The following is a 55,235-nucleotide window of genomic DNA, read 5'->3' on the forward strand; positions in this document are numbered from 1 at the left end:
CTCCTTCTTCCTCCTTGGCCTGGGGGGGGGCTGCCCCCTGTCCGTTTTGGGGTCGGCCCCTTTTTTTCCCCCCCCCCCCTTCCCGGCACGCTGGCCTGCGCCCGGCCCCGCACCCGGCGGCCCGGCCAGCACCGCACCGCACGCACCGCACCACCGCGCACGACCAGACCCCACACTCGGTCGACGAAAGGTCAAGGTGCCCCGCACATGAGAGAGTCACGCACCCCGCGTCGGCGGCTCACCGCCCTGCTGCTCCCGGCGGCCCTGCTCGCCGCAGCGCTCCAGACCGGAGCGGCCACCGCCGCAGCACCGGCCCCCGCGGCCGCCCCAGCCGCCCCCGCCGCCGCGAAGCTGTACCCGGCGGCGCCCGGCGAGCGCGCCGTGCCGGACGGCTGGATCGTCCTGCTGAAGGAGCCGGCCGGGCGCTCCGCCGCCCGCCCCGCCGCCGCGGCCGTGGCGCACGAACTGCTGGACCGGGCGGGCGGGGCCCGCCTCGGGCACGCCTACCGCGCCGCCCTCTACGGGTTCTCGGCCCGGATGAGCCCCGCCCAGGCGGCCCGGCTCGCGGCCGACCCGCGGGTGGCGGAGGTCCGGCAGGACACCGTGGTCCGGCTCGGCGCGGCCGCCGCACCCGGCACCCAGACCGGCGCCCCCTGGGGGCTGGACCGGATCGACCAGCGCAGGCTGCCGCTGTCCACCACGTACTCCTACCTGTCCACCGCCCCGGACGTGCGGGTGTACGTCATCGACACCGGACTGCGCACCACCCACGCCGAGTTCACCGGCCGCGCCTCCGTCGGCATCGACACGGTCGGCGACGGACAGAACGGCAACGACTGCCACGGCCACGGCACGCACGTCGGCGGGATCGCCGCCGGCAAGACGTACGGCGTGGCGAAGGAGGCCCGCCTCGTGGCCGTACGGGTGCTCAACTGCCAGGGCTCCGCGAGCACCTCCGGGGTCGTCGCTGGGGTCGACTGGGTGACGGCCAACGCCGTCCGCCCGGCCGTCGCCAACATGAGCCTCGGCGGCTCCCTCAGCAGCGCCCTCGACACCGCGGTGCGCAACTCCATACGCGCGGGCATCACGTACACGGTCTCCGCGGGCAGCGGCGGCAGTGCCACCGGGGCCTGCTCCACCTCGCCCGCCCGGGTGCCCGAGACCATCAGCGTCGCGTCCAGCGACCGCACCGACCGGCGGGCCCCCTCCTCGAACTACGGCCAGTGCGTGACCCTGTTCGCGCCCGGGGTGGGCATCCCCTCGGCCTGGGCCGCCGGGGACACCGCGACCGCCACCCTCAGCGGCACCTCGATGGCCACCGCGCACGCCGCGGGCGCCGCCGCCCTGCACCTGTCCCGCTTCCCCGGCTCCACCCCCGCCCAGGTCAAGGGGGCGCTGGTGACGCACGCGACCACCGGGGTGCTGAACCCGGTCCCGACCGTGCCCGACCGGCTGCTCTACACCCTGTACCTGCCCTGAGGAACGCCCGCGGCGGGGCGCCCCGGGAGGGGGCGGCCCGCCGCGGGCCCCTGCGGGAGCGGCCCGCCGTCAGCGGCGGACCTTCCACTTCAGCGCGGACCGCAGCTCCGCTGCGATCCGCGGATCGCGGACGGCCGGGGTGGCGTCGGTGACGGTCACCGACAGCTTGTGCGTGCGCCGGTCGGCCAGCAGCCCGCCGAGGGAGTCCACCGGGACCTTCGTACGGCCGCGGAAGGCCCGCAGCTCCTTGCCGTCGAGGTACCAGCGGATCGCGAACTGCCGGCCGTCTGCCCCGGTGAGCCGCGGCACCGCGATCTTCGCCGACTGGCCGGAGCGCAGGGTCCGCCCGGCGGGGGTGCGGGCCGTGACCGGTTCCGCGTGCCGGTGGAACCCGGCGATCATCGCCTCCACGCCCGGCAGGTTGAAGGGCTTGCCGAGGACCCGCATGAGGGAGTTGTCGGTGGGCCGGTAGAGCCCCCTGACGTAGTAGCCGCCGCCCTCGAAGGCGCCGACCGTGCCGCCGTCGGGGGAGGGCTCGCCCAGCCAGCGGTGCCATTTGGCCTTGCGCGCGGCCAGGTCGGCGGCCGTGAGGGTGGAGATGTTGGCGTCGGCGGGCTCGGCGCCCGTGTACTGCTCGTAGCCCGGGTAGCCGGGGTAGAAGTACTCGTCGGCGAGCTTGCCGAGGGAGTGCCCGGTCTCGTGGATCGCGACCTCTCCGGACTTCTCGTTGCCCGAGGAGGCGGTGGAGATGCCCTCGTAGCCGAGGGTGGCGCTGGGCTCGTTGTACCCGGCTCCGCCGTACTTGGTGCTGTTCGACAGGACCACCACGAGGTCCGCCTCGGGTGCCTTCGCCACGTACCGGTCCACCTTCTCCTGGTCGATGCACAGGAGCCGCTCGATGCCCTCGCACCAGAAGTACGAGCCGAGCGCGGTGTCGCGGACCGTGCCCGCGCCGGGGTCGCCGGAGACCCCGGACTGGTTCGAGACCGCGTCGACCGTCCAGACGTTGAAGAGGTTCCGGTACGTCGTGTAGGGCTCCACGGCGGTCAGTTCGGCCCACTTGCGGCGGGCGTCGGCGTGGAAGCGGTCCAGCTCCCCGGCGGTGTAGCCGTCCCCGACCACCACGATGTCGAGCCGGTCGGCGGTGGTGCCGTCGCCGAAGAGGCGGCCCACCTCCCCGTCCGCGGCGGCGCCCGCGGCCGACAGCCGGGACACGGGCCGGGCCTTGCCCCGCGGGGGGACGCGCAGGTGCCCGGAGCCCGCTGCGGAACCGGCCTCCGGCCCGGGTATCTCGACCTCCACCCCGGCCCCGGCGGCGGGAGTACCGGCCCCGGGCGCGTGCGGACCGGCGGCCGCGGTACCCGGACCGGCGGCCAGGAGGACGGCGGCCGCGGTGGCGGCACCGGCCGCCGCCACGGCTCTGCGCAGTGCTGGACGCATGAAGACCTCTCCCCGACAAGTGAGTTAAGCGAATAAGTAAGTACGATGAACGAGTTGCTTAACCTAGGGGTGCGCACGGGGCGTGCGCAACGCCCCGGGGCCCCTGAATACTGGGGGCGGGGACGAACCGCGGAGGGGTGTCATGGACGAACCGGCAGATATCGGGCGACGCGTGCAACGGCTGCGCACCGGGCTGGGCATGACACAGCGTCAGCTCGCCGGACCCGCCTACACGCCCGCCTACGTCTCCACCCTGGAGTCGGGCCGGGTCCGCCCCTCCGAGACCGCCCTGCGCTACCTCGCCGAGCGCCTCGGGAGCACCTTCGAGGAACTGGCCACCGGCCGACCCGCCCGCCTGGCCACCGAGCTGCGCCTCGCGCTGACCGACGCCCAGCGCCGGCTGGCCACCGGCGCCGCCGACGAGGCCGCCGTCGACTACCGCCGCATCCTCACCGACGCCGAGCACCACGCCCTGGCCCCGGAGCGGGCCGAGGCCCTGCTCGGACTCGGCGACTGCGCCCTGGAAGCCGGGGAACTCGACGCCGCCCGCCGCCACTTCGAGGCGGCGGAGGAGCTCCTGGCCGACGAGCCCGCCCCCCGGCGGGCCCGCGCCGTCCGCGGCCGGGCCGTCGCCCACCTCCTCGCGGGCGAACTCCGCTACGCCTGCTACCTGCTGGAGTCCGCGATCGACGAGCTCGGCAGCGGCGGACTGGCCGACCCCGACGCCCTGGTCCTGCTGCACGCCGCGGTCATCGGCCCGTACATGGACATGGGCGCGCACGCCCGCGCGGCCCGCTCCGCCGAACTGGCCCTCTCCCTCGCCCCGCAGGTGGCCGACCCCGCCCTCGTCGCGGGAATGCACCGGCAGGTCGCCCGCACCCTGCTCGCCGGGGGCCGCACCGCCGACGCCGACGCCTCACTCGCCCAGGCCCAGCGGATCTACCGGCAGCTCAGCATGCACACCGACCTGGCCCACTGCCACTGGATGCGCGGCTACGTCCACGCGCAGAACGGCGAACTGGCCTCCGCCGAGGCTGAGTTGCGCACCGCCCGCACGATGCTGACCGCCAAGCGGGCGGCCCTGTTCACGGCCCAGGTGGAGGTGGAGCTCGCCGACGTACTGCGCCGCCTGGGCCGCCACGCGGAGGCCGTGGACCTGCTGTCTGCCCTCCTCGAACTCGACGACCGCCACGGCGCCGTCCACGCCGCCGGGGCCCACCGCCTCCTCGGTCTCATCGCCGAGGACCGCGGGGACCCCGACGCCGCCGAGGAGCACTACGTGCGCGCCCTGTCCCTGCTCGAACGCAGCGGGGCGGGCGGCGACCTGGCCGACCTCTGCCGGCTGCTCGGCGACCTGCTGCGCCGCGCCGGCCGGACCGAGGCGGCGCTCGACGTCTACCGCACGGGCCTGGGCCACCGGGCGGCCCCGGGCACCACCACCCTCGGCCCCGCCCCCGCCGCCCCGCCCCTGCCCGGTCCCTGATGCAAAGTCAGTTGCCGCGCGCCCAGCGGAACTCGACCTCGGGGTGGCGCGGCGAGGGGCTGTCGAGCAGCGGCGCGGGCCGGCCGCGCAGGTGCCGGTCGAAGAAGGCCCGGGCGTACGTGCGCACCAGGTGGGTGGAGCGCTCGGGCGCCAGCGTGCCCAGCAGCTCCGTGTAGAGCTCGGCCGGCCAGGCCTGCGCCAGCCCGCCGGGCCGTGCGAAGTGCGGCAGGTCCGTGAAGGTGAGGTGGCCCGCGCCGGTGATCCGCAGCTGCCGGGCCCAGCCCCGCTGGTGCTCCCGCCAGCGCCGCCAGGTGTCGTGGTCCTCGAGCGCCGTGAGCAGCAGGTACGGCCGGTCGAGCCCGACATCGGGCACGGGGGAGCCGAAGAGGCCCCCGTCCAGGCCCAGTCCGGCGCGGAAGCGCCCGTCCACCCGCAGTGCCTCCGCCGCCGCGGCCCCGCCCATCGAGTGCCCGAGCACCCCGATCCGCCCCGGGTCGGCCCGCGGCCCGGTCCGCCGGGCGGTCAGCGCCCCGGCGAGGAAGCGCAGATCGCCCACCCGGGCGGCGATCTCCAGGCGCTCCTGGGCCTCCCAGTCGGCGGGTTCGTCCGGGAGCGCGCTGTGCACCTCGCGGCCGCCGGGGAACTCCACCACCGCCGCGTCGTAGGTGTGGTCGACCCCCGCGACCAGGTAGCCGTGCGCGGCCAGGTCCTCGGCGAGGGCCGTGGTGTGGCTGCGGCCGCCCTTGCGACCGTGGCCGAGCAGGAGCAGCGGCAGCGGGCCGGGCACCGGGGGAGCCCCGGTCCGGGCGTACGGGCGCACGGCGGCCAGGGTGCCGGGGTGCAGCGGCAGCCCGGACTCCAGGGCCCGCGCCGCGGCGGGCGGGGAGTACGGGGCCCGGGGGCGCCGGGCCCCGGTGAGGGCGGGGTACCACAGCTGCACCATCAGCTCGCGGGGGCGCCGGTCCGGGGCCAGCGGATCGGTCCGGGCCCGGTCCACCAGGTGCAGGGTGGTGGTGCCGACCGGGCGGCGGGCGGCCGGGGCGGGCAGGTCGACCGGGGGCCGGGCGGGGTCCGCGGTGCGCGCCGCGGCGCGGGCGGGGGCGGCCTGGAGGGTGAGCGCCGTGGCGCCGGCACCCGCCAGGGTCAGGATCGTTCGACGCGTGATCATCATGCACTCCGGGGCGGCGGCCAACGTGACGGCGGCTCACCCTAGTTGGTCTGGACCAATCTGCCTAGGGGTGGTGCACCCGCCCCGGCCCGCCCGGTGCACACCGCTGCCCGGTGCCCGCCCTCCCGTCCGCAGCCGCACGGCCCGGCCTCCCCGGGAACGGGCCCGCGGTGGGTGATCCTTCCTCCGGATACAACGGACGTACCGGACGCCCGCGGCGGGCGGTGGACACGGGCCGCAGCGGCCCGGGAGGGGTGGCGCGGTGAGCACACCGCTGTGGAGCACACTGGGGCCCGCCCAGCGCCGCCGGGCCGTGGCCCGCGCCGCCGTCCGCTGCACCCTGACCTCGGTGGCCGTGGTCTGGCTGTACTACGCCGCCCCGCTGGACGGCGCCCCCGGGGACGCGGGCGCCGTGCTCCGGCTCGTCATCGGGATCCTCGGCTTCGTCCTCATGCTGGCCTGGCAGCTGAACGCCATCGTGCGGGCCCGGATGCCCGGGCTGCGGGCCGCAGAGGCCCTGGCCCTGGCACTGCCCCTGTTGGTCACCGTGTTCGCCGGCACCTACGCCTCGCTGTCCGCGGACGACCCCGCGAGCTTCACCGAGCCGCTGGGACCCACCGACGCCCTCTACTTCTCCGTGGTCACCCTCGGCACCGTCGGCTACGGCGACATCGCGCCGGTCGCGGAGCTCGCCCGGGTCCTGGTGAGCTTCCAGATCCTGGCCGACCTCGTCTTCGTGTCCGTGGTGCTGAAGGCCGTCGTCGCCGCGGCGCGCCGCGGCGTGGCCGCCGCCGGCGGGGGCGGCGCCTCCCCCGGCCCGGGCGGCGGCGCATCCCCCGGCCCGGACGGGGGCGGGGCGGGCCCGGCCCCCCGGCCCTGACGACCCGAGCCGCCCCCGCCCGCCCGGCTCAGGGGGTCGCGTCCGTCCCCGGCCTGAGCGTGCCGTCGCCCGGGGCCGCGTACAGCCGGAGCTGCCGGCTGGCCCAGTAGCCCATCAGGTCCGTGGTGCCGTCGCCGGTGAAGTCCCCGGGGACCACCGTCCGCATGGTCCGCCAGGTCGCATCGGGCCACATCCGCCGCGAGGCGCCGAGCCCGCCCTGCGCGGTACCCGGGTACAGGCGCAGCCGGCCGTCGCCCCAGACCGCGGCGACGTCCGTGTGCCCCGAGCCGGTGAACCGCCCGGTCGCGAGGTGCCGCACCCCCGCCCAGCTGCCGTCGCGCCACAGCCGGACGGAGGTCCCCGTCAGCGCGCCGCCGGCCCGGGTGTCGTAGCGGCGCAGGCTGCCGTCGTGCCAGACCGCCACCAGCCCGTCCCGCCCGCCGTCCGCGCCCCGCCAGGCCGCGACCTTGCGGACGCTGCGCCAGGTCCGGTCCGGCCACAGGGACTTGACCCGGCGGAGCATCCCGGTGGCGCCGCCCTCGTACAGGTGCAGGGAGCCGTCCGCCCACACGGCCGCCAGCTGCGGGGTGCCGGTCCCGGTGAAGTCGCCGCCCACGACGTGGCGGACGTTCTTCCAGGTGGTGTCCGGCCACAGCTTGCGGCCGTACGCGAGCCCGCCGTCGACGGCGGTCAGGTACGCGTGCAGCGAGCCGTCGCGGTGGACCGCGGCGATGTCGTCGGTCCCGTCCCCGTTGAAGTCGGCCGAGGCCATCGTGCCCGGCACCCGGCCGCCGAAGCTGTCGTCGACCTCCGGCGCGCCCACGTGCAGGTAGTTCCGGTCGATCGTGATGCGCACCCCGCCGTAGGTCTCGGCGACGTTGCCCTTGTACTGGTGGGCGCGGCGCGCACCGGGCCACTGGCCGCCGCCCGCCGGCAGGCCCATCGACAGGTCGCCCACGTCGGAGGAGCCGTTCCAGTTCGCCGTCCACAGCACGTCGGGCATGGCGTACGTGCCGCGCGCGTAGCGGACGCTGAGCGCCTGCACCCCGGAGGACTTGGCCACGTACGCGCCCGAGCGGTAGCCCTGCGCCCGCACCCCGCGGGTCCAGGCGTCGAGGTACGCGAGCACCGGGCCGTCCCACTTGGCGCGGTCCGAGTAGTTCTCCACGTCGTTGTAGAGGACGGTCCCCTCGCCCAGGCCGAGGGCCCGGGCCGCCGAGACGGCCCCGGCGGCGGCCGTGCGCCCCTGCGCGGCGGCGCCCGAGGCGCTGGTGGACAGCGGGTTGCCCCCGGTCCAGGGCTGCGGGCCGACCCAGATCGGCATCAGGTGCCAGCCCGCCGCGGACTGGGTGCGCACCCAGTCCGGGGTGAGCCGGGGCTGCGCGCAGGCCCTCGCCGGGCCGCCGATGTAGATGCCGATCCCGGCGTACGGGGAGGAGGACCGCCAGGCGTTCATCTGGCCCGTCGAGGGCGCGGTGCAGGCGTCGAAGGCCTTGCCGCGGAAGGCGGACGGGACCACGGGGGCGAGCGGGGCGGCCGGGCGGGTGGCCCGCCGGGTGCCCGCAGCCTCGCCGGGGAACTGCGCGAGGAGGGCCCGGACCATGCCCACCGGGCCCTCGGGGGAGGCCGCGTAGCCGACGGTGGCCACCAGCCCCCGCCCCTCCAGCACGAAGCGGAGCTCGCGGCTGGGGGAGGCGGGCAGCAGCGCGGGGAGGCCCGCCCCGGGGGCCACGGTGACCGTGGGGATGTCCGCCCGCTCCGGGGCCCCTTCGTCGGGTTCCAGGTGCAGGACGTCCGCGCGGTCGCGCGCGACGGCCCCGGCCGCGCAGTCCGACTGGTCGCCGGCGTGCCCGAGGTAGAGGGCCGGCGCGTCGAGGCGGACGCACGCGTGCGGGGACTCCTCCAGGCGTACCACCTGCCAGTCCCGCGGTACGGACACCGTCACGTCCCGGTACTCCACCTGCCGGGTCCCCGGCGGGTCGTCGGCCAGGGCCACGCCCGCGGCCGCCGGGGCCGCGAGGACGCCCGCGCCGATGGCGGCGGACAGTCTGCGGATCCGGCTCCCGGGCTTCTTGGGGAAGGCCATCGTTCTCCCATGGTCGTCGCAGCGGCGGACCGTGCGCCGGTCCGTACGTTCGACCATGGCAGTTCGTGATCATCATTCCGGGTTACCGGACGGAGTGGCTCCCACCCTCCGGATGCAGTTAATCCGTTTGGCTTACCGGAGCGGGCCGGCGCCCCCTCAGACCACGTGCACCTCCGGCACGTACAGGATCCAGCGGCCGCCGCGCTCCCGGAACTCCCGCTCCTTGGCCATGATCTCCTCCGCGTGGTTCCAGGCGAACAGCACCGCGTAGTCCGGGTACGGGTCCGCGAAGGCCTCGGGCGGCCGCACCGGGATGTGCGTGCCGGGGGTGAGCAGCCCCTGCTTCCCGGGCGTCGCGTCGCACACGTACGCCACCAGGTCCGGTCCGATCCCGCAGTAGTTCGTCACCGTCGCGCTCTTGGCCGTGGCCCCGTACGCCGCCACCGTCCGGCCCTGCGCCCGCAGCCCGCGCAGCAGCCCGAGCAGGTCGGCGCGGGTGCGCTCGGCCGCGGCGGCGAACCGCAGCAGCGGCTCCGGGGTGCACAGCCCCGACTCCCGCTCCCGGCGCAGGAGTGCGGCGAGCGCGGGGCTCGGGCGGCGGACCCCGGGGCGGGCGACCGTGTACCGCACCGCCCCGCCGTGCACCGGCAGCGGGAGCACGTCGACCAGTTCGAGCCCGGCGCCGGCCGCCATGGCCCGTACCGAGTGGGCCGAGAACAGGTAGAAGTGCTCGTCGTAGACCTGGTCGAAGTACGTGTGCGCCAGGATGTCGCCGAGGTACCGGTCCTCGAAGACGAACACCCCGGTCGGGGAGAGCAGGGCATCCACCCCGGCGAGCACCGAGCGGATCGGGGCGATGTGGCTGAAGGCGTTCGCCGAGAAGACCAGGTCCGCCGGGCCGTCCGCGGCGCGGATCGCGGCGGCCGAGCGCTCCTCGAAGTAGTCCACCCGCACCCGCACCCCCGCCGCGGCGGCGAGCTCCGCCGCCCCGCGCGCCGGGTCCACCCCCAGGTGCCGCACCCCAGCCTCCTTGACCGTGCGCAGCAGCACCCCGTCGTTGCTGCCGATCTCCACCACGAACGGATCGGGCACCCCGGCCAGCTCGGTGGACAGGAACCCCCGTGCCGTCTCCTCGAAATGACGCCTCATCAGAGCCGAACCCGAGGCCCGGTACGGGTAGTCCGCGTGGAACATCCGCTCCCGCGGGACCTCCTCGGTCTGCTGCACCATCGCGCAGTCCCCGCAGATCCCCACGGCCAGCCGGAAGAAGTGCTCCGCCGCCCCCGAGCCCGGTCTGACGTACGCCTGGGAGACGGGCTGGCGCCCGAAGTCGACGCACTCCTGCACCGCGCCCGCGCAGATCCGGCAGCGCGGGGCGGGCCGGTGCCCGGGTGCGGGGCCGGCGGCGGACGGGGACGCGCCGGGAGCCGGGGTCCGTACGCGGTGTTCCGTGGTCTGGGTCACGTCAGTCGCCTCTTTCGCGTGGTTCGCGCTCGTGGTCGGTGCCCGTGGTCCGCGCCCCGGGGCGCGGCGGGGCCGGGGCGGGGGCCGGCAGGGGCAGCAGCCCCGCGGCGAGGGCTTCGGCGAGGGAGGGGGCGGCCCGGTCCCGGTCCGAGAGGACGGGCTCGATCCCGCCCGGCAGCGGCAGCGCCAGCTGCGGGTCCAGCGGGGACACGGCCCCCTCGCTCCCGGCCCGGTAGGGGGCCGAGAGCAGGTACGTGACGGTGCTGTCGTCCTCCAGGGCGAGGAACGCGTGCCCGAGCCCCGGCGGCAGGTGGACGGACCGCAGCCCGCGCGCGTCGAGCAGGACGGAGTCCACCCGGCCGAAGGAGGCCGAACCCGCCCGCAGGTCCACGATGAAGTCGAGCACCGCACCCCGCACGCACTGCACGTACTTGGCGCACCCCCGCGGCCCGGTCGTGAAGTGCACCCCGCGCAGCGCCCCCCGCCGGGAGGTGCTGACCACCGTCTGCGCCACCTCGAACCGCGGTGCGCCGTGCCCGGCCCCGAACTCCCCGGGGCCGAGGGGCGCCGAGGTGGTGCCCCGCCCGTCCCGGAAGATCCGCGGGGTGAACTCCAGCGCCCCCGGCACGGACAGCTCCCGCACCGCCCCGGCGGGCCGCTGCCGGGCCGCCGGGCTCACGTCCGGACCCCGACGAACAGCCCCGGGCCGTCGGGACGCCCGTCCACCAGGCCGAGTCCGGGGACGAACCGGGCCGGGCAGCCGGCCCGCGCGAAGGCCTCCTCGTACCGCTCCCGCGGGAACAGCCGGACCATGAGCACGTCGGAGAACTCCCGGAAGCCCGTGCGGTCCGCCACCGTGAACCGCACCTCGTGCCGGGTGCTGTCGCCCTCCCGGGTGGCGCGCGTCAGCCGGGAGACCACCCGGCCCTCCTCGCGGGCGACGTGCCCGCCGACGTGCCCGTCGATGAAGTCCTCCGGGAACCACCAGGGTTCGACGACCAGCACCCCGCCCGGCACCAGGTGCGCCGCCATCCGCCCGACGGCCGCGTCGAGCTGCTCCGGACCGCCCACGCAGGCCACCGAGTTGCCCAGGCAGGTCACGGCGTCGAAGCGGCGCCCCAGGTCGAAGTCCCGCATGTCCCCGCCGTGCACCGGCACCCCCGGCAGCCGCCCGGCGGCCACCGCCCGCATGGCCTCGGAGTACTCGAGCCCCTCGGTGTGCGCGAACAGCCCGCCGAAGGCCTCCAGATGGGCCCCGGTCCCGCAGGCCACGTCGAGGAGGGAGTCTGCGGCGGGGCGGCGGGTGCGGATCAGGCGGGCCAGGTCGGCCGCCTCGGCGGCGAAGTCCTTGCCGCGGCTGCGGAAGACGAGGTCGTAGATCTCGGCGTGGTCGGGGCCGTAGGGCATGGGAGGGCCAGCTCTCTGGGTAGGGCGGTGCGCGGATGCGGATGCGGACGCGGCGGCGGTACGGGGACGGGGGCGGGGACCGGGTCAGGCGGCGGCCGGGGCCGCGGCGCCGTGCAGGCGCAGGGCCTCCGTCAGCGCGGCGGCGACCCGGTGCACGTCCTCGTCCGACAGGGACTGGTGCAGCGGCAGGCACAGGGTCGCGGCGGCCGCCCGCTCGGCCCCGGGCAGCCGCAGCCCCGCGGCCCCGTAGGCCGCTACCCGGTGCAGCAGCGGGTAGCGGAAGGTGGTGTAGATGCCCTGCCCGTACAGGTACCGGGCGACGGAGTCGCGGACCGCGGGGTCCATCTGCACCCAGTACAGGTAGTACGAGGAGGCGTGCCCGGCCGGCAGCGGGGGCGGCAGGAGCAGCCCCGGCACGTCCGCGAGCAGCGCGTCGTACGCCGCGGCCACCTCGCGGCGCCGGGCGACGAACCCCGGCAGCCGGTCGAGCTGCACGGTCCCGATCGCGGCCAGCACGTCGTTGGTGACCGAGCGCCGGGAGAAGGACGAGACCTCGAACTCCCACCAGCGGGTGTCGCGGCGCAGCGCCTCCTCGTACCCGCTGGTCTGTTCCAGCCCGAAGTAGGCCCGCTTGCGGGCCCGTTCGGCGATTTCGGGATCGGCGGCGTAGAGCATCCCGCCGTCCACGGACACGGCGATCTTGCCGTGGTCGAAGCTCCACACGCCGAGGTCCCCGAAGGTGCCGCAGGCCCGGTCGCCGACCCGGGAGGCCTGGGCGTTCGCGGCGTCCTCCACCAGGGCGATCCCGCGCTCGCGGCACAGCTCGGCGATGGCCTCCACGTGCCCCGGTGCGCCGCCGTAGTGCAGGACGACCACGGCCCGGGTGGCGGGGGTGAGACGGGCGCGGACCTGGTCCGCGGTCGGGTTGAGGGTGCGCGGGTCCACATCGCAGAAGACCGGCCGGGCCCCGTGCGCGGCGACCGCGTTGCCGACCCCGACGAAGCTGACGGTCGGCACCACCACCTCGCAGCCGGGGCCGATCCCGAGCACGTCCATCGCCAGGAACGTGGCCTCCGTGCAGGAGTTGGTGGACACGACCTGCCCGCCGGGCACCCCCAGGTGCGCCGCGAAGGCCCGCTCGAACTCCGCCGTCCGGGAGCCGCGGCCGACCCAGTTGCCGGCGAACACCTTGCGGACCTCCTCCAGCTCCCGTTCCCCCAGGGAGGGCTGGAACACATTGATCATCACGGGCCTCCCGGCGGGCCGAACCAAGTGGATGTCATACGAAACGAGTTGCTCCTGCTCTTCCACCCTGGGTGGGCCGGCGGACGGAGCGCATCTCTTTCCGTGCGGTGCCGGGACCGGGGTGAATACCGAACGACCGCTTCCCATTCGGAGCAATCTGGAAGATGACTTGGTCTTGACCAGGAATTGACGATGGATCAAATGCAAAAGGAGGGCAGTTGCCCTTGATCCGCAATAAGGGGGAGTTCATGCGCGTCATGCTGACCGCATTTCCGCACGTGTGCCATCTGTATCCGGTGATTCCGTATGCCCAGGCCCTCCAGTTCGCGGGCCACGAGGTCGTCGTCGCCGCACCGCCCGGGGGGACGGACGCCATCACGGCCGCCGGGCTCACCGCCGTCACCCTCGGCGAGTTCGTCCCGCCGTCCCTGCAGAACTGGGCCCGGCACGGCCTGCTGCCGGACCAGGCGGAGCGGGAGCGCCTCGCCGGGGTCCTCGGCATCGGGCCCGCGGACGCCGACCACTGGGACGTCTTCTACCAGTTCTTCCTGTTCGGCTGCCGGTTCTTCCTGCCGCGCGAGCCCCGCCAGGACATCGAGGCCCTCGTGGACTTCGCCCGCGCCTGGCAGCCCGACCTGGTGCTGTGGGACTCCTGGTTCCCGGTGGGCGGGATCGTGGCCCGCGCCGCCGGGGCCGCCCACGCCCGCATCCTGATCGGCCCCGACTACGGCGCCTGGTCCCTGGACCGGTACGCCGCGGCGGGCCCCGAGGCCGGGGAGAACCCCCTGGTCACCGCCCTCCGGCCGGTCGCCGAGCAGTACGGGCTGCCCGTGGACGAGGACCTGCTCCTCGGACAGCGGACGCTCGACCCGCTGCCGCCCGAGATGCGGCTGTCCACCTCGGTGGACGCGATACCGGTGCGCTGGGTCCCGTACAACGGGGGCGCGGAGAAGCCCGACTGGCTGTACGAGGCGCCCAAGCGGCCGCGGGTCGCCCTGACCCTCGGCGTCTCCAACCGCGGCTACTACAAGGGCGACGAGCGGCTCCCCAAGCTGCTGGAGGCGGTCGCCGGCCTGGACATAGAGGTCGTCGCCACCCTCGACGCCAACCAGCTCGAAGGGGCGCCGCCGCTGCCGGACAACGTCCGCACCATCGACTACCTGCCCCTGAACCAGCTCCTGCCCACCTGCGACGCGGTCATCCACCACGGGTCGAGCGGCACCTTCTGGGCCGCGCACAGCGCGAACGTCCCGCAGTTGGTGCTGGACACCGACGAGCCGCAGCGGATGGCCTTCAGCGGCGAGGGGGAGTCGCTGACCTCCAAGATCACCGGCCGCCACCTGGACTCGTGGATGTCCTCGCAGTTCATCGTGGAGCGCGGCGCGGGCGCCCGGATCAACCACCAGACGCAGTCCGCCGAGGAGATCCGCGCGCAGCTGCAGAAGGTGCTGTCCGACCCGGAGACCGCACGGGGCGCGCAGGCCCTGCACGACGAGTGGAAGGCGAAGCCGACCCCCGTCGAGATCGTGCCCGAACTGGAGAAGCTGGCCGCCGGGCACACCCGCCAGGCCGAGGCCGCCTGACGGCCCGCCGGGCCGCCCGTACGGTCCCGCCCCGCTCCCGGGCCCACCCGGCCCCGCTGCCCCGCCGACCCCCGGCGGGGCAGCGGCGTGTCCGGGCCCGGACGGACCCGACCTGTGCCCCCCCGGCTGTGCCGCTGGGAGGCCGACACCGCCCGGCTCCCGGGCGGTGTCGGCCTCCCGGGCCACGCCCCCGCCGTCCGGCCCTGACGCGGCCCGTGGCCCGGCGCCTGCGGCCGCCTGCGGGCCGCCCGCCCCGGTACCGGCCGGGGCTCGCGCCCGGGGCGGGGAGGCCCGTACGCGGCCCCGCAGCCGCTTCCTCCGGGCCCGCCCGACGGCTGGGCCCGCGCCCCGGCCGGAGTCCGTACCCCGGGTACCCGCCCGGCCCGTTTGCCCGCCGGGTGGCGGAGACGGCGGAAACGGCGGAGGGCGCCGGTGCCGGGGCCCTTGCGGGTCCCGGGACCGGCGCCCTCGTATGGGGTGCGCCGTGGGTGCGGGCGGGTCAGTCCGCCGTGGTGACCGGCGTACGGGCCGGCTCCCCGGCCGGTACGTGCACCCCGGCCGCGGCGTCCGCACCGGATGCGCCGGATGCGTCGAGTCCGCCGTCCTCCGCTGCGAACCCGCCGTCCCCGCCGGCCTCCGCGTCCCCGGCCGCCGGCACGTGCCGGAGGGTGACCGCCGACATCAGCGCCAGCAGCAGCGCCAGCGCCGTGCTGACCGCGGCCGTGGTGTTGAGGCTGGCGGTGAAGGCCTCCCGGGCCCCCTCCAGCAGGCTCGCGCCCATCGTGCCGCCGAGCTCGGAAGCGGCCGCGACCGCACCGGAGATGCTCTCGCGGGCGGTGTCCGCCAGCCCCGCCGGAACCTCCGAGGTCACCGCGTCGGCGATCTCGGTGCGGTAGACCGCGGTGCCGATGATGCCCATGGTGGCCACGCCCATCGCGATGCCGAACTCGCCGCCCGTCTCGGAGAGCGAGGCCGCGGAACCGGCCTTCTCCGGCGGGGCCGAGCCCAGCGCCAGCCCGGTGCCGAGCGATCCCATCGGGCCGATGCCCGCGGCGGCCACGACCATGCCCGCCACCAGCAGCGGGAGCCCGCCCTTCGCGTCGACCTGCGTCATCAGGAAGTACCCGATGCCCACGACCACCAGGCCCGCCGCCATCGCGTAGCCCGGCCGCATCTTCTTGGTCAGGGCCGGGGCGAACATCACGCTCGCGATGGTGACCAGGGCCGACGGGATCAGCCACAGGGCCGACTCCAGCGGGCTCAGGCCCTCCACGGTCTGGAGGTAGAGGTTGACGAACAGGTGCGTACCGGCCATCAGGCCGCCCAGCATCGTGATGGACAGCGCCGCCCGGAAGGTCTTGTTCGCGAACAGCCGCAGGTCCAGCAGCGGGTTCGCCAGGCTGCGCTGACGCCGTACGAAGACGAAGCCGATGGCCAGGCCGGCCGCCACCGTCAGCAGCGGCACCGCGCCCGCCCCGTGCTTGGCGATCTCCTTGAGCCCGTAGATGAAGGGCAGGATCGCGCCGAGCGACAGCAGCACGCTGGCCGGGTCCAGCCGGCCCGCTTCCGGGTCCTTGTACTCGGGCAGCAGCGACGGGGCCGTCACCAGCAGCAGCAGCATCACCGGCACGCCGAGCAGGAAGACCGCGCCCCACCAGAAGAACTCCAGCAGTACGCCGCCGATGACCGGGCCCAGCGCCATGCCGCCCATGAAGCAGCTCATCCAGACCGAGAAGGCCACGGCCTGCTGCTTGGGGTCGAGGAACATCGTGCTGATCAGGGCCAGGGTGGACGGCATCAGGGTGGCGCCGGCCACGCCCATCAGCGCCCGGCTGACGATCAGCATCTCGGCGCTGCCCGAGTACGCCGCGATCAGCGAGGCCAGGGCGAAGGCAGTCGCCCCGATGAGCAGCAGCTTCTTGCGGCCGATGCGGTCGCCGAGCGTCCCCATCGTGACCAGGAAGCCCGCGATCAGGAAGCCGTAGATATCGGTGATCCACAGCTGCTGGACCGCGGAGGCCCCCAGGTCCACGCTCAGCTGCGGCAGCGCCAGGTAGAGCACGCTCAGGTCGAGTGACAACAGGAGTGTCGGCAGGCCCAGCACGGCGAGACCGATCCACTCCTTCCTCCCGGCTCGTACGCCGGAGCCCGTGTGGGCAGCCGTCTCCATAACGGTCCTCTCATGTCCATGTGCGTCGGTATGTCGATGTGTCGGCATATCGCGTATGTCGGGTATCTCGGGTGTGCGGATCGGTCGGTTCGGTGTCGCCGCAAAGGGGCGGATACGCCGAGGGGGATGGGCGCGGCCGTGGCGGCCCTGCCCATCCCCCGTGCGCCGGATCCGGGAAATCAGCCGGTCGGAGCCGTGTCGGGCCCCGGCGGGAGGAGGATCAGGAAGAAGCGGCGTAGGCGCCCAGGGAGTCGATCATGCTCTCCCAGCCGGCCTTCGCCTCTTCCAGCTGCGAGGCGTCGAGGTGCCCGGACTGGACGAAGGTCAGCTCCGTCTTGCCGTCCAGGTCCTTCAGGGTCACCGTCACGGCTTCGCCCTCGGCCTCGCCGCGCTCCGCGCGCTCGCCCGCGTCCTTGGGGTCGATCAGCGTGAACGCCAGGTACTCGGGCTCGCGGATCTCCTGGTAGACGCCGTGGAAGGGGATCTCCATCCCGCCGTCGTCGATGATCATCGTGGCGGTCCACTGGCCGCCGTCCCGGGCGTCGATCGTCACCGTGTCCAGGGGAGTGGTGCACCCCTCGCCGCCCCACCAGCGGCTGAAGCGCTCCCGCTCGACCCAGGCCCGGAACACCTTGTCACGGGGTGCGTCGAGCACCTTGGTGAAAGCGATCTCGTGGAAGTCGGGGTTTGCTGCTTCCGTCAACGTCCTGTCCCTTCTGAGTGCTGTACATGCAGTGCCGTCCTGTCACAAGGTCGCCACATCAGGAAGACTCGCACGCCCCGACATCCGGTGTCTTCTTCCAGATTGCTCTCCACGGATCCGGCCCGCAGTCCGCTTTCGGCTTGAAATCGATCGGGCACGCGTGTTCTACGTACCAGCATGAATGCGAAAGGTGTCGGTGGAATTGAAGATGTCCGAGAAGCATCGGGGAGGAGCCCCATCGCACGATGGGAGATGCGGCCGCCCGAACCCCTGCACAGGATGAAATAACCGGCGCCCGGCGGCAGCCCGGCGGGCGCCCGACCGGGGGAGGACCAACCGATGAAAGCCCTAGTCCTGGCCGGGGGGACGGCTGCGCGCCTGCGCCCCTTCAGCTCTTACATGCCGAAGCAGCTAATTCCGATTGCCAATCGGCCCGTCCTCGAATACGTTCTCGAAGATCTGCGCGGCGTGGGTGTGACAGATATCGCAATAGTCGTCGGCGACTGGGCCGGGATGATTTCCGGCGCGCTCGGCGACGGCAGCCGCTTCGGAGTCCGGATCACTTATATCCGACAGGCGCGCCCGCTCGGTCTCGCGCACTGCGTGAAAATCGCCAGACCATTTCTCGGAGACGACGACTTCATTCTGTACCTGGGGGACAACATTCTGTCCGAGGGTATCGGCCGCAATGCCGCGGAATTCATCGCGGATACCGCCGCGGCGCGGCTCGTGGTGCACGAGGTACCCGATCCCCGGGCCTTCGGCGTACCCGAACTCGACGCCCGCGGGCGGGTGCTGGATCTCCAGGAGAAGCCGCAGCGGCCGCGCAGCAACCTCGCCGTGGTCGGCGTCTACTTCTTCACCTCCGCCATCCACCGGGCCGTGGCCGCCATCACCCCCAGCGCCCGGGGGGAGTTGGAGATCACGGACGCCGTCCGCTGGCTCATCCGCAGCGGGGCCGAGGTCACGGCGGGTGCGTACGAGGGCTACTGGCGCGACGCGGGCCGCATCGAGGACGTGCTCGACTGCAACCGGCGGCTGCTGGCGGACCTCGCGCCCGCCGTCCGCGGAGAGGTGGAGGCGAGCGTGCTCACCGGACCCGTGACCGTCGCCCCCGGCGCCCGCGTGGTGCGCTCCCGGATCACGGGCCCCGCGGTCATCGGCGAGGACGCGGTGGTAGAGGACTGCACCGTGGGGCCGGGCACCTCGGTCGGCCCCGGCAGCGTCCTGCGCGGCGGCGCCCTCACCGACACCATCGTCGTCGCCGGCACCCGCCTCGAAGCACCCTTCACCCTGCGCGGCACCCTCGTCGGCGGCGCCGCCCGCCGGAAGGAGGGCGCGACCCGCTGACCGCCATGGACCGGGCGGGGACCGCGGCGCGCGGCTGCGGACCCGGCCGCGCCGGACTGGGCCGGATGCGCCGGGGCGCGCGGGCGGGGCGGTGACAATCCCTGCCGTCCACGGGCCCGTCGGTAGCATCCTGCTGTCCGCCCGCCACCGCCGGCGGCGCACCGCACGGGAGGTCCGCTGTCCGTGAAGAGCAACCGGCCCGGGTCCGGAAGACGCCGGTCCGCCCGCGCCGCGTCCGCCGCGCTCGCCCTCTGCGCCCTCGCCGCCGTCCCCGCCGCGGCCCTCGCGGGGGACCGTCACGACGGCTCCCCCTCGTTCCCGCCGTACTGCCCGCCCGGCGCCCACGCACCGCACCGCACCGCGCCCGGCGGGCCCGCGGCCTCACCCGACGTGGTGCGCGACTGGACGGCCACCGCCTCCGCCGTCGTCAACGACGCCCGGCGGCCCGCCCCCGAGCCCTTCGTCTGGAAGGCCTTCGCCGCCACCGCCGTGTACAACGCCGTCACCGGCATCCAGGGCCGCTACGCCCCCTACCGCTGGCAGGCCCGCGGCCCCCGGACCGCCTCCCCGGAGGCCGCCGCCGCGGCCGCCGCCCACCGGGTCCTGCTCACCTACTTCCCGGCCTCGAAGAAGCGGCTCGACTCCGCGTACGCCGCCTCCCTCGCCAAGATCCCCGACGGCCGGGCCGAGGACGAGGGGGCCGCCTTCGGACGGCTCGCCGCCGACCGGGTCATCGCCCTGCGCCGCGACGACGGCCGGTTCGCCCCGGTCCGGTTCGCGAAGGCGCCCGCCCCCGGCATCTGGCGCCCCACGCCGCCCGCGTACCGCCCCTTCTCCGACGCGTGGCTCGGCCGGCTGCGCCCCCTGCTCCTCGACTCGCCCGAGCAGTTCCGCCCCGGCCCGCCGCCGGGCCCCGGCACCCGCCGCCACGACGCCGACATGGCCGAGGTCCGCGCCACGGGCGGGCTCACCGGCTCCCGCCGCACCCCCGAACAGACCGACACCGCCCGCTTCTTCGCCGGGAACCTCGGCTACGACGAGGCCCTCGGGGACCTCGCGCGGCGGCGGGGCATGGACCTCGCGGACACCGCCCGGCTGCTGGCCGCCGGCAGCGCCGCCATGATGGACGCGGTCGTCACCGCCTGGGACTCCAAACTCCACTACGGCAGTTGGCGGCCCGTCACCGCGATCCGCCTGGCGGGCGGCGCGGACGCCGCCTGGGAGCCGTTCATCGAGACCCCCGCCCACCCGGACTACCTCAGCGGGCACGCGACCGTCGGCGGCGCGCTCACCGGAGCCGTGACGGCGGTGCTGCGCACCCCGAGGATCGAGCTCACGCTCACCTCCAAGACCACCGGCACCACCCGGCACTACACGTACGCGCACGAGTACAACCGCGACGTGGTCGACGGCCGGGTCTGGGAGGGCGTCCACACCCGGCACGCCGACTCCATCGGCAACAGGACCGGCACCCGGCTCGCCGTCTGGGGGGTGAACCGCCACTTCCGCCCGCTGTGCGGGCGCTGAGCCGGGGCTGCCCGGGCAGCCCCGGCCGCCCGGATCAGGCCCGGTGCGGCGCGGGCCCGCCCAGCGCCGCCACCGCCGCGAGCAGCCGGTCCCAGAACAGCTCCCGTTCCAGGACCATCCCGACGCGGGCGTCGACCGGGCGGCCCAGGTAGCCGTGCGGATCGACGACGGTGGCCCCGCGGGTGTGCGTACCGTGCAGTTCCACGGCCACGTTCGCGTCCACGCAGTGCACGATCCCGGGATCGATGACCCGTGCCACCGCCACCGGACCGTGCAGCGGCGGGTGCTCGCAACCCCACAGCCTGCGGTAGGTGCCGGCGCCGAAACCCATCAACTCGGCGCAGGTCAGCCCCAGTCCGGTCCCCAGCCCCTCGAACCGGGCCAGCACGTCCGGGGTCACCAGCGCCTGGTGCGTGACGTTCAGCCCGCACATGGTCAGCGGCACCCCGCTGCGGAAGACGATGTCCGCCGCCTCGGGATCGGCGTGGATGTTGAACTCGGCGGCCGGGGTGCGGTGGGCACCAGGGTCACCGGCTCCGGGTGCGCGGTGAGGATCCGGTGGATCAGGTCCACCGCGTGCTCGGGTACGACGTCCAGCACCGGATCCGGGAACCGCGGACCGTCCAGCCCGGACACCCCGTGCACGTCCACCGCCCCTGATCCCGCGGCGGACGGGGCGGCGGGACGGACGGCGGCCGGCGGGTGGGTCGGCACCCGGAACGCGCCTTGACGCGGGCCGGGTTGCCGCCCTGGGCCCGTAGAGATCTTCGCGGCCGCCCGGAACCCAAGTCAATCCTCGGATCCCCTACCAGGCCCCCACGTCACAGCTTGGGGCAGGTGCTCGGTAGCGTCCGGCCCGTGACCCTCGATGATCTGCGCGTCTTCGTCGCCGTCTGCCGCACCGGCAGCCTCAGTTCCGCGGCCCGCGCGCTCTCCTGCACCCAGTCCGCCGTCAGCCAGCACGTCAGACGGCTCGAACGGGAGACGGGGGCCGTCCTGCTGGAGCGACACCCGCGGGGGACCGTACCCACCTCCGCCGGCCGCATCCTGTGGTCCGCGGCGGCCGAGGGCCTCGGCGGGATCGACCGGGCCGTACGGCGCCTCGCGGAATCCGGCGGGGAGGCCGGCGGATCCGTACGCGTCACCACCGGCGCCACCACCGTCCGGCACTTCATGTCCGCGGCCGTGGTGGACTTCCGCCGCAGCCACCCTCTGGTGACCCTGGAGTTCCAGACGGAGAACTCGAGCAGCAGCTGCTTCGAGGCCCTCGCCGGGCACGACCTCGACCTCGCGTGGATCACCATCGGGCCCCCGGTGCGGGGGATCGAGCAGCGGCCGGTCATCGAACTGCCGTGGGTACTGGCCGTCCACGCCGGCGACCCGCTCGCGGCCCGCGAAAGCATCGGGGTCGCCGAACTGGCCGGCATCCGGCACATCCGGCTGCCCGGGAACTCCACCTCGCGGGCCCGGCTCGACGCGGCCCTCACCGCGGCCGGGGTACGCGCCACCTCCGACACCAGCGTCGCCGACTGGGACACGGCCATCCTGCTCGCCGAACTCGGCCTCGGCCACGCCGTGGTCCCCGCGCTGCCCGGCTGGCGCGGGCCCGGGCACCCCGACCTGAGACTCGTACCGCTGCCCGAGCTGCCCGCGCTCTCCGCGGGCTGGGCGGTCCGCCGCTGGGACGCGCTCTCACCGGCGGCCCGCGCCTTCGCGGACACCGTGGTGCGCCACTGCGGCCGCTGATCCCCCCGGACCGGAGCGGGCGCGGCCCGCCGCATCGGCATCCGTGCGGCACATACGCCGTTCCGGCCCGGGGAGACGCGAGGCCACTGTAGAACGGCGGCCGCGCGGACCCCGGCACATCCGGCACCGGTCCGATGATCGTGTTGAGCGGCGCCGGTACGCGATGATGGAACCCGTACGCTGGACAAACCGGCCGGACCGGCCGAACGAGCCGACCCCGTCGTACCGAGGAGCAGACAGCACATGGCGAGTGGGTTCCACCAGCCCCTGGAGGACGCGGAGTTCGCCTTCGTCCTGTCGATGGTGACCGGGCCGGTCCTCGCCTACTTCTCCGGTACGTGGCCCAAGGCGGCCGCGGCCTGCAAGGAGATGGACGTGCTCGCCGGCGAGGCCGCCCGGCAGCACGGGCCGCACCTGACCGTGGTCAAGACGGACATCACCCGCTGCCCGGAGACCACCCGCCGCTACGGAGTGACGGGCGCGCCGTCCTTCGTACTGATCCTGGCCGGGGAGGCGGTGGCCACGGCAGACGGCCCCCTGACCCGCGAAGCCCTCGCGGACTTCCTCTCCCCCCACCTCTGAGCCCGGCGCGGGGAACCCCCTCCCCCGACGGTGCGTCACACCCCCTGCAGGGCAAGCGAACCGAAGCCCGAGGGGGAACCGTGGAAACGAACGAACCCGTACGCGAACCCGTACCCGGAGACGGGGCGGACCCGTCCGCCGACAACGTCCAGCACGCGGACACCGATCCGGCGGCCTCCGCCGAGGGGGTCTGGATCGGCCCGAGCGCCGTACCGGCCGACGCGCCCGAGGCACCGGCCCCGGACTGGATGGGCCCCGGAGCCGCCCCCGCCGAAGGGACCGCCGAGGCGGTCTGGATCGGCCCCGGGGCGGTGGCCGAGGCCGACGGTTCCGGCACCGCGGCGGCCTGGAACGGGCCGGGCGCGGTGGCGGCCGACGCCGAAGCGCATCCCGACTGGATCGGCCCCAGCACGGACCCGGACGCGTCGGAGTAGCATCCGCCCCGCCGCTGCCCCGGCCCCGCCCCCGGGGCAGCACCCCCCCACCGCCCGCTCCGCGCCCGGTGCGCTCAATCGCCGCGCGGGCTGAAAGGACCTTCGTACGGCCTTGAGGGCCTGGGGGCGCGCGGTGTGGTGGTCCCGTGTGGGGTCGGGGTCGGCAAAATCCAGCCTCGCCGGCGTTTGAGGCGCGGGGTCCGGGGCGGAGCCCCGGGGTGGGTGCCGGCGGGTCCGGGGCGGAGGCCCGGGAGTGGGGAGGGGCGGGGTAGGGGAGGAGCCCGCGCCGCACGGAACGGCGTGTGCTGCAAAGGGGTCCGAATGGGCCCCCAGTCAGCCGTCCCCCGGAGCGCCTGGCCGCCCCGCACCCGCGAGCCCCCTTCAATGGGCGCCCTCCCCACACGACGGACGGAAATCCGATGACATCACAGCCCCCCGCCGCCGCCACCCCGGGCTGCGACCCCGCCGCCCCGCCCCGCCTCGTCCGCCGGACGCTCCTCACCGGCATCCTCGCCCTCGGCGCCTCCGCAGCCGTACCGTTCACCGGCACCGCCCTCGGCGCCCCCGCGCGCGCCGCCTACGCCGGCCCCGAGATCGCCGGCTGCGATACGTGGGGGGCGCGCGCCCCCTCCGAGGGGGTCGCGCTGCTCTCCACGCCCCCGCAGCGCATCATCGTCCACCACACCGCGACCGCGAACGTCACCGACTACTCCCGTGAACGCGCCTTCGCCCTCGCCCGCGCGATCCAGACGTACCACATGGACACCCAGCGCTGGATCGACACCGGCCAGCACTTCACCGTCAGCCGCGGCGCCTACGTGATGGAGGGCCGCCACAGCAGCCTCGCCGCCCTGCGCGGCGGCTACCAGCAGGTCCGCGCCGCGCACTGCGTGGGCCAGAACTCCGTGGCCATCGGCATCGAGAACGAGGGCACGTACACCAAGGCCGAGCCCCCGGCCGCCCAGTACGCCGCCCTCGTCGAGCTCTGCGCCCACATCTGCCTCCAGTACGGGCTCCCCGCCCACGAGATCTACGGCCACCGGGACTTCAACGAGACCGCCTGCCCCGGCGACCGCCTCTACGCCCTGCTCCCGAAGCTCCGCTCCGACGTCGCGGAGCGCACCGGGGACACCCGTACGGTGCCGCTGTGGCAGCCGCTGTCCGGCGGCGGGGACCTCGGTTCGGTGGCCGCCAGGTCGGAGTACCTGCCCGCGGGGGCAGCGGGATTCCTGCCGGGGGGCCCGCCGGCCTCGGTCCGCCCGCTCCGGTAGCCGCCCCGGCGACAGCCGACCCCGGACGGGACCGACCCCGGACCGGGCCGACACCGACAGCCGACGCCAGGGAGGCCACCGGCCCGTGCCGCCGCCACTGCCGCACCTCGACGACCGCACCGCCCTCGTGCTGATCGACCTCCAGCGCGGCATCCTGGCGCTGCCGACCGCCCGCCCCGCCGAGGAGGTGCTGCGCCGGGGCGTGCGGCTGGCGGAGGCGTTCCGGGCCAGGGGACTGCCCGTGGTCCTGGTCAGGGTGGACTGGTCGGTGGACGGCGGCGACCGGCCCCCGCCGACGCGGACCGGCCGGGCCCGGCGGGCACCCCGCCCGCCGGGTTCTCCGACTTCCCGGACGCGCTCACGGGCGGCGCGCGCGACATCGTCGTCACCAAACGCCACTGGGGCGCCTTCACCGGCACCGAGCTGGACCTCCAGCTGCGCCGCCGCGGGGTGACCCGGATCGTGCTGGCGGGCATCTCCACCAGCATCGGGGTGGAGTCCACGGCCCGCTCGGCCTGGGAGCACGGCTACGCGCTCGTCTTCGCCGAGGACGCCACCGCCGACACCGACGCGGACTCCCACGCGCACACCTTCGGCAAGATCTTCCCGCGCCTCGGCCGGGTCGCCAGCACCGATGAGGTGGTCGAGGCCCTGGAGCGGGGCTGATCCGCCGGAGGCACTAGCCTGGCGCGATGGACACCGGGCACGCGGGGGACGCGGGGGACGACAAGCGCAGGGACGCCGCGGAGGCCGTCGCCTTCGCCGACGGGCCGGCCTTCGAGGGCTGGCTCGAGGAGCACCACACCCGTGCCGAAGGCGTCTGGGTGAAGGTGGCCAAGAAGGGGTCCGGCATCCCGTCGGTCACCTCCGACGAGCTCGTGGACATCGGGCTCTGCTACGGCTGGATCTCCGGCCGGCGGCGGTCCCTGGACGCCTCGTACTACCTCCAGAAGTACCTCCCCCGCCGCCCCCGCAGCCTGTGGTCCCGGGTCAACGTGGACAAGGTCGCCGAGCTGACCGCGGCGGGCCGGATGCGCGAGCCGGGCCTCGCCGAGGTGCGGCGCGCCCAGGAGGACGGGCGCTGGGAGGCGGCGTACGCGTCCCAGAAGACCGCCGGGGTGCCGGACGACCTCGCCGCCGCGCTCGCCGCCGACCCCGCGGCCCGCCGGGCCTTCGAGGCCCTCGACAGGACCGCCCGCTACCAGCTCGTGCTGCCCCTCCTCCAAGCCCGCACCCCCCGGACCCGCGCCTCCCGCCTCGAACGCGCCCTGCGCTCCCTGTCCGACGGGGCTGCCTAGACACCGGCCCCCTTCGCCCCGCCGGTACCCCCCGTGCCCCCGGCCGCGAGGCGGCGGCGCAGCAGGGCCCGGGCGTACAGGAGGTGTGCGACGGCCTCCGCGGTGAGGAGGGCCACGACCGCCCAGGGGGCGAGGTGGTCCGCGGCCCAGACCACGAGCAGCGGGATCCCGATGCCGGGCACCGCCCACCGGGCCACCGCGCCCGCGGGCCGCCCGTAACGCAGCGCGATGCAGGCGTGCGCCGCGTGGTAGAGGGCCAGACCGCCGGCCAGTGCCCACACGGCGCCGGTGGGCAGGTGCGCGTGGCCCGCCTCCTCGACGGCGGTGGCCAGGCCGCCGGCCATGGCGAGGACGGCGGCGGTCACGAAGAAGTGCAGGACCCCGCCCACGTCGCGGGCGAGCAGGTACGCGTCGGTGTCCCGCGCGGAGCCGAACACGGTCTCCGCCGCGGCCGAGCCGAAGTCGAAGTACGACCACCACAGGGTGGCGAGGAGGACGAAGCCCAGCAGGGCGGTGAACCCCGCCTGCCCGGTCCAGGCGTGGTCCAGGGCCGACACCAGCGTGATCACGGACTCGCCCATCACGATGATCACGAACAGGCCGACCCGCTCGACGAGGTGCGAGCCGTCGATGCGCCCGGGGATCCCGCGCCCGCGCGAGGCGAACAGCAGCACCATCTCGGCGACGAGCAGCGCCGCCCACATCACGTACCGCCACGGCGAGGGCACGGCGGCGGACGCCGCCCACAGCACCGCCGAGACCAGGCAGTAGGCCAGCGGGCGCCACCGCGGGACCCGCGCGGGCCCGGGGAGGCGGGTGGCCGGCCACCACAGGCCGAGCAGGACCAGCCGGGTGCCCGCGTAGCCCAGCGCGTACGCGGGTCCGCGGTCGCCGTCGGCCTCGGGCACGGCGGCGGCCATCACGGCGATGCAGAGCATCGCGGACAGCATCAGCAGCCGGCGGCGCGGACCGTCGTCGGCGAAGAGGTTCGCGGAGACGGTGAGATTGGCCCACATCCACCAGGGCGGGAAGTACAGGGCCAGGAAGAGGCCGAACTCGCGCAGCCCCGGATCCCCGTGCAGCTGGTGCGACAGCTGTGCGGCCAGGGCGACGAAGACCAGGTCGAAGAAGAGCTCGAGCCAGGCCGCGTGCCGGCCCTCCGGCTGCTGCGACTGCGTGCCCGCCCCCGACTGAGGAGTGCCCATGGGTCCGCCCGGGTCCGTGGCGGCCGCCTGCGCGGCCCGCCTCTGTGTATGACACCACGCCGCGTCCCGGGGTGCAGCTCACACGGTGAACGCCTTATGCGCGGCTCGCTCGGTGTGGAACGCTTGTCGGTACACCCCGGGCTCCCGCACCCGCCGCACCTGCCGCGCGGCGCGGCCGGCGCCCGGCCGACCCGGGAAGACGCCCATGGCCGTGCCCCTGCCCCCGCCCGCCGCACTGACCGGCGCCCTCGCGGCCCTGGCCCTCGCGCTCACCGCGGCGTGCGGATCGCCGGGCAGCGCCGCCCCCGCCGCCCCCGTCCCCGTTTCCGCCTCCGTCCCCGCCCCGGTACCGGTACCCGCCTCCGCCGCCCCGGGCGCCTCCCGGATCCCGGCCGGCCCGTCGCCGTCCGTGCCCGCGGCGCCCGCTGCGCCCCCGGCCCCCGCCGCCCCCGCTGCGGCGCCCTCGCCCGCCGCCGTCCCGCCCGTCTCCGTGCTCTCCATACCGGCGATCGGCGTCCACGGGCTGCGGGTGGTCCCATACGTCGGCACGACGGACGACAGCCCCGGCACCGTGATCCAGAACCGCGGGGTCGCGGCCAGCCCGTACGGCCCGCGCGGCGGGGTCGGGCCGGGCCGCACCGGCAACTTCCTCGTCACCGCGCACCGGCTCTCCGCCGGCGGCCCGCTGCGCGACCTGCCCGCCCTGCGCGTGGGGGAGGCGGTCACCGTGACCGCCGCCGGGGTGGCCTACACGTACGAGATCACCGCGACGCGCAAGACCTCGTTCCGCTCGGAGCGCTCGCTGAGCGAGCAGCGCGCCGCGGTCCCCGGCTTCCCGGGCCGCACCCCCACCCGGGCGATGATCACGATCTCCACCTGCGCCACCCCCGAGGACCGGGCGGCGGGCAACTACTGGAGCGATGAGAACGGCAACCCGGAGCACCGCATCGACAAGATCGGCGTCCTGCGCTCCACCGCCCCGGCCGCCGGCTGACGGCCGCCCCCGGCGCGTCTGTGCCGTCTGTGCCGTCCACGGGGCGCTGTGGTGCCGGCACCCGGCCCGTACGGTGCCGGGTGCCGCACCGGCTGCCGGTGCCGCGGGCGCAACGGAGGGGCGGGGCCGGGCGGGGCCCAACCACAGGCGCCCGGCCCACCGCCGGCAGGGGGTGAACGGAAGGGGCCGGGGGCCCGGGGAGGATGGTCTTCCCCGGGCCCCCGGGTCGCGTGCGCCGCGGGGGGATTGCGGTGTGCATCTGACGCGACGTCTAGAGAAACGATCCGCCAGCCGTTTGGTCACGCCCGTACGGGAGTTCCCTCCCGTCCGCGGGCGCGTACGCGAGATCCGCCCCTACGGGCGACCGGCCGGGGCGGTCCTACTCGAAGCGCGAGGGGTCGCCCGCGCCCCGGCGGACGATCTCCGCCGTGCCGTCCGAGAAGTCCACGACGGTGGTGGGCTCGGTGCCGCAGTCCCCGGAGTCGAGCACGGCGTCCACCTCGTGGTCCAGCCGCTCCTTGATCTCCCAGCCCTGGGTCATCGGCTCGGCCTCGTCGGGCAGCAGCAGCGTGCTCGACAGCAGCGGCTCGCCCAGCTCCGCCAGCAGGGCCTGGGTGACGCGGTGGTCGGGGATCCGAACGCCCACGGTCTTCTTCTTCGGGTGCAGCAGCTGGCGCGGCACCTCCGAGGTCGCCGGGAGGATGAAGGTGTACGGGCCCGGGGTCGCCGCCTTCACGGCGCGGAACACGTCGTTGTCGATCCGGACGTACTGCCCCATCTGCGCGAAGCTCTGGCAGACGAGGGTGAAGTGGTGCCGGTCGTCCAGTTTGCGGATCGACCGGATCCGGGCGATGCCCTCGCGGTTGCCGGTCTGGCAGCCCAGCGCGAAGCAGGAGTCGGTCGGGTAGGCGACGAGGGAGCCGGAGCGGATCAGGTCGGCGACATGGGTCAGGGTGCGCCGCTGGGGGTTGTCGGGGTGCACGTCGAAGTACTTGGCCATGGGCCGAGCGTACGGCTCCCGGGGCCGTCCGGGGGACCGCAGGCGCCGCGCCCGCCGGACGGGCCGGCGGGCGCGGGCCGGGAGCGCGCGGCGCGCCGCGCGGGAGCGGCTACCAGATGGCCTCGACCCACTCGGGGTGGTCGATGAACGGGTTCCGGTTGCCCTGGAAGCTGTCGTAGATGACCTGGTTGCGGCGCTGCTCGAAGGCGTCCGGCGGGTCGAGCTCGTTCCACTGCTTCAGCACGCTGAGGCGGCCGTGCTTGGGGACCGAGCCGTTGATGAGGTCGTTGACCTCCAGGTCGGCGAAGCCGTCGTTGCCCTCGTAGCGCACCGACATGTACAGGATCATCCGGGCCACGTCGCCCTTGACCTCGTCGCGGGGCTCGAAGGAGTTGGAGTCCGTGAGGCTGTCGGGGGCCTCGCTGACCGGGCTGCCGCCGTGGTCGAAGTCCTTGTTCCCGCGGGTGCTGTTGACCGTGACGTCCTCGGGCCGTATGTGGTGCAGGTCCGTGCCCGGGCCGGTGGCGGTGCCGAAGTTCCCGTGGCTCTGCGCCCACACGTGCTCGCGGTTCCAGTCGTCGACCCCGCCGCCGTTGGTGGCCTTCGACTGGGAGCGGCCGGAGTAGAGCAGGACCACGTTGGCCGGGTTGGCCGGGTCCTCGTCGGTCACCTTCAGGGCGTTCCAGACGGCGCTGTACGAGATCTTGGTCTGGTTCTTGATGATGCCGTGCAGCGCGGCTTCCAGCTGGGCGCCCGTCTTGCCCTGGGCGGCGGCGTAGTAGTCGGCGTAGGCGGTGCCGGCCGTGTCCGCCGTGCCGGCCGATGCGGCGTCCGCCGCGGCGGCGGAGGCGGGGAGCTGGAGGAGGGCGAGCGCGAGGGCGGCCGGGACGGCGGCGACCGCCGCCCAGCGCGGACTGCGGAAGGTGGTCTTCACGTGGGGGAACCTTTCGGCACGCTGAGGACCCGCCGGTCGAGGAGGCGGGTTTCCGTCGGTGGGGGAGAGACTCACACCCCGTCATGCCGGGCAGGTGAAGGCGGTGCGTCATGCACATGACGGCGGTGCATGGCGAAGGTACACGCGGCAAAGCCCCTGCGGAACCCGCGTAGACACAACTTCCGAGTGGCCCGCGTCACCCGGCGGGCCGGGCCGGGGAACACCGGATGGCGCCCGGCGGAAGAAGCGGGGCGGCCGGGGAAACGGCAGGCGGCGAGGGGGTGGGCGTGGCCGGAAAACGTGTGCGGGGGCGACGGACCCGGTCCGCCGCCCCCGCACGTACTCCTGCGCCCCGCCGCGCGTCAGCGCAGGCGCCGCCAGCAGGGCGGCACCGCCCCCTTCTTGAGGTCGCGGGCCGGGATTCCACGACCCGCGGGATCAGCGGCCAGGGGGATGTCGCAGGTGATGACCAGCAGCCGCGCTCCGCGCGTCAACGCCACCGTGCCGCGCCCCGACGTGTACCCGGTGTAGAGCGTGCGCCGCGAGGAGATGCGGCGCACGGACTCCAGCCAACTACGGATGAGGGAAGGGGACTTGGCGCCCCCGCCGTCGTCGGGCACCGCGACGGCGGCCACGCTCCCGCCCGCCCGCACCAGGTCCACGACCGCCAGCCCGGCGTGCGGCCCGAGGCCGGAGGAGACGTCCCCGGGGCGGCTGCGGACCCGTCAGCCGGAGCGCTGGGCTCCGACGGGGGCCCGTACCGGGCGGTGGTGGGAGCCGGCCGGGGCCTGGAGGGCGTCGGCGACCAGGCGCACCCCGCGGGCCAGCCGCGCGAGCTGGTTGAGCTCCACGGCGTACATGCGGATCGAGTTCTCGATCACGGCCTCCGCGACGCCGAGGGAGGGCAGCTCGGCCCGGCTGGTCTCCAGGGCGGTGCGCACCGCGCGGATCTCGTGCTGGAGCTGGAGCTGCGCGTGGCGGGCGAGCAGGACGGGGTGGCGGTTGAGCGGGGTGTAGGCGGCGTACCGGGCCGGCAGCAGGTCCCGCAGCCAGCGTGCGGCGGAGCGTTCCCATTCGTGGCTGCCGGGGCTTTTGACCTGGACGGGCCAGTCGGGGCTGGACGCGGTGTGGGAGGTCTGAGTCATGGTCATGCTCGTCGCTTCACGTTCTCGGGAGGTGGGGGCGGTCCCGGCCCAGGGGTTGACCGGGACCGCCGTGGCGCTGCTACGGGATGTCCGCGAGGACCTCCCGGGTCCGGCGTGAGGAGGAAGGAACGCCGTGCCCTGGGGGTCCGGGAGGGCGTGGGGAGTGCCCTCCGTGGCATCGGGTGATCCGTGCGCCGTACTGAAGTAAATATATATACCGTTGAGTAGGCAAGGGTATGAAAAATTTCATGCGCCTCCGAGGTGTGAAAACCGGAGGAACGGCGTGGCCTGCGGCGGGTCCCCGGAACGCCGTGCGCCCGGCAGTCCGCAGGGGACTGCCGGGCGCAGGAGGGGCGGGGGAACGGGCGGGACGGGCGGGGGAGCGGCCTCAGTCCTCCGCGCCGGCGGCGCACGCGGGGTGGCCCCAGCGGCTGCCGACCCGGGTGATGGTCTCGCCCGCGGTGTACGGGCGCCCGCAGGGGCAGGTGCCGGGGAACTTCGCCTTGAGCGTGGCGCGGCCGCGGCCCCCGGCCGCCTTCCGGGCCGGGGAGGCGGAGCCCTTCGCCGCCGCGCCGGCGGAACGCCGTGCGGGGGCGGCGCGGCCGGGGTCGGGCACCGGCGGGAGCGGGTGCCCGTGGGCCGTGCCGGCGGGCTCCTGTGAGACCGCGGCGTCACTGGCGGCCTGGTCGGCGACGGCGTTGAGCCGGTCGCCGTCCACCCGGTGCGCGGCGACGTGGCGGAACTCCACGTCGCGGTCGGCCAGCAGCGCGTCGATGCGCTCGACGAGCTCGCGGTTGGCCACCGGCTTGCCCGCGGCGGTCCTCCAGCCGTTGCGCTTCCATGCGGGGAGCCACTGGGTCACGGCCTTCATGGCGTACTGCGAGTCCATCCGCACCTCGGCGGCCGTGCCCGGCTCCAGTGCCTCCAGCAGGCGCAGGAGCGCGGTCAGTTCCCCGACGTTGTTCGTGGCGCGGCCCAGCGGTCCGGCCTCCCAGCGGTCCGGTTCGCCGTCCGGGCCGGCGATGACCCAGGCCCAGGCGGCCGGTCCGGGATTGCCCTTCGCCGCCCCGTCGCAGGCGGCAGTGATCCGTACAGACATGCCCCGATCATGCCCCACCGGCGGGGGTGCCCGCGCCGGCCCGGGTGTTCTCCACGGCGGCGACCAGCGGGGCGAGTTCCGGTACGAGCCGGGCCTCGTCCAGGGCCTCGCGCAGGGCGGCGTCGTTGGCGGGGCGGGCCGCCGCGAGCAGCTCCAGGCCCGCGGCGCTCACGTCGGTGTAGATGCCGCGCCGGTCGGTGTCGCACAGGTAGCGGTTGAGCAGCCCGCGGTCCTCCAGCCTGGTGACCAGCCGCGTGGTCGCGCTCTGGCTCAGCACCACGGCGTCGGCGACCTGGCTCATCCGCAGGTGCCCGCCCGGGCCGCTGTGCTGGCGGCTGAGCACGTCGAGCAGCGAGTACTCGCGCACGCTCAGCCCGTGCCCGGACTGCAGGGCCCGCTCGATGTGGCCCTCGATGCGCCCGTGCAGGAGGGAGAGGGCGCACCAGCCCTGGGCGAGGGCGGTGAGCGCGCTGTCCGTGGCCGTCATGGGCTCCTCCTTGCGGGACCGGGGTGGCCGAGTGGCGGGGGCGGCGGACCGGGGCGGCTGCCCCGGGCCGGTGCCGGTGCCTCCAGGATAGGCGACGAACGAAATAGCCCGCGCTTGCAAATATCCCGCGTCTGCAATTATTGTGGACGCTGGTAAACGGCGGTCGTGACCGACGCGCCCCTCCGGCCGGGCGGTCCCGCAGCGCACCGCGCCCGCCGCAGCAGCCACCGCACCCCTCCGCTCGAAGGACCCCCCATGCCCCTCGCCCTCCTCGCCCTGGCCATCGGCGCCTTCGGGATCGGCACCACCGAGTTCGTGATCATGGGCCTGCTCCCCGAGGTCGCCGCCGACTACGGCGTGTCCATCCCCACCGCAGGCCTCCTCGTCACCGGATACGCCCTCGGCGTGGTCCTCGGCGCCCCGCTGATGACCGTCCTCGGCACCCGCATCCCCCGCAAGCGGATGCTGATGCTCCTGATGGGCCTGTTCGTGGCGGGCAACGTGCTGTCCGCCCTCGCCCCCACCTTCGGCGTCATGCTCGGCGGACGGGTCGTCGCCTCCCTCGCGCACGGCGCCTTCTTCGGCATCGGCGCGGTCGTCGCCGCCGAACTCGTCGCCCCCGAGAAGAAGGCCGGGGCCATCGCGATGATGTTCACCGGCCTGACCGTCGCCAACGTGGTCGGTGTCCCGCTCGGCACCCTCGTCGGCCAGAGCCTCGGCTGGCGGACCACGTTCCTGCTCGTCGCCGCCCTCGGCGTCCTCGGACTGCTCGGCATCGCCCGCCTGGTCCCCGACCTGCCCCGGCCCGAGGGGGTCCGCATCCGCCACGAGCTGGCCGCCTTCAAGAACGTGCAGGTCCTGCTGGCCATGGCCATGACCGTGCTGGGCTTCGGCGGGGTCTTCGCGGCCATCACGTACGTCGCGCCGATGATGACCGAGGTCGCCGGGTTCGCCGACACCTCCGTCACCTGGATCCTCGTCCTCTTCGGGCTCGGCATGGTCGCCGGCAACCTCATCGGAGGCCGGTTCGCCGACCGGGCGCTGATGCCGATGCTGTACGCCTCCCTGGGCGGGCTGGCCGTGGTCCTGGCCCTCTTCACGCTCACCGCGCACTCCAAGGCCGGGGCCGCCGCCACGGTCGTCCTCATCGGAGCCCTCGGCTTCGCGACCGTGCCGCCCCTGCAGAAGCGGGTGCTCGACCAGGCGGCCGGCGCCCCCACGCTGGCCTCCGCCGTCAACATCGGCGCCTTCAACCTCGGCAACGCCCTCGCCGCCTGGCTCGGCGGGCTCGTCATCGCTGCCGGACTCGGCTGGACCGCCCCGAACTGGGTCGGCGCCGCCCTCGCCGCCTCCGCACTGGTCCTCGCCTTCGTGTCCGCCGCGCTGGAGCGCCGTACCGGCGGCCCCGCCGCGGGCCGCACCGCGGCCGCGCCCCCCGCGCCCGCCGCCGGGACGGCCGCCGCCGCGGCCGGCCGCTGACGGCACCATCCCCCTGTCACCCCCACCCCCGTCTCCGGAGAACCACCGTGTCCACCACCCCCGCCACTGCCTTCGCCCCCCTGACCACCGAGGACGCCGAGCTCCTCGTCTCGGCCGCCCGGGCCGCCGCCGAGGCGGCCGGCGCCCTCGTCAGCGTCACCGTCCTGGACGCGGGCGGCCACCTCCTCGCCTTCCGGCGGGCGGACCGCGCCGTGCTGATCTCCGGAGAGACCAGCACCCGCAAGGCCTACACCGCCCTCCAGCTCGACGCCCCCACCGCCGACCTCGTGGACGCGGTCCGCCCCGGCGGTCCCTTCCACACCCTGCCCACGGCCCTGGACCGGCCCCTGCTCTTCATCGCGGGCGGGCTCCCCGTCCACCGCGGGGGCCGCATCATCGGCGCCGTCGGGGTCGGCGGCGCCGCTCCCGCCGAGGACCACGGCTTCGCGGCCGCCGCGCTCGCGGAGCTCGCCGCCCGCGACGCCGCCTGAGCCCCGGCGGACCTGCGGGCCCGGGAGCCCGGGGAGGCGGGCGGCCGGGGCGTGAGCCCGCCCCGACGCGCCCCCGGCCCGTCCCGGGCCGCCCCAGGCCCCTCCCGCCCCCGGTCGCGAGCCCGCGCCCCCCGTGCCAGGTTGGTACGGGTACACGGGAGAACCGGGGGTACGGGCACGTGATGAGCCGACGGAGGCACCGCACGCAGCGCAGCCGGGTCCGGCCGCGGCCCCGCGGCCGGACCGGCTGCGCGGCCGCGGCCGCCGCCGCGTTCGTGCTCCTCGGCCTACCCGCCTGCACCACGGCCCCCGGGGCCGACGGGATCCGGGAACCGGCCGCGCCCCCGGGCACCGCCGCCCCCACCGGCCCCGGCACGGCGCCCGCGCCCGTACCCCCGGCGACCCGGGTGCCCGCCGCCACGCCGACGGCCGCCCACCCGCTGTCCAGCGCCCCGCGCACCGTCCCGGCCGTACGCGAGCACGTCCCGGCCCGCGGCCCCGGCTGGAAGCCCGCCCCCGGCGCGCGGGTCGTCGTACCGGCCGCGGACGCGGCGGCGCTCGGCGACGAGGGCAGGCTGCTCGCGGGCGAGCTGCGGCTCGGCTACTCGGACGGCTCCGCCGCGGGCCCCGGCGACGTCGAGCTCGCCCTCGCCGCCCCCGGCTCCGGTCCCCGCGAGTCGTACACGCTGACCGTCCGGGACGGCCGCGCCCGTGTGACCGGCCCCGACGAGGCCGGGGTCTTCTACGGCACCAGGACCCTCAAGCAGGCCGTCGCCGCGGCCGGGGCGGCCCCCGAGGGCACGGTGCGCGACGCGCCCGCCGCCCCGCAGCGCGGCCTCAACCTCGACATCGCCCGCAAGCCCTTCACCGCGGTCTGGATCGAGGACCGGCTGCGCGAGATGGCCGACCTCAAGCTCAACCAGCTCGGCCTGCACTTCTCCGACGACCAGGCCTTCCGGATCGAGTCCGAGACGCACCCCGAGATCGTCTCGACCCCCCACCTCACCAAGGAGGAGGTCCGGCGCATCACCGCCCTCGCCGCCCGCCTCCACATCACCGTCGTCCCCGAGATCGACTCCCCCGGCCACCTCGGCGCCGTCCTGCGCGCCCACCCCGGGCTCCAGCTGCGCGATGCGGCGGGCCGGGCGGTGAAGGGGGCCGTGGACATCTCCGACCCGGCCGCGGCCCGGCTCGTGGACGAGCTGCTGCGCGAGTACCTGCCGCTGTTCCCGGGCGCCCCCTGGCACCTGGGCGCGGACGAGTACCAGGCCCTCGTCCGCCGCGACCCGCAGGCCTCCTTCCCGCAGCTCGCGCAGGCCGCCCGGCAGCGGTACGGGCCCTCGGCGCGCGTGCGCGACCTGGCCGCGGGCTGGCTCAACGACCGGGCGGCGGTGGTGCGGGCCGCGGGCCGGACCCCCAAGGCCTGGAACGACGCACTGTTCCCCGGCGGGGTGGTCAAGGCCGCGCCGGACATCGAGGTCGAGTACTGGACGGGCCGCGAACTGGGCGCCCGCCCGCCCCTCGCGTACCTGGAGGAGGGCCGCAGGCTGGTCAACCTCAACGACGAGTACCTGTACTACGTGCTGGGCGAGCCGAACCGCTTCACCTACCCCACCGGCCGCCGGATCTTCGAGCAGTGGACCCCGCTGGTGCTGCGCGGCACCACGCCCGTGCCCGCCCGGTACGCCTCCCGGATCCTGGGCGCGCGGCTCGCCGTGTGGTGCGACCTGGCGGGAGCGCAGACCCAGGCGCAGGTGGCCGCCGGCATCCGGATGCCGCTGGCCGCCCTGGCGCAGAAGGTCTGGGACCCGAGGCCCCCGCAGCAGTCCTGGACGGAGTTCAAGGCCCTCGCCGACCGGCTGCGCTGATCCGCCGGTATCCGGTGTGGAGACGGCCTGGAGGAGGCCGAGGCGGTCTAGAGGAAGAAGCTGTGCTGGTCGGCCACCTGCTCGTAGCCCTCCAGCCTGGTCTGAGTCCGCTCCGGGTCGGCGTCCGCCATGGCCTGGAGCAGGGCGGCGGCGAGCACTCCGGGGGCCGAGTACGAGTCGAACACGAGCCGCGAGCCCGTGCCCGCGGTCAGGGCCACGTCGGCCTCCTCGACCAGCGGTCCGAGCGTCAGGTCGGTGATCAGCGCGACGCGCAGCCCCGTGCTGCGGGCCGCCCGCAGCGCCGCCAGGGTCTCGTTGGCGTGCCGCGGCATCGCGAAGGCCAGCACCCAGGTGCCCCCGGCGGAGCGGGACTGGAGCAGGGCGTCGTAGGCGACGCTGCCGCCGCGGGTGACCAGGCGCACGTCGGGGTGGATCCGCCGGGCCGCGTAGGCGAAGTACTCGGCGAGGGAGACGGAGATGCGCAGGCCGAGCACGGTGAGCGGGACGGACCGGGCGAGCTCCCGGCCGATGTCGAGGACCTGGTTCGTGTCGGCGAGGAGCCGGCGCACGTTCTGCAGGTTCTCGATCTCGGCGTCCACCGCGGCCTGGAGCTCGTTGCGCCGGATCTGCTCGGGGCTCTGCGGGGAGCCCGCGACCGCGCTGAGGGCCAGCGGCTGGAGGGCGTCGCGCAGGGCGGGGTAGCCGGTGAAGCCGAGGGAGGTGGCGAAGCGGGTCACGGAGGGCTGGCTCACCCCGGCGCGCTCGGCGATCTCGGTGATCGACAGGAACGCGGCCTCGGTGAGGTGGTCGATCAGGTACTGGGCGATCCGCCGCTGGCCGGGCGACAGCCGCTGCCCGTCGAACATCGCGCGCACCTGGTCGGCCGGGCCGCGCGCCTCGTCCGACGACAGCCCGGGAGTGATCGCGGCCGCCTGTGCGCGCGCCTGCTGCCCCGATGCCACGGTACGCCCTCCTTCTGTCACGCCTCGTGTTCCAACATAGCCCAAGGGGCCACGCTGTGATCATGATCGCGGAGAGGGGGAGGGGTGCGCGCGCCGGGGTGCGGGGCCGGGCCCGGACCGGGGTCCGGCCGGGGTCCGGCCCCGCGGGGATCAGCGGCCGAGCAGCTTCAGCGCCCGCTTGCCCTCGGCGGACTCGCCGAGGGTCTTCCACAGCTTCGCGGAGCTGGTCGAGGTGTAGACGCCGGGGGCGCCCTGCTCCGCGCAGCCCTCGCCGTACGACACGATGCCGATCTGGTACGTGCGGCCCGCGACCCGGCGGAACAGCGGACCGCCGCTGTCGCCCTGGCAGGAGTCCCTGCCCTCGACCCCGGCGCAGACGTTGACGGCCTTGTCGTAGCCGGGGTAGGTGGCCTTGCACTCGAAGTGCGACACGAGCGGCACGGTCACCCCGCGCAGCCGGTCGGGGTAGCTCGGTATGTCGGTGTCCGTGTTGCCCCAGCCGATGACCGCGGCCTTGGCGCCCGGGCGCAGCAGTGCGTCGGTGCCCTGGGTCGGCAGCTTGACGGCGGCCACGCCCCGGACGGGCTCGGCCAGTTCGATCAGGGCGAGATCGTAGGCCTCGTTGCCCTTCACGTACCGGGGGTGCGAGACGATGCTGCGGACCTGGCGCAGGTGGCCCTGGCGCTTGTCGGACAGGACGGTGCGGCCGACGGTGACCTCGATCTCCTTGGGCTTCGTGCCGGTCACGCAGTGCGCGGCCGTCAGCACGAAGTTCCGGTCGATGAGGCTGCCGCCGCAGAACTGCCGGTCCACGGGGCTGCCCTTGCCCTTGCCGAGCAGGGCGGCCATCCACGGGTAGGAGCCGTCGGACTGCTCCTTGCCGCCGATGATGCCCTGCGGGGGCTTGACGGGGTCCGGGGCCGCGACCGCGGCGGCGGCCGGTCCGGCCGCGCCGGCGAAGAGGGCCAGGGCCGCGCCCGAGGCCGCGAGGACGGCGGTGGCCGTGCGGTGGCCGCGGGAGGCGGACGGGAACGTCTTCATGGGGGGTGGTTCTCCAACTTCCTCGTAAGGATGTCCAAAGGTCCGGACTTTTAGGGCCGTTGACCTGCGGACACGTACCGACGTACGAGAGGGGGAACCGGCCGGGGAGGTTCACTGCCCGGGGCGGGAAGATCGGAAAGGCCGGAAAGCGCTGCCGGGGCGCGCCGGTGCCCGCCCGCCGGGGAGGACCTCCCGGCGGGCGGGCGGGCCGGGTGCGCGGTGGCGCGCGGTGTGCGGGGCGTCGGGTCAGCGTGCGGGGCAGGGCTTCCAGGCGAAGTGGTACAGGGTGCTGAAGGCCCCGTCGGTGGAGTCCATGGTCATGAAGCTGTTGGTGTTGGCCGTGTCCGACGTGCCGCCGTTGATGCGGAGTTCGGTGTTCACGTTGAAGTAGCGCTTCTCACCGCAGGGCGCGAAGGCCAGGGACTCGACCGGGGTGACGTCGGTCGCCTCCCAGTTGTTGACGAGCGGCCCGTTGAAGGTGTGGCTGTGGCGCGCGGTGCCCGACATGCCCTGGAAGTAGTAGCCGGCCTGCTGGCTGCCGGAGGCTCCGGGCTGGAGGCTCGCGAACCCGCGGTAGTCGACCTTGGCGATGGCGTAGGTGTAGCCCTGCGGGACGTTGACGTCCAGTCCGAGCTGGCAGTTCTTGCGGAAGTCGGTCGGCAGCGCGCCCTTGCCCGCCTGCGCCAGGTAGCTGCTGTACGTGACGGTGAAGGCGGTGTTGTCGGGGGACACGGCCACGCTGGCGCTGCCGAGGGGGCAGCCCGAGCCGTTGACGGAGACGAGTCCGATGGTGATGGCGCCGTCCGGCACCGCCGGCAGCGGACGGGGGGCGGCCATTCCCGAGGACGGGGTGAGGGCTGCGACGGCGACGAGTGCGGCGGCCGCACCGCCGGTGAACACGGATCTGAACACGGAAGTCCCTTCCGTTCGTGCGGTGCGGGTGGGACTCCGCACCGCGGTTCGCACCTACCGGCCGCACTCCATCACCCTGGTGACGCTCCGTCAGGTATTGCCGGGCCGCCCCGGCGCCGCGTCCACCCGGTCGGCCCTGTCAGGCGCCGGGCTCCCGGAGGTGGCCGACGGCGTCCTCGTACGAGCCCTCCCGGGGCCCGGCCTCGGGGGCGTAGCGCAGGTCCAGCACGCCGGTGTCGAAGGTCTGCGCCGACACCAGCCGCAGCGGAACGGGCTCCATGCCGTCCTCGAAGAGCCGCATCCCGCTGCGGACGGCGATCGGGTGCACCATCAGGTGCAGCTCGTCCAGCAGCCCGGCCGCGAGCAGCTGGCGGACCACGGACACCGAGCCGCTGATCGCGACGGGCGTGTCGCCCGGGCCCGCCTTCAGGGCCGCCGCGGCCTCCTCCAGGGTTCCCTGGTGCAGTTCGGAGTTGCGCCAGGTGAAGGTGAGCGGCTGCGAGGAGACGACGATCTTGCGGGCGTCCCCGAGCACCTTCGCGAAGGGGGCGTCCTCGCCGCCCGCCGCCTCCCGCTCCGGCCAGGACCCGGCGAAGCTGTCGTACGTCTTGCGCCCCAGCAGCAGGGTGTCGACGTTCCCGAGGTCGGTGCCGACGGCCGCCCCCATCGCGTCGTCGAAATAGGGGAAGTGCCACTTCTCGGGTGCTTCCACCACGCCGTCGAGGGCCACGAAGAGCTGTGCGGTGATCTTCCTCATGGGTCCAGTAGACGATGCGGCCCGGCCCGGTCCCCGGGTACGACGCGCGGGGAATCCGGGCCGGGAGGGCGCGGGCGGGGCCGGGCGGGGTCCCGCCCGGAGCCGTCAGACGGCCGGGCGCACGCCGGTCACGACCGTGGCCGCCGAGAGCAGGAAGACGTCCGGGCGGTTCAGGATCCCGTCCGGGGACTCCCGGTCCACGAGCACGCCCAGCACCTTCGCGTCCTCCTCGCCGAGGGACTCGGCGGCGATGCCGTGCACGCGGCTCAGGTGGCCGTGCAGGAACTCCCGGCCGGTCGCCCCCAGCGGGGCCGGCAGGTCGAGCAGATCGGTGAAGGTGCGCGGCGAGGCCAGCCCGGCCCGGCCGAACATCGCCGTCCAGTCCTCGTGCACCGTGACGCTGCCGGGCAGCTCCGTGCGCATCCGCTCGAACCACACCTCCTGCGCCGCGTCGAGCCGCGCCTGGAGCCCCGGCGTGCCCATCCCGATCTCGCGCGGCAGGAACCGCATCGGCAGCCCGCCCTCGGACACCGCCAGCAGCCCGCCGGGCCGCAGTACGGCGGCCAGCCCGGCCAGCGCGCCCTCCTGGTCGCCCAGGTGGTGCACCGCCTTGCTGCTCCAGACCAGGTCGGCGGCGCCCAGCGCCCCGTCCGCCAGCCCCGCAGGGAGATCGGCGTGCCGTACGGTGACCCGCCCGGCCAGCCCGAGGCGCGCGGCCCGCTCCAGGGCGCGGTCCAGCAGCCCCGGGGTCCCGTCCACGGCCACCACCTCGGCCTCGGGGAAGGCCTCCGCGAGCACGCAGGTCATCACCCCCGGGCCGCTGCCGACGTCGAGGATGCGGCGGACGGGGTGCCCGGGGCCGACGAGCGCGCGCAGCCGGGCCGCGATCCGGTGCAGCGAGGGGAGCTGGACCTCGCCGTTCTGTTCGAGCTGGGTGGCGAGGGCGTCCCAGTCGATCTCGGTGCCGTGGGCGTGGCCGCCGTGCCCGTTCCCGTGGCCGGAGCCGTTCCCGTGGCCGCCGTGGCCGTTCCCGTGACCGTGGTCGTGCGGCTGACGGCCCTGTGCGGATTCCTGGTGTGTGTCCATGTCCGCGAGGGTGCACCCGCTGCTCCGGTCCCGGCAAACTTTGTTGCCGATTCCGCAACGCCGGGGTGGAATGCCCCCATGGACCAGCCCGCCTCCCGCCAGACCGCCCCCCGCCCGCACGCCGCGCACCGGCCCGGCACCCTCCCGCCCGCACCCCCCGCCGAGCGGCCCGGGGCCCACCAGGCCGTGCTCGACGAGGTGGCCCCCCGCCTGCGCAGGCTCCGCGCCCAGCGGGGTCTGACCCTGGCCGCCCTCTCCGAGGCCACCGGCATCTCCAAGAGCACCCTCTCCCGGCTGGAGTCGGGCGGCCGCCGGCCCAGCCTCGAACTCCTCCTGCCCCTCGCCGCCGCCTACCGGGTCCCGCTCGACGACCTGGTCGGGGCCCCCGAGGTGGGCGACCCGCGGGTACGCCTCACCCCCCGCGCCCTGCCGAACGGCGGCACGGTCGTCCCCCTCACCCGCACCCCCGGCCCCCTCCAGGCGTACAAGATGATCATCCTCGACCGGGGTCCCGAACCCGACCTGCGGACCCACGAGGGCTACGAGTGGCTGTACGTGCTCGACGGGCGGCTGCGCCTGGTCCTGGCCGGACACGACCTGGTGCTCGGCGCGGGAGAGGCAGCCGAGTTCGACACCCGGGTCCCGCACTGGTTCAGCAGCGCCGACGGCAGGCCCGTCGAGATCCTCAGCCTCTTCGGCCGGCAGGGCGAGCGGATGCACGTCCGGGCCCGGCCGGAGTCCGCCGCGGACCGCGAGGGGGCCGGGGGCGCGGACGGGGGCCGCGACGGGGGCGAGGGCGGGTTCTGAGGCTGCTCCGAGCGCCCCTCCGCCCCCGCCCCACCCGCGCCGCCCCGTCCCCGGATAGATTGCATGTACGTGACACAAGAAACCCGTGAAATCCGACCCGCCGCCCGCGCGTTCGACTCGCTGCTGGCCACCGCCGTCCGGAGCGCCGCCGACCTGCGCACCCTGTACGAGGAGCCCGGCGAACTCGCCCGCCTCAAGGCCGTGGACCGCATCCACGACGTGACCCGCGCGGTCATCGCCCGCTCCTCGCTGGTCTTCGTCGCCAGCGCCGACGCCGCCGGGAACTGCGACGTCACCCCGCGGGGCGGCCCCGCCGGATTCGTCTCCGTACTCGACGAGTTCACCCTCGCCATCCCCGACGCCACCGGCAACAAGCGGCTGGACACCTGCCACAACATCGTCGAGACGGGCCGCGCGGGCCTCCTCTTCGTGATCCCGGGCCGGTCGACCACCCTGCGCGTCAACGGCCGCGCCTGCGTCTCCGCCGACCCCGGCCTCCTGGAGCGGCTCACCCCGGTCGGCAAGCCCCCGCGCAGCGCCATCGTCGTGGAGGTCGAGGAGGCGTACCAGCACTGCCCCAAGTCCTTCCTGCGCTCCGGCGCCTGGAAGCCGGACGAGTGGCCCGCCGAGACCGCCGCCCCCAGCTCCGCCGAGGTCACCCTCTCCCACCTCGCCCGCGTCCGCGCGGACCTCACCCTCGACCGGATCCGCGCCAACGAGCGCGACTCCCTCCTGCACCGCTACGAGTGAACCGTCCGGGTCGCCGCCGCGCCGGGCCCGGGCCACCATGGGGGAGGGGCGGTAGCGGGGGCCGGGAGCAGGTGAGGGCCGTGGCACGACCCCGTGGTGGCGGACCGGACGTACTCGTCGTGGGCGCCGGGCCGGTCGGCCTGAGCGCGGCAGCCGAACTGCGCCGCCGCGGCACCGCCTGCCGGCTCGTGGACCGGCTGCCCGCCCGGCTCCCGTACGCGAAGGCCATCGGCATCCAGCCGCGCACGCTGGAGCTGTGGGACCGGATGGGGCTGGTGCGCGCGGTGCTGGAGGCGGCCGTGCCGCTGCGCGGGCAGCTCGCCTACCTCGACGGGCGGGAGCAGGCGCGCACCGAGCTGCGCCTCCCGCCCGAGGTGCCGTACGGGTTCGCCACCCTGCCCCAGTACGAGACCGAGCGCCTGTTGGAGGAGTACCTCGCCGGGCTCGGGACGGCGATCGAGCGCGGTACGGAGCTGCTGTCCTTCGAGCAGGACGCCGACGGGGTCACGGCGCGGCTCGCCGTCGGGGCGCACGGACAGGCGGCCGGGGGCGGAGCGGACGCGGGCCGGGAGGAGGAGCTGCGGGTCCGCTACCTCATCGGCTGCGACGGTGCGCACAGTACGGTCCGCAAGGCCCTCGGCCTGGGATTCGAAGGTGGGGCCTTCCCCGAGCAGTTCATGCTGGCCGACGTGGAGGCCGACTGGGACCTGCCGCCCGGGTACGCCGTGCGCTCCACCCGCCGCACCGGCGGGGCCTCCGAGGTCCTCGTGGCCGTACCGCTGCCCGGCGCGGGCCGCTACCGGCTCTCGATGACCGTGCCGCCCGCGGACACCGCGGCGGCGGACCCGGCGGACGGGGTGGCCCACGGGCTCGGCGGCGGACCCGCCCCCGGACTCGACCGCATCCAGGAGGCCGTCGACCGGCTCGCACCCCGGCCCGCCGCCCTCTCCGGGATGCGCTGGTCCTCCCTGTTCCGCATCAGCCACCGCCTCGCGAGCGCCTACGGCGGAGGCCGGGCCTTCATCGCGGGCGACGCCGCCCACATCCACCCGCCGACCGGCGCCCAGGGCATGAACACCGGCATCCAGGACGCCTGCAACCTCGCCTGGAAGATCGCCGCCGTCCTCGCCGGAGAGGCGGGCCCGGCCCTGCTCGACACGTACGGCGCCGAACGCCGCCCGGTCGGCGAGGAGGTCGTCGGCCGCACCGTCCGGCACGCCGCCGAGGGGGTCCAGGCCGACCCCGAGGACCCGCGCACCCTGCTGCTGCGCGAGGCGCAGCTGCTCGTCAGCTACCGGGGCGGGCCCCTCGCGGGCACCCCGCACGGCCCCGGCGACGCCCCGCAGCCGGGCGACCGGGCCCCCGACTGCGGGGGCCTGTCCCACCCGCTCGCCGCCTACCCGCTGCGCCTGCTCGACGTGCTGCGCGGCCACCCCGGGCACGTCCTGCTGCTGTACGCGACGGGCCCCGAGGACCGGCCCGACACCCTGGCCACGGCCTCCGCCGCCCGGGCCGCCGGCACCCCGCTCGCCCTCCGCGCCGTCCTCGCCCGCGAAGCCCCGCCGGACACGGCGCCCGCCCTCCCCCGGACCGCCTACCGCGACGCCGCCGGCGAGTTCGCCCGGCTCTACCGCCCCGAAGGCCCTGCCGCCTTCCTGATCCGCCCCGACGGCCAACTCGGCGCCCGCTTCGCCCTCGCGGAGGCCGAGGACGCCCTCTTCGAGTACGTCACCGCCCTGCGCGCCTGGTCCTGAAGGAGACCCGGGCCCCGGGGCGCGTCTGCGTGCTGGCCCGTCTGCCCGTCCGGCCTGCGCCGCTCGTCCGCCGAGCCCGCAGTGCGGCTGATGGCCCGTCCGGTGACCCGACGGCCCGCGCCTGCGCCGTCCGGCCGCGCTGGAGCCGGGGCACGAGCGCGTCCGGCCCGCCCGCCTGTGCGCGTCTGGTTGTTGCGTCCGCCGCGGGAGCGCCCGGCGCACCGACCCCCGCCGCCCGGCGCTCCCGCAGCGTCGCGTACGCGGGCGCGCGCATTGCCTATCGTGGCCGGATGACACAGATGCCGGGGCTGCCCCCACACGGGCGGGCCGCCGCCACCACGCCGTCCGGCCGCCGGCCCGGCGGGCCGCAGGGCCCGGTGCCCGGGGGCGCGGCCGGTCGGCAGGGGGAGGCGGGTGGCGGGGGTCGCGGCCCCGCCGAACTCGCCGGGGCCGGGGCCTTCCCCCGGCTCGTCGAGCGGGCCCGGGCGCTCGCCGCGGCCCCCGGCGGCGGGCGGCGGATCCTCGGGATCGCCGGGCCGCCCGGGGCGGGCAAGTCCACCCTGGCGGAGCGGCTCCTGCACGCGCTCGGCCCGCAGTGCGCCGCCGTCGTGCCGATGGACGGCTTCCACCTCGCCGGGGCCGAACTGCACCGCCTCGGCCGCGCCGACCGCAAGGGCGCCCCCGACACCTTCGACGTTGCGGGCTACACCGCCCTGCTGCGACGGCTGCGCGCCCCCGCGGACACCGCCGGACCCGGACCCGTCTACGCCCCGGCCTTCGACCGCTCCCTGGAGGAGCCCGTCGCGGGCAGCATCCCGGTCGGGCCCGGCGTAACCCTGGTCATCACGGAGGGGAACTACCTGCTCCACGACGCGGGGGAGTGGGCGCACGTACGGCCCCTGCTCGACGAGGCCTGGTTCCTCGCGCCCGAAGAGGGTCTGCGCGTAAGCCGCCTGATCGACCGCCACGTACGGCACGGCCGTACTCGGGACGCGGCCGAGGCCTGGGTGCGGCGCTCCGACGAGGCCAACGCCCGCCTGATCGCCCCGGGCCGCTCCCGCGCCGACCTGGTCCTCACCGGCCTCGGCTGAGCACGCGGGCGGGCGGCACACGGGCGGGCAGGCGGGCGGTACGCCGACGGGCACGGGTCCGGCCGCGAGGCCCGGGCGGCCCGGCCGCGCGCGGCAGCCCCCTCAGCGGTCCGTGCCGCCCGCGCCCGGCGCCATGTCGTACGTGACCCACATGGTCCGCTGCGCCACCTGGTCGTACTTCGCACGCGCCCGGTGGTTGTCGTCCGCCGTGATCCAGCGGACCACGCTCCAGCCGCGCTCCGCCGCCAGCTCCGCCAGCGCGCCGAGCAGCAGGTCCGCCGCGCCCGAGCCGCGGTGCTGCGGATCCACGAACAGGTCGTCGAGGAAGCAGCCCACGCTCGCCGACAGCGGCCGGGCGTACGGCCGGTAGTGCGCCAGGCCCAGCAGCCGGCCCGCGGAGTCCTCCGCCACCAGGCCGTTCACCTCGTGCCCCGGGTCGCCGAGCCAGGACCACACGGTCTCAGCCATCTCCTCGGTCTGCTCCACCCGGTAGAAATCGGCGTACCCCCGGTACAGCTCCCCCCACCGGTCCCGGTCCCCGGCTCGTACGGCGCGCACACTGATATCGGTCATGAGACGGAACTCCCTGGTCGGACGGGTCCGCGCCGGGTGCGGGCGCACCGCGCGGGTCATGGCAACGATCATCCTCGACGGCGGCCGCCCGCCCCCTGCGCCGGGGTGTCGAAACCCGGACACGCGGACTTCCGCTACGGACAGGTGACACCCGCCCTCCCGGGGTTACCGTCGGCGGCATGGTCGCTGATCACCGAGGACCGCTGCCCGCCCGCGGGCCGCGCACCGGATGGCTCCCCTGCCTGCTCGCCGGGGCGGTGTTCGTCGTCTGCATGGCCGGCACCACCCTGCCGACCCCGCTCTACGGGCTCTACCAGGAGAAGTTCGGCTTCGACGAGCTGATGGTCACGGTGGTCTACGCCGTCTACGCCTTCGGCGTGATCGGCGTCCTGCTCCTGGCCGGCAACGCCTCCGACGCCGTGGGCCGCCGCCCCGTCCTGCTCGCCGGACTGGCCTGCGCCGCCGCCAGCGCCGGCTGCTTCCTCGCTGCCGACGGCACCGGCTGGCTCTTCGCCGGACGCATGCTGTCCGGACTCTCCGCCGGACTGTTCACCGGCGCCGCCACCGCCTACGTGATGGAGCTGGCCCCGCCCGGCGGCTCCGCCCGCGCCACCTTCGTCGCCACCGCCGCCAACATGGGCGGCCTCGGCTGCGGCCCGCTCCTCGCCGGGATCCTCGCCGCATACGCCCCCGACCCCCTCGCCCTGCCCTTCCTCGTCCACCTCGGGCTCGTCGCCGCCTCCGCCGCCGTACTGCTCCGGCTCCCCGAAACCGTGCCGGAACGCCGACCGCTGCGCACCGTACGGCCCCAGCGGCCCGGACTGCCCGCCCAGGTCCGCACCGTGTTCGCCCCCGCCGCGACCGCCGCCTTCGTCGGCTTCGCCCTCTTCGGGGTGTTCACCTCCGTCAGCCCCTCCTTCCTCGCCCAGTCCCTGGACGTGCACAACCGCGCCCTCAGCGGGCTCGTCGTCGCCCTCGCCTTCTTCTCCTCCACCGCCGGCCAACTCGCCGTGGGCCGCGCCGGGGTGGCCCGCTCCCTGCCGCTCGGCTGCGCCGGACTGCTCGGCGGACTGGCCTGCCTGGCCGGCGCCCTCCACTTCGACCTGCTGGCCCTCGTCGTCCTCAGCGCCGTCATCGGGGGCGCCGGGCAGGGGCTCGCCTTCCGCGCGGCCCTCGCCGCCGTCGCCGCCGCGGCCCCGCCGCAGCAGCGCGCCGCCGTCATCTCCACCCTCTTCGTGGTGGCCTACACCGGCATCTCGGTCCCCGTCATCGGAGTCGGGCTGCTCGTCGGCCCGCTCGGCCTCGAAGGCGCCGGACTGGTCTTCATCGCCTGCATGGCGGCCCTGGTCGCGGCCGCCGCCGGCTACCTCCTGCGGCACCCGGTCCGCACCGGGCCCGCGCGCTGAGCGCACGGACTATGCTGCCCGCGGCGGCCCGCACGCCGGCCGAACAGCCCCCGACAGACAAGGCGAACGGTGTCCGAAACCGCTCCGGAAATCCCGTACCCCGACAGCAGCACCCCGGCAGCCGGCCCCCGGCCGCACCCGCAGCTGGAGCCGGTACTCGGCCTCCTCGGCCGCTGGCGGGGCGAGGGCAGCGGCCAGTACCCCACCCTCGACGAGGACTTCCGCTACGCACAGGAGGTCGTCTTCAGCCACGACGGCCGCCCCTTCCTGCACTACGAGGCCCGCGCCTGGCTCCTCGGGCCGGACGGCGCCCCGCTGCGCCCCGCCGGCCGGGAGACGGGCTGGTGGCGGGTCACCCCCGACGCCGGCCTCGAAGTGGTCCTCGCCCATCCGACGGGCATCGTGGAGACCTACACCGGCAGCGCCGCCCGCTCCGGCGGCGGCGAAGCGGGGCCCGCCGGGGCGGAGTTCGCCATCGAGACGAAGGAGGTGGCCCTGACCCCGCTGGCGAAGGAGGTCACCGCCACCCGGCGCCGGTACGCCCTCGACGGGGACTCCCTGACCGTCGTGCACGACATGGCCGCCGTGGGCCAGCCCCTCCAGCACCACCTCACCACCCGCCTCCGGCGGCTGCCCGCCTGAGCCGGTCGGGTCGCCCGACGCCGGAACTCGTCCCAGGCAGAGGTCTCCGGTCCGGTGGTCACCGTGCAGCCCTTCACCGGCGAGGACGAGGCCCTGCGCCTCGCCCACGGGTTCCGCCTCGGGCTCGCCGCCGACATCTGGACCGCCGACCACGACCGGATCATGCGCGCCCCCCCCCGGGCCCTGGAACGCGGCTTCGAGGAGGGCCCGGCCCTCCTCGTCGCGGGCCTCGGGGCCCGCTACGGCATTGACTGCGCCGCGGGCATTGCCCCCCGGGCCCCCAGCGCCCACAATCGGGCTCCGCGCGCCCGACGGACGGCGCGCACGCGGAGAGCGCACCGCGCAGGGCAGGGGGGGCGGATGGAGGCGCACGAGCCGGCGGGAGTGCTGTTCACGGTCCTCGCGCTGACCACGGTGCAGATCTGCGCCGCCCGCCTGTGGCTGTGGTGGGACGAGCGCCGCGAAGACCGGCGGAGTCCCGTCCCCGCCCGCGAGCCCGCCCCGCTGACCCTGTCCGAGGTCGCCTTCCTCCACGGCGGCCGCCCCCGCGTGGCCGAGACCGCCATGGCCGCCCTGTGGCTCTCGGGCCGCCTCTCCGTCACGGGCCGGTACGGGGTCCTCGTCGGCCCCGGCCCCCGGCCCCGCGACCCCGCCCAGGCCGCCGTGGTCGCCGCCCGGGGCAGCCACCACGGCCGCGACGCCCGGCAGGTCCGCGATGCGGCGGCCCGCTCCGAGGCGCTGCGCTGGGCCGGCAGCAGGCTCTTCACCGACGGGCTCGTGACCGCCCGCGCCGACGGGGTGCTGCGCCCCCTGCGCCGCCTCCACGCGGTCGCGGCCGTGCTCACGGCGGTGGCGGGCCTCGTCTGGATCAAGACGAGCGCCATCGGGGGCGCCGGACTGCTGGTCCCCGCGGCCGCCACCGCCGCCGTGGCCGCCTGCGACGCCGCCACGGCCCGGCTGACCCGCGCCCAGCCCCCGGTCGCCCTCACCGGGGCGGGCCGCAGCCTCCTCGCCGGGCTGGACCCGGACGGGGCCTGGGTCCGCCGGACCCCGGGCGGCCGCACCCTCTCCCGGGAGGAGGCCCGCACCCTCGCCGCCGTGGCCCGCACCGGACTCGGCGCCCTGCCCCCCTCGGCGGGGCTCGCCGAAGCGGTCCGCGGACCGCGTACGGGTACGCGCACGCGTACGGGCTCCCGCACCGGCCAGGGCCGCGGACCGCGTACGGGCGCGCGTACGGGATCGCGCTGACGGACCTCCCGCCCGGCGCCCCCCGCTGCCGACTGCCCGCCCTGCTTCTCGGACCGGCTCCGCGGCGGAGAGCGGGAGGCCCGCGCCCGCCGGGTCGCACCGAAAATGCCGAGCGCAGGCCCGGACGCCCGTGTTAGGAAGGCCGTCCGCGTCCCCCGGCCCCCGTGGCCGTCCCCCCCGCCGGAGCCGAGCACCCATGGCCCTTCCCGTACCGCCCCCGCCGCACCAGCCCGCAGCCGCCCGGGTCGTCGTCCTCAACGGCGGATCCAGCGCGGGCAAGTCCACCCTCTCCCGCGAACTCCGCCGGATCCTGCCGGACCTGTGGCTCGGCTTCAGCGTGGACGACCTGGTCGACGCCCTGCCCGAGGGTCGCGGGATCGAGTTCCCGGAGGGCGGGGACGTGGTCGTGGGCCCCGAATTCGAGGCGGCCGAGGCCGCCTGGCGGGCCGGGATCGCGGCCATGGTCCGTGCCGGCGCCCGGATCGTCGTGGACGAGGTCTTCCTCGGCGGCCCCGCCTCGCAGGCGCGCTGGGCCGCCGCCCTCGACGGACTGGACGTGCTGTGGGTGGGCGTGCGCTGCGCCCCGGAGGCGGCCGGCGCCCGGGAGGCCGCCCGCGGCGACCGCCCCGCGGGCATGGCCGCACAGCAGGCGGACCTCGTCCACCGCGGGGTCCGCTACGACCTGGAGGTCGACACCACGCACACCCCGCCCGCACAGTGTGCGAAAGCCGTCGCCGCCCACCTCACCCCCCGCCCGCCGCGCTGAACCCCGCGGCCGGGCGCGCCCGGCCGCACTTCCGCCCCCCTGCCGGGACCACACCCTCGCGGCCGACCCCTCAGGTAGCGAGCCCCGCCCCGCCGGGACCCCGTCCCACCGAGGCCGCCGACCGGCTGTCGGACCCGTCCTCTAGGGTGTCCCCGAGGTGGGCCGTGCCCGGCGGGGCGTCCGGCCTGTACGGCAAACGGCCCGCGGGCGGGGGGAGTTGACGGATGGATCCGCTGCGTCCTGGTGACGCCCCGGAGATCGGCGGGTACCGCCTGCTGGCCCGGCTCGGCGAAGGCGGCATGGGTGAGGTCTTCCTGGCCCGGACCGCCTCCGGGCGCCCGCTCGCGCTGAAGACCGTCCACCGGGACCTGAGCCGGGAGGACGGGTTCGCGGAGCGCTTCGCGCACGAGATCCGCACCAACGACCGGGTCCGCTCCCCGTGGACGGTCTCGGTCGTCGACTTCAGCCCCGTAGGGGCCGCCCCCCAGTGGCTGGCCACCGAGTACGTCCCCGCGCCCTCGCTCGCCGACTGGGTGGCCCGGTACGGGCCCCTCCCGGAGCCCGCCGTCACCGCTCTCGCGCGGGAGCTGGCCGGGGCCCTCGTCGCCATGGGCGCGGTGGGAGTGGTCCACCGCGACATCAAGCCGGCGAACGTGCTGCTGGGCGCCGAGCGGCCCTTCCTCATCGACTTCGGCATCGCCCGTGCGGTGCGCGACCCGCGCCGGACCCGGACCGGCACCGTCGTCGGCACCCCCGGGTACCTGGCCCCCGAGCAGGCCGTGGGCGCCGTCGCGGAGGCCCCCGCCGACGTGTTCTCCCTCGCCGCCGTCCTCGTCTACGCGGCCACCGGCCGCAGCCCCTTCCTCGACCGCGGCGAGGAGCAGTCCCTGCCCGCCCTGCTGTACCGCATCGTCCACGAGGCCCCCCGGCTCGACGGCGTGCCGCAGCCGCTGGCGCCCCTGCTCGCGCGCTGCCTGGACAAGGACCCCGGCCGCCGCCCCGCAGCCGCGGAGCTGCCGGGCCTGCTCGGCGGCGCGGGGGAGTGGCAGGCCGCCGCCCCGGCGGCGCTGGCCGCCGAGGCCGCCCGCCGCGAGGCGGACCTGCGGACGCTGCTGGCCGGCCCGGCCCCGCACGATCCGCGGGTCGCCCACGCCGGCGCCCCGGCCGCGGCGCCGCCCGCCCCCGCGCTCCCCCAGCCGCCCCCGGGGACGCCCCCGGCCCGGCCTCCCGCCCCCACCGGTCCGGGATCCGGTGCAGCCGCCGTGGAGCCCGGCCGGGACGGCGCCGCCCCGGCCCCCGCCACGGTGCTCCAGCGGCTCCGCCGCCACCGGCTGCCCGCCGCCGTGGCCGCCACCGCCGTCCTCGCCGCCACCGCGACCCTGATCGCCACCGCGCCCGACGGCGGCGACGGCCGCGACCCCGCCGCCGCCCCGGAGCGCAGCAGCGCCGCGCCGCCGGCCGACCCGGGGGAGCGGTCCGCTGCCCCCGCCGCCCTGCCCGCGTCCTGGACCGGCACCTGGACCGGCACGGGCCCCGGAACCCCGCGCGCGGACGGCATATCCCAGGCCCGGACCCGGAACTTCGCCGTGACCGTCACCCTGCGCGCCGGCGTGGTCGGCGAACTGGTCGGCCGTCAGGAGAGCCGCCTCGAAGAGGTGTCCACGGGCCGCGAACTCGGCTGCACGGAAGCCCTCGAACTGCGCCAGGTCCGCGGCGACACCGTGGTCCTCTCCGCCGTCACCAGCCACCCCACGGACCGCTCCGCCGCCGTCACCTGCCCCGCGGGCAACCTGTACGTGGTCACCAAGTCCGCACCCGACGAGCTGGCCCTCGAATCGGAGGGGGCCCAGTCCGCCGGCGCCCCCGCCGCGCTGGCCCGCCGCCGCTGACCCCCCGGCCCGGTGGCATCCTGGGCCCATGAAGATCATCGACCTGGAACCGGGCGACCCCCGGCTCACCGCCGAGGTCCTGCCGGTCCTGCGCGAACTGCGCCCGCACCTGACGGCCGAGCTGTTCCACGCCGTCTACGCCGAGGGGCACCCCCAGGGCCTGCGCTTCAGCGCCGCCTTCACGGACGGCGGCGGCTGCGCGGGCGTCGCCGGCTGGCGGATCACCGCCAACACCGCCACCGGCCGCCACCTGTACGTGGACGACCTGGTCACCACCGCCGCCGCCCGCTCCGGCGGGGTCGGCCGCGGCCTCCTCGCGTACCTGGAGGACCGGGCCCGGCAGGCCGGCTGCGCCTGGCTGGAACTGGACTCCGGCACCCAGCGGACCGACGCCCACCGCTTCTACCTGCGCGAGCGCATGGACATCGCGGCCTTCCACTTCAGCCGCAGGCTCGACTGAGCCGGCCCGGAACGCTGCCAAAACCGCCCGAACCCCCGCACGTCCGCTGCCCGGTCCGCCGCTTCCCGCAGAACGGACACGGCAGTTGGGCCCACTGCGGTGCACGACCGCGCCCGGGCGGGCAGTCTTGGGGGCGCGGGCCCGCCCGGACGCGGGCCGCCCGGAGGCGGCGGACCGCGCCGGTCCGGCAGTCAGGGGCACAGGGGGTGCGGCGGCATGGCGGTGGAATGGGACTGGACGACGGCCGAGTTCGGCGAGGCACACGCCGGGCAGGTACGGGTCCTGGTCGAGGACGGCAGCGAGCCCGGACCCGTGTACTTCGACATCGGCAGCGGCTCGGAGATGCACTCCACGACGCACTGGACGGCGTACGACGGGCGGTACGGCCGCCCCAGGGCCAGGACCCTGCGGGCGGCCTGCGCCTGCGGCTGGCGCAGCGTCGCCGACTACCCCCTGGACTGGGAGGGCCTCGGCGAGGAGCCGCTGTACGAGGCCGACGTGGACCTGTCCGGCCCGCTCGCCGACTGGACGGCGCACCTGACCGTGGTGCGCGAGGACACCGTCGAACTCCCCGAACCGCTCGCCGCCGTCCTCGTCCAGCTCGCCGAGCGGCTCCAGGACGCCGCCGCCGAGACCCCGCTCGCCGCCCTGCGCGCCGTCGGCATGGTGGAGCGGATCACCCACCACCTCGCCCAGGAGGCCGCCGACGCCGTCTGGGAGTCCGGTACGCCCGCCGAGGAGCTCGCGGCCGCCCTCGGCACCACCCCCTCGAAGGCCCTGGGGATGCTCCTGAGGCACCGCAGCTCCTGAGCCGCGGCCGCCGCCCCTCCCGGAAGCCGGGTCAGCGCAGGTCCAGCCGCATCAGGACCCGCGGGTGCCCGGCCAGGACGGAAGCCGTGTCGGCGGCGTGCCGGAACCCCGCCCTCTCGAAGTTCTTCCGCAGCCCGGCGTACGCCATCGTCAGGTCGACCCGCTCGTCCCCGCTGTCGAGCGGGTACGCCTCCACGGCCGGCGCACCCTGGGCCCGGGCGAACTCCACCGCCCCCGCGATCAGCGCGTGCGTCACGCCCTGCCCGCGGTGGCCCGGCCGGACCCGGATGCACCACAGCGACCACACCGGCTCCTCGTCCACCTGCGGGATCTTGCGGCTGCGCGCGAACGAGGTCTCGGCCCGCGGCGCCACCGCCGCCCAGCCGACCGGCTCCCCGTCCCCGTACGCGAGCACCCCGGGCGCGGGAGTACCGGCGCACAGCCCGGCGACGTACTCGCCGCGGGCCGGACCGCGCAGCTCGTTGTTGGCCTTGGAGCCGAGCCGGTAGCTCAGGCACCAGCACACGTTCGACGCGGGCGACTTCGGGCCGAGCACCTTGCGCACGTCCTCGAACACGGAGGCCGGCCGGACTTCGAAACTCATGGCCCCACCCTGCCACGGCCCCCCGGGGGCCGTCCTGTGGGAATCCGCCTCAGCCGTCCGCGCCGAACCGCCACGCCTCGATATCGCGGTACCGGATCGGGCCCGGCCCCCGCCCGATGTTGCTCCCGACCAGGTGCAGCTTGTCCGTCTCCCAGCTGCGCCCCGCGAACCCGTCCAGTGCCCCGGCCGCCTCCCGCACGCTCGCGGTATCGGTGCGCCGGGCCCGCGCCAGCGTCAGATGCGGCCGCAGCGGCCGGCCCGCGAAGGGGATCCCGCACTCACCGACCAGCGCGCGCACCTCCCCGGCCAGTGCGTGCAGCGCCTCCAGCTCCCCGTCGATCCCACTCCACAGCACCCGCTCGTCGAAGTGCCCGCCGCCGCGCAGCGCCAGCCGCACCGGGCGCCGGGCCGCGGCCAGCGAGGCCAGCGGGCCGCGCAGCGCCGCGGCGGCCGACGCGGGCAGCTCGCCGAGGAAGGCAAGGGTGATGTGCCAGTCCTCGATCCGGTTCCACCGCATCCGCGGGTACGCCGCGTAGGCGGGCGCCAGCTCGCGCGCGAGCTCGTCCTTCGCCTGGTCGGGCGGGGCCAGGGCTATGAACACGCGGATGGTCGGGGACGGGGGGTTCTCGTTCACGCTGCCTTCGTACCCTGCCGGGCGTCTTCCCGTCATCTTCACACCGGATGCGGCCCGGGGCGGGCCGCCCGGACGGCGGCGCGAAAAACGGCTCCCAGGATCCGGACAGACTCTGCGGACCCGGTTGTAACCCGCGGTAAGACTGGGGCCGGCGAGCGCTGCGCCTGGTCCGACGCCGACCCCGACTGGCGGAGCCCCAGGGCGAGGGTGCCCACCTCGCCGGCGCGTACAAGGTCCGCTCCCACAAGCGGGTCTCCGGCAGCTGCGGCTGACCTGTCGGGCCCCGGGGTCGTCCACCCGCCCCGGGGCTCCGGCCAGCGGTACTTTCCCGCGCCGCTTGTCCGAATAGCGGTGCATCATACTCCGCTGAAGAAGGTGCCGAACCCGCGTGTGTGCCGGGCCACACCGGGCCGCCCGGGCCGGGGTTACTCCGGGGTACCGCCGCAATCCGGGGGCGGGCGGTGGGTACCGGACGGAAGGGAATCGGTCATTCCTACCGACCGGTTGGATCAATTCCGTGGTTGGCAAGTCGCCTTTCGGTCAGAAGCTGGCGCTAATTAGACCGATAATCCGTCAAAACGGGAGCTCAGGGGACAGGAGCCTCAAGTTCCACTTTGACGCCCTTGTGGTGATCTTCGAGACTGCGGCCCGACCACCTCGTTCCCGGGGGGACCGGGGGCGGGATCTAGCAGGGGGATCGAAGGCAGCATGGTGAAGAGTGGGTCGGGCGCGGTGTGTTCGGGTGGCCGGGTTGTGTCGCGTGGGTTGGTGACGGCGGCGGCGTTGGCTGTGGTGGCGGGTGTGGTGGCGCCGGTGTTGGTGGCGGTGCCGGCGGGTGCGGTGGCTGTGGTGGCGGGGATCGGGACGGATGACCGGCAGCGGGTGGATGCGGCTGCGGTGGTGCGTCTGGAGCCGTCGCCGGAGGTGCTGCTGCTGAGTGACCACGATTTCGTGTTCGCGTTGTGGCAGAAGGCGCGTGACGGGGGTGCGGGGTACGAGTCGGTGCGTCTGGCGGCGGAGGCGGC

General features: G+C 75.6%; 51 protein-coding genes and 3 pseudogenes (1 of these 54 only partly in view). 29 read left to right on the forward strand and 25 right to left on the reverse strand.

What is annotated here, in order from left to right:
- The first annotated feature begins 207 nt into the window (after positions 1-207).
- Positions 208-1,479, forward strand: a complete 1,272-nt coding sequence (locus tag ACZ7JZ_RS09080) for a S8 family peptidase (protein ID WP_470935077.1) — start codon at positions 208-210, stop codon at positions 1,477-1,479.
- A 69-nt stretch (positions 1,480-1,548) separates the two neighbouring features.
- On the opposite strand, the gene ACZ7JZ_RS09085 is transcribed toward ACZ7JZ_RS09080, so the two are convergent.
- Positions 1,549-2,919 carry a M64 family metallopeptidase gene (locus ACZ7JZ_RS09085; RefSeq protein ID WP_470935080.1) on the reverse strand — a complete coding sequence of 457 codons (1,371 nt, stop codon included), beginning with the start codon at positions 2,917-2,919 and terminating at the stop codon, positions 1,549-1,551.
- A 142-nt stretch (positions 2,920-3,061) separates the two neighbouring features.
- On the opposite strand from ACZ7JZ_RS09085, the gene ACZ7JZ_RS09090 reads away from it, so the two are divergent.
- On the forward strand, positions 3,062-4,402 hold the full coding sequence (locus ACZ7JZ_RS09090) for a helix-turn-helix domain-containing protein (RefSeq protein ID WP_470935083.1): 1,341 nt from the start codon (positions 3,062-3,064) through the stop codon (positions 4,400-4,402).
- Between the two features lie 7 nt (positions 4,403-4,409).
- On the opposite strand, the gene ACZ7JZ_RS09095 is transcribed toward ACZ7JZ_RS09090, so the two are convergent.
- Complete coding sequence (locus ACZ7JZ_RS09095) at positions 4,410-5,570, reverse strand: alpha/beta hydrolase (RefSeq protein WP_470935085.1); 1,161 nt, start codon at positions 5,568-5,570, stop codon at positions 4,410-4,412.
- A gap of 262 nt (positions 5,571-5,832) precedes the next feature.
- On the opposite strand from ACZ7JZ_RS09095, the gene ACZ7JZ_RS09100 reads away from it, so the two are divergent.
- Positions 5,833-6,450 carry an ion channel gene (locus ACZ7JZ_RS09100; RefSeq protein ID WP_470935088.1) on the forward strand — a complete coding sequence of 206 codons (618 nt, stop codon included), beginning with the start codon at positions 5,833-5,835 and terminating at the stop codon, positions 6,448-6,450.
- 28 nt (positions 6,451-6,478) lie between these two features.
- Here ACZ7JZ_RS09100 and ACZ7JZ_RS09105 read toward each other — a convergent pair whose 3' ends face one another.
- The 5 genes from ACZ7JZ_RS09105 to ACZ7JZ_RS09125 all read right to left on the reverse strand — a co-directional run bounded on the left by ACZ7JZ_RS09105 (position 6,479) and on the right by ACZ7JZ_RS09125 (position 12,652).
- On the reverse strand, positions 6,479-8,593 hold the full coding sequence (locus tag ACZ7JZ_RS09105) for a glycoside hydrolase domain-containing protein (protein WP_470935090.1): 2,115 nt from the start codon (positions 8,591-8,593) through the stop codon (positions 6,479-6,481).
- 99 nt (positions 8,594-8,692) lie between these two features.
- Positions 8,693-9,898 carry a methyltransferase domain-containing protein gene (locus ACZ7JZ_RS09110; protein WP_470935265.1) on the reverse strand — a complete coding sequence of 402 codons (1,206 nt, stop codon included), beginning with the start codon at positions 9,896-9,898 and terminating at the stop codon, positions 8,693-8,695.
- Between the two features lie 103 nt (positions 9,899-10,001).
- Entirely contained in the window at positions 10,002-10,679 is a 678-nt protein-coding gene (locus tag ACZ7JZ_RS09115; RefSeq protein ID WP_470935093.1) for a dTDP-4-dehydrorhamnose 3,5-epimerase family protein, read from the reverse strand.
- Positions 10,676-11,407 (reverse strand): class I SAM-dependent methyltransferase, encoded by a 732-nt coding sequence (locus ACZ7JZ_RS09120; RefSeq protein ID WP_470935096.1) that lies wholly within the window; start codon positions 11,405-11,407, stop codon positions 10,676-10,678. The genes ACZ7JZ_RS09115 and ACZ7JZ_RS09120 overlap by 4 nt, the downstream gene beginning before the upstream one ends.
- Before the next feature lie 84 nt (positions 11,408-11,491).
- Positions 11,492-12,652 carry a DegT/DnrJ/EryC1/StrS aminotransferase family protein gene (locus ACZ7JZ_RS09125; RefSeq protein WP_470935099.1) on the reverse strand — a complete coding sequence of 387 codons (1,161 nt, stop codon included), beginning with the start codon at positions 12,650-12,652 and terminating at the stop codon, positions 11,492-11,494.
- Positions 12,653-12,876: 224 nt separating this feature from the next.
- On the opposite strand from ACZ7JZ_RS09125, the gene ACZ7JZ_RS09130 reads away from it, so the two are divergent.
- The gene (locus tag ACZ7JZ_RS09130) at positions 12,877-14,235 is read left to right on the forward strand and encodes a nucleotide disphospho-sugar-binding domain-containing protein (protein WP_470935102.1); all 1,359 of its coding nucleotides are present in this window, start codon (positions 12,877-12,879) and stop codon (positions 14,233-14,235) included.
- Positions 14,236-14,734: 499 nt separating this feature from the next.
- Here the strand turns inward: ACZ7JZ_RS09130 and ACZ7JZ_RS09135 are convergent, their stop codons facing one another.
- Complete coding sequence (locus tag ACZ7JZ_RS09135) at positions 14,735-16,405, reverse strand: MFS transporter (RefSeq protein ID WP_470935105.1); 1,671 nt, start codon at positions 16,403-16,405, stop codon at positions 14,735-14,737.
- A 220-nt stretch (positions 16,406-16,625) separates the two neighbouring features.
- Positions 16,626-17,108: an SRPBCC family protein gene (locus ACZ7JZ_RS09140; protein ID WP_470935108.1), complete on the reverse strand. Its 483-nt coding sequence runs from the start codon at positions 17,106-17,108 to the stop codon at positions 16,626-16,628.
- 399 nt (positions 17,109-17,507) lie between these two features.
- On the opposite strand from ACZ7JZ_RS09140, the gene ACZ7JZ_RS09145 reads away from it, so the two are divergent.
- Both ACZ7JZ_RS09145 and ACZ7JZ_RS09150 read left to right on the forward strand, forming a co-directional pair.
- A complete protein-coding gene (locus ACZ7JZ_RS09145) occupies positions 17,508-18,458 on the forward strand; it encodes a glucose-1-phosphate thymidylyltransferase (protein ID WP_470935111.1) in 951 nt (316 codons plus the stop codon).
- A gap of 183 nt (positions 18,459-18,641) precedes the next feature.
- Positions 18,642-19,985, forward strand: a complete 1,344-nt coding sequence (locus tag ACZ7JZ_RS09150; RefSeq protein WP_470935114.1) for a vanadium-dependent haloperoxidase — start codon at positions 18,642-18,644, stop codon at positions 19,983-19,985.
- A gap of 34 nt (positions 19,986-20,019) precedes the next feature.
- Here the strand turns inward: ACZ7JZ_RS09150 and ACZ7JZ_RS09155 are convergent, their stop codons facing one another.
- Complete coding sequence (locus ACZ7JZ_RS09155; RefSeq protein WP_470935267.1) at positions 20,020-20,475, reverse strand: nucleoside hydrolase; 456 nt, start codon at positions 20,473-20,475, stop codon at positions 20,020-20,022.
- A gap of 368 nt (positions 20,476-20,843) precedes the next feature.
- Here ACZ7JZ_RS09155 and ACZ7JZ_RS09160 point away from each other — a divergent pair, with 368 nt between their 5' ends.
- The 6 genes and pseudogenes from ACZ7JZ_RS09160 (at position 20,844) to ACZ7JZ_RS09185 (ending at position 25,316) form a co-directional block, all read left to right on the forward strand.
- Positions 20,844-21,731: a LysR family transcriptional regulator gene (locus ACZ7JZ_RS09160; RefSeq protein ID WP_470935116.1), complete on the forward strand. Its 888-nt coding sequence runs from the start codon at positions 20,844-20,846 to the stop codon at positions 21,729-21,731.
- Positions 21,732-21,974: 243 nt separating this feature from the next.
- Positions 21,975-22,313: a thioredoxin family protein gene (locus ACZ7JZ_RS09165; RefSeq protein WP_470935119.1), complete on the forward strand. Its 339-nt coding sequence runs from the start codon at positions 21,975-21,977 to the stop codon at positions 22,311-22,313.
- 80 nt (positions 22,314-22,393) lie between these two features.
- A complete protein-coding gene (locus ACZ7JZ_RS09170) occupies positions 22,394-22,747 on the forward strand; it encodes a hypothetical protein (RefSeq protein WP_470935122.1) in 354 nt (117 codons plus the stop codon).
- 419 nt (positions 22,748-23,166) lie between these two features.
- Positions 23,167-24,018 (forward strand): peptidoglycan recognition protein family protein, encoded by an 852-nt coding sequence (locus ACZ7JZ_RS09175; protein WP_470935125.1) that lies wholly within the window; start codon positions 23,167-23,169, stop codon positions 24,016-24,018.
- A gap of 97 nt (positions 24,019-24,115) precedes the next feature.
- Positions 24,116-24,684, forward strand: a pseudogene (locus ACZ7JZ_RS09180) (hydrolase).
- Between the two features lie 26 nt (positions 24,685-24,710).
- Positions 24,711-25,316 (forward strand): YdeI/OmpD-associated family protein, encoded by a 606-nt coding sequence (locus tag ACZ7JZ_RS09185; RefSeq protein ID WP_470935129.1) that lies wholly within the window; start codon positions 24,711-24,713, stop codon positions 25,314-25,316.
- Here the strand turns inward: ACZ7JZ_RS09185 and ACZ7JZ_RS09190 are convergent.
- Positions 25,313-26,521 (reverse strand): low temperature requirement protein A, encoded by a 1,209-nt coding sequence (locus ACZ7JZ_RS09190; RefSeq protein WP_470935132.1) that lies wholly within the window; start codon positions 26,519-26,521, stop codon positions 25,313-25,315. The genes ACZ7JZ_RS09185 and ACZ7JZ_RS09190 overlap by 4 nt on opposite strands.
- Before the next feature lie 205 nt (positions 26,522-26,726).
- Here ACZ7JZ_RS09190 and ACZ7JZ_RS09195 point away from each other — a divergent pair, with 205 nt between their 5' ends.
- A complete protein-coding gene (locus tag ACZ7JZ_RS09195; protein WP_470935135.1) occupies positions 26,727-27,515 on the forward strand; it encodes a sortase domain-containing protein in 789 nt (262 codons plus the stop codon).
- Between the two features lie 379 nt (positions 27,516-27,894).
- On the opposite strand, the gene ACZ7JZ_RS09200 is transcribed toward ACZ7JZ_RS09195, so the two are convergent.
- The 6 genes from ACZ7JZ_RS09200 to ACZ7JZ_RS09225 form a co-directional block, all read right to left on the reverse strand.
- Positions 27,895-28,515, reverse strand: a complete 621-nt coding sequence (locus ACZ7JZ_RS09200) for an L-threonylcarbamoyladenylate synthase (RefSeq protein WP_470935137.1) — start codon at positions 28,513-28,515, stop codon at positions 27,895-27,897.
- Positions 28,516-28,624: 109 nt separating this feature from the next.
- Positions 28,625-29,449, reverse strand: a complete 825-nt coding sequence (locus tag ACZ7JZ_RS09205; protein ID WP_470935140.1) for an endonuclease I family protein — start codon at positions 29,447-29,449, stop codon at positions 28,625-28,627.
- A 362-nt stretch (positions 29,450-29,811) separates the two neighbouring features.
- On the reverse strand, positions 29,812-30,111 hold the full coding sequence (locus ACZ7JZ_RS09210) for a hypothetical protein (protein WP_470935142.1): 300 nt from the start codon (positions 30,109-30,111) through the stop codon (positions 29,812-29,814).
- A gap of 63 nt (positions 30,112-30,174) precedes the next feature.
- Positions 30,175-30,600 carry a hypothetical protein gene (locus tag ACZ7JZ_RS09215; RefSeq protein WP_470935144.1) on the reverse strand — a complete coding sequence of 142 codons (426 nt, stop codon included), beginning with the start codon at positions 30,598-30,600 and terminating at the stop codon, positions 30,175-30,177.
- 382 nt (positions 30,601-30,982) lie between these two features.
- Complete coding sequence (locus ACZ7JZ_RS09220; RefSeq protein ID WP_470935147.1) at positions 30,983-31,693, reverse strand: ribonuclease H family protein; 711 nt, start codon at positions 31,691-31,693, stop codon at positions 30,983-30,985.
- 7 nt (positions 31,694-31,700) lie between these two features.
- Entirely contained in the window at positions 31,701-32,180 is a 480-nt protein-coding gene (locus ACZ7JZ_RS09225; protein WP_470935150.1) for a MarR family winged helix-turn-helix transcriptional regulator, read from the reverse strand.
- Between the two features lie 255 nt (positions 32,181-32,435).
- Here ACZ7JZ_RS09225 and ACZ7JZ_RS09230 point away from each other — a divergent pair, with 255 nt between their 5' ends.
- The 3 genes from ACZ7JZ_RS09230 (at position 32,436) to ACZ7JZ_RS09240 (ending at position 36,018) form a co-directional block, all read left to right on the forward strand.
- Complete coding sequence (locus ACZ7JZ_RS09230) at positions 32,436-33,659, forward strand: MFS transporter (RefSeq protein WP_470935153.1); 1,224 nt, start codon at positions 32,436-32,438, stop codon at positions 33,657-33,659.
- Positions 33,660-33,706: 47 nt separating this feature from the next.
- The gene (locus ACZ7JZ_RS09235) at positions 33,707-34,150 is read left to right on the forward strand and encodes a GlcG/HbpS family heme-binding protein (RefSeq protein WP_470935155.1); all 444 of its coding nucleotides are present in this window, start codon (positions 33,707-33,709) and stop codon (positions 34,148-34,150) included.
- Between the two features lie 182 nt (positions 34,151-34,332).
- Entirely contained in the window at positions 34,333-36,018 is a 1,686-nt protein-coding gene (locus ACZ7JZ_RS09240; protein ID WP_470935158.1) for a beta-N-acetylhexosaminidase, read from the forward strand.
- A 47-nt stretch (positions 36,019-36,065) separates the two neighbouring features.
- Here the strand turns inward: ACZ7JZ_RS09240 and ACZ7JZ_RS09245 are convergent, their stop codons facing one another.
- The 5 genes from ACZ7JZ_RS09245 to ACZ7JZ_RS09265 all read right to left on the reverse strand — a co-directional run bounded on the left by ACZ7JZ_RS09245 (position 36,066) and on the right by ACZ7JZ_RS09265 (position 40,776).
- The gene (locus ACZ7JZ_RS09245) at positions 36,066-36,980 is read right to left on the reverse strand and encodes a MurR/RpiR family transcriptional regulator (protein ID WP_470935161.1); all 915 of its coding nucleotides are present in this window, start codon (positions 36,978-36,980) and stop codon (positions 36,066-36,068) included.
- Positions 36,981-37,130: 150 nt separating this feature from the next.
- Positions 37,131-38,021: a S1 family serine peptidase gene (locus ACZ7JZ_RS09250; RefSeq protein WP_470935164.1), complete on the reverse strand. Its 891-nt coding sequence runs from the start codon at positions 38,019-38,021 to the stop codon at positions 37,131-37,133.
- 246 nt (positions 38,022-38,267) lie between these two features.
- Positions 38,268-38,858, reverse strand: coding sequence for a DUF4360 domain-containing protein (locus tag ACZ7JZ_RS09255; RefSeq protein WP_470935270.1), 591 nt, complete (start codon positions 38,856-38,858; stop codon positions 38,268-38,270).
- Between the two features lie 214 nt (positions 38,859-39,072).
- The gene (locus ACZ7JZ_RS09260) at positions 39,073-39,690 is read right to left on the reverse strand and encodes a dihydrofolate reductase family protein (RefSeq protein WP_470935167.1); all 618 of its coding nucleotides are present in this window, start codon (positions 39,688-39,690) and stop codon (positions 39,073-39,075) included.
- A gap of 105 nt (positions 39,691-39,795) precedes the next feature.
- Entirely contained in the window at positions 39,796-40,776 is a 981-nt protein-coding gene (locus ACZ7JZ_RS09265) for a class I SAM-dependent methyltransferase (RefSeq protein ID WP_470935170.1), read from the reverse strand.
- Positions 40,777-40,854: 78 nt separating this feature from the next.
- Here ACZ7JZ_RS09265 and ACZ7JZ_RS09270 point away from each other — a divergent pair, with 78 nt between their 5' ends.
- The 4 genes from ACZ7JZ_RS09270 to ACZ7JZ_RS09285 all read left to right on the forward strand — a co-directional run bounded on the left by ACZ7JZ_RS09270 (position 40,855) and on the right by ACZ7JZ_RS09285 (position 45,178).
- Positions 40,855-41,583 (forward strand): helix-turn-helix domain-containing protein, encoded by a 729-nt coding sequence (locus ACZ7JZ_RS09270; RefSeq protein ID WP_470935173.1) that lies wholly within the window; start codon positions 40,855-40,857, stop codon positions 41,581-41,583.
- A gap of 69 nt (positions 41,584-41,652) precedes the next feature.
- Positions 41,653-42,333, forward strand: coding sequence for an MSMEG_1061 family FMN-dependent PPOX-type flavoprotein (locus ACZ7JZ_RS09275; RefSeq protein ID WP_470935176.1), 681 nt, complete (start codon positions 41,653-41,655; stop codon positions 42,331-42,333).
- Between the two features lie 80 nt (positions 42,334-42,413).
- On the forward strand, positions 42,414-44,087 hold the full coding sequence (locus ACZ7JZ_RS09280; protein ID WP_470935179.1) for an FAD-dependent monooxygenase: 1,674 nt from the start codon (positions 42,414-42,416) through the stop codon (positions 44,085-44,087).
- Between the two features lie 290 nt (positions 44,088-44,377).
- Positions 44,378-45,178: a nucleoside/nucleotide kinase family protein gene (locus tag ACZ7JZ_RS09285; protein ID WP_470935182.1), complete on the forward strand. Its 801-nt coding sequence runs from the start codon at positions 44,378-44,380 to the stop codon at positions 45,176-45,178.
- 102 nt (positions 45,179-45,280) lie between these two features.
- On the opposite strand, the gene ACZ7JZ_RS09290 is transcribed toward ACZ7JZ_RS09285, so the two are convergent.
- A complete protein-coding gene (locus ACZ7JZ_RS09290) occupies positions 45,281-45,751 on the reverse strand; it encodes a GNAT family N-acetyltransferase (protein ID WP_470935185.1) in 471 nt (156 codons plus the stop codon).
- Between the two features lie 179 nt (positions 45,752-45,930).
- Between ACZ7JZ_RS09290 and ACZ7JZ_RS09295 the strand changes: the two genes are divergently transcribed.
- From ACZ7JZ_RS09295 to ACZ7JZ_RS09330, 8 genes and pseudogenes are all read left to right on the forward strand, one after another.
- Positions 45,931-47,157 (forward strand): MFS transporter, encoded by a 1,227-nt coding sequence (locus ACZ7JZ_RS09295; protein WP_470935188.1) that lies wholly within the window; start codon positions 45,931-45,933, stop codon positions 47,155-47,157.
- Between the two features lie 69 nt (positions 47,158-47,226).
- Positions 47,227-47,799 (forward strand): heme-binding beta-barrel domain-containing protein, encoded by a 573-nt coding sequence (locus tag ACZ7JZ_RS09300; RefSeq protein WP_470935191.1) that lies wholly within the window; start codon positions 47,227-47,229, stop codon positions 47,797-47,799.
- A gap of 36 nt (positions 47,800-47,835) precedes the next feature.
- A pseudogene (locus ACZ7JZ_RS09305) lies at positions 47,836-47,958 on the forward strand (aldehyde dehydrogenase family protein); the annotation flags it as partial.
- A gap of 201 nt (positions 47,959-48,159) precedes the next feature.
- A complete protein-coding gene (locus tag ACZ7JZ_RS09310) occupies positions 48,160-49,047 on the forward strand; it encodes a TIGR04222 domain-containing membrane protein (protein WP_470935273.1) in 888 nt (295 codons plus the stop codon).
- A 196-nt stretch (positions 49,048-49,243) separates the two neighbouring features.
- Positions 49,244-49,813: a chloramphenicol phosphotransferase CPT family protein gene (locus tag ACZ7JZ_RS09315; RefSeq protein WP_470935194.1), complete on the forward strand. Its 570-nt coding sequence runs from the start codon at positions 49,244-49,246 to the stop codon at positions 49,811-49,813.
- Positions 49,814-50,037: 224 nt separating this feature from the next.
- Positions 50,038-51,702: a serine/threonine-protein kinase gene (locus ACZ7JZ_RS09320; RefSeq protein WP_470935197.1), complete on the forward strand. Its 1,665-nt coding sequence runs from the start codon at positions 50,038-50,040 to the stop codon at positions 51,700-51,702.
- 28 nt (positions 51,703-51,730) lie between these two features.
- Positions 51,731-52,162 carry a GNAT family N-acetyltransferase gene (locus ACZ7JZ_RS09325; protein WP_470935200.1) on the forward strand — a complete coding sequence of 144 codons (432 nt, stop codon included), beginning with the start codon at positions 51,731-51,733 and terminating at the stop codon, positions 52,160-52,162.
- 216 nt (positions 52,163-52,378) lie between these two features.
- Positions 52,379-52,972 (forward strand): hypothetical protein, encoded by a 594-nt coding sequence (locus ACZ7JZ_RS09330; protein WP_470935203.1) that lies wholly within the window; start codon positions 52,379-52,381, stop codon positions 52,970-52,972.
- Between the two features lie 31 nt (positions 52,973-53,003).
- Here the strand turns inward: ACZ7JZ_RS09330 and ACZ7JZ_RS09335 are convergent, their stop codons facing one another.
- Together ACZ7JZ_RS09335 and thpR are read right to left on the reverse strand one after the other, a co-directional pair.
- A complete protein-coding gene (locus ACZ7JZ_RS09335; protein ID WP_470935206.1) occupies positions 53,004-53,576 on the reverse strand; it encodes a GNAT family N-acetyltransferase in 573 nt (190 codons plus the stop codon).
- A 49-nt stretch (positions 53,577-53,625) separates the two neighbouring features.
- Positions 53,626-54,246: an RNA 2',3'-cyclic phosphodiesterase gene (thpR, locus tag ACZ7JZ_RS09340; RefSeq protein ID WP_470935209.1), complete on the reverse strand. Its 621-nt coding sequence runs from the start codon at positions 54,244-54,246 to the stop codon at positions 53,626-53,628.
- Positions 54,247-54,978: 732 nt separating this feature from the next.
- On the opposite strand from thpR, the pseudogene ACZ7JZ_RS09345 reads away from it, so the two are divergent.
- Positions 54,979-55,235, forward strand: a pseudogene (locus ACZ7JZ_RS09345) (AbfB domain-containing protein) (its annotated part continues 627 nt past the right edge of the window); the annotation flags it as partial.

The organism is Streptomyces sp. NPDC038213, from assembly GCF_055600495.1.

Excerpts from the sequence above, each read along its gene's own strand:
- ACZ7JZ_RS09080 (WP_470935077.1), top strand. The coding sequence starts at position 208 with ATGAGAGAGTCACGCACCCCGCGTCGGCGGCTCACCGCCCTGCTGCTC.
- ACZ7JZ_RS09085 (WP_470935080.1), bottom strand. The coding sequence starts at position 2,919 with ATGCGTCCAGCACTGCGCAGAGCCGTGGCGGCGGCCGGTGCCGCCACC.
- ACZ7JZ_RS09090 (WP_470935083.1), top strand. The coding sequence starts at position 3,062 with ATGGACGAACCGGCAGATATCGGGCGACGCGTGCAACGGCTGCGCACC.
- ACZ7JZ_RS09095 (WP_470935085.1), bottom strand. The coding sequence starts at position 5,570 with ATGATCACGCGTCGAACGATCCTGACCCTGGCGGGTGCCGGCGCCACG.
- ACZ7JZ_RS09105 (WP_470935090.1), bottom strand. The coding sequence starts at position 8,593 with ATGGTCGAACGTACGGACCGGCGCACGGTCCGCCGCTGCGACGACCAT.
- ACZ7JZ_RS09120 (WP_470935096.1), bottom strand. The coding sequence starts at position 11,407 with ATGCCCTACGGCCCCGACCACGCCGAGATCTACGACCTCGTCTTCCGC.
- ACZ7JZ_RS09125 (WP_470935099.1), bottom strand. The coding sequence starts at position 12,652 with ATGATCAATGTGTTCCAGCCCTCCCTGGGGGAACGGGAGCTGGAGGAG.
- ACZ7JZ_RS09135 (WP_470935105.1), bottom strand. The coding sequence starts at position 16,405 with ATGGAGACGGCTGCCCACACGGGCTCCGGCGTACGAGCCGGGAGGAAG.
- ACZ7JZ_RS09145 (WP_470935111.1), top strand. The coding sequence starts at position 17,508 with ATGCCGAAGCAGCTAATTCCGATTGCCAATCGGCCCGTCCTCGAATAC.
- ACZ7JZ_RS09165 (WP_470935119.1), top strand. The coding sequence starts at position 21,975 with ATGGCGAGTGGGTTCCACCAGCCCCTGGAGGACGCGGAGTTCGCCTTC.
- ACZ7JZ_RS09175 (WP_470935125.1), top strand. The coding sequence starts at position 23,167 with ATGACATCACAGCCCCCCGCCGCCGCCACCCCGGGCTGCGACCCCGCC.
- ACZ7JZ_RS09185 (WP_470935129.1), top strand. The coding sequence starts at position 24,711 with ATGGACACCGGGCACGCGGGGGACGCGGGGGACGACAAGCGCAGGGAC.
- ACZ7JZ_RS09190 (WP_470935132.1), bottom strand. The coding sequence starts at position 26,521 with ATGGGCACTCCTCAGTCGGGGGCGGGCACGCAGTCGCAGCAGCCGGAG.
- ACZ7JZ_RS09195 (WP_470935135.1), top strand. The coding sequence starts at position 26,727 with ATGGCCGTGCCCCTGCCCCCGCCCGCCGCACTGACCGGCGCCCTCGCG.
- ACZ7JZ_RS09200 (WP_470935137.1), bottom strand. The coding sequence starts at position 28,515 with ATGGCCAAGTACTTCGACGTGCACCCCGACAACCCCCAGCGGCGCACC.
- ACZ7JZ_RS09215 (WP_470935144.1), bottom strand. The coding sequence starts at position 30,600 with ATGACCATGACTCAGACCTCCCACACCGCGTCCAGCCCCGACTGGCCC.
- ACZ7JZ_RS09220 (WP_470935147.1), bottom strand. The coding sequence starts at position 31,693 with ATGTCTGTACGGATCACTGCCGCCTGCGACGGGGCGGCGAAGGGCAAT.
- ACZ7JZ_RS09225 (WP_470935150.1), bottom strand. The coding sequence starts at position 32,180 with ATGACGGCCACGGACAGCGCGCTCACCGCCCTCGCCCAGGGCTGGTGC.
- ACZ7JZ_RS09230 (WP_470935153.1), top strand. The coding sequence starts at position 32,436 with ATGCCCCTCGCCCTCCTCGCCCTGGCCATCGGCGCCTTCGGGATCGGC.
- ACZ7JZ_RS09240 (WP_470935158.1), top strand. The coding sequence starts at position 34,333 with ATGAGCCGACGGAGGCACCGCACGCAGCGCAGCCGGGTCCGGCCGCGG.
- ACZ7JZ_RS09250 (WP_470935164.1), bottom strand. The coding sequence starts at position 38,021 with ATGAAGACGTTCCCGTCCGCCTCCCGCGGCCACCGCACGGCCACCGCC.
- ACZ7JZ_RS09255 (WP_470935270.1), bottom strand. The coding sequence starts at position 38,858 with ATGGCCGCCCCCCGTCCGCTGCCGGCGGTGCCGGACGGCGCCATCACC.
- ACZ7JZ_RS09260 (WP_470935167.1), bottom strand. The coding sequence starts at position 39,690 with ATGAGGAAGATCACCGCACAGCTCTTCGTGGCCCTCGACGGCGTGGTG.
- ACZ7JZ_RS09265 (WP_470935170.1), bottom strand. The coding sequence starts at position 40,776 with ATGGACACACACCAGGAATCCGCACAGGGCCGTCAGCCGCACGACCAC.
- ACZ7JZ_RS09270 (WP_470935173.1), top strand. The coding sequence starts at position 40,855 with ATGGACCAGCCCGCCTCCCGCCAGACCGCCCCCCGCCCGCACGCCGCG.
- ACZ7JZ_RS09285 (WP_470935182.1), top strand. The coding sequence starts at position 44,378 with ATGACACAGATGCCGGGGCTGCCCCCACACGGGCGGGCCGCCGCCACC.
- ACZ7JZ_RS09290 (WP_470935185.1), bottom strand. The coding sequence starts at position 45,751 with ATGACCGATATCAGTGTGCGCGCCGTACGAGCCGGGGACCGGGACCGG.
- ACZ7JZ_RS09295 (WP_470935188.1), top strand. The coding sequence starts at position 45,931 with ATGGTCGCTGATCACCGAGGACCGCTGCCCGCCCGCGGGCCGCGCACC.
- ACZ7JZ_RS09310 (WP_470935273.1), top strand. The coding sequence starts at position 48,160 with ATGGAGGCGCACGAGCCGGCGGGAGTGCTGTTCACGGTCCTCGCGCTG.
- ACZ7JZ_RS09315 (WP_470935194.1), top strand. The coding sequence starts at position 49,244 with ATGGCCCTTCCCGTACCGCCCCCGCCGCACCAGCCCGCAGCCGCCCGG.
- ACZ7JZ_RS09320 (WP_470935197.1), top strand. The coding sequence starts at position 50,038 with ATGGATCCGCTGCGTCCTGGTGACGCCCCGGAGATCGGCGGGTACCGC.
- ACZ7JZ_RS09325 (WP_470935200.1), top strand. The coding sequence starts at position 51,731 with ATGAAGATCATCGACCTGGAACCGGGCGACCCCCGGCTCACCGCCGAG.
- ACZ7JZ_RS09330 (WP_470935203.1), top strand. The coding sequence starts at position 52,379 with ATGGCGGTGGAATGGGACTGGACGACGGCCGAGTTCGGCGAGGCACAC.
- ACZ7JZ_RS09335 (WP_470935206.1), bottom strand. The coding sequence starts at position 53,576 with ATGAGTTTCGAAGTCCGGCCGGCCTCCGTGTTCGAGGACGTGCGCAAG.
- thpR (WP_470935209.1), bottom strand. The coding sequence starts at position 54,246 with ATGACGGGAAGACGCCCGGCAGGGTACGAAGGCAGCGTGAACGAGAAC.